Source organism: Enterobacter sp. SECR19-1250 (assembly GCF_013391025.1).
Classification (GTDB): domain Bacteria; phylum Pseudomonadota; class Gammaproteobacteria; order Enterobacterales; family Enterobacteriaceae; genus Enterobacter; species Enterobacter cloacae.
In genome coordinates this window covers 1-57,671 of sequence record NZ_JACASJ010000016.1, presented here as the reverse complement: position 1 = coordinate 57,671, position 57,671 = coordinate 1, and the positions used below count along the sequence as shown (strand labels likewise).

Sequence of the window (57,671 nt, the reverse complement as noted above, 5' to 3'; positions counted from 1 at the left end):
TACGGTTAGTTACTCTGTAAGAAACTCTGTGCTTCCTGAATCAGGGCGTCAGCAATTTTGCTGGTATCCATCTTCAGCTCACCATTACGAATAGCCGTTTTCAGCGCTTCCACGCGTTCCATATTGATATCGCTGCTGCCTGGCTGCATCAGTTTTGCCTGAGCATCGCTCAGGGTGACGCTGGTGCTGTTGGACGTTGACGGTTTTTCCACACGCGTTTTCTGCGGCGTGGCGTCATTCGTTTCGCGAGGCTGTACAGCGCTTACCGGCTTCAGGGCTGATGTACGATCAATGCTCATAGTGTTGTCCTCATCGAGGGTTCGCGGCGTTGGCGCCTGACATCATCATTAGTTGATTATTTATCGGCAGTCGCAGCGATTTCTTTAAAAAGATTATAGGTTAATCAGAATATTCCCATCAGAATCGACGGTTCCGCTAACCACCTGGCCTGAGGACATCCTGACGCGGGCATTTTGCGCCACCGCGGCATTGTTTAATGCCTTCCCTTCACTGTTTATCTGAAAACCATCGCCGTTGGCCACCACCATCACCTGCTGACCCGCTTTAACCCGCCATGCCTGACGCAGCATGGAGAGCTGTATCGGCTGGCCTGGCGCGACATCACGCAGGCTGACGGCATCTTGTGCCTGGTTAATGTCAAGCATGGTGCGCGGCGGAAGCTGATCCAGACGACCGCGTTTCAGAGTCACGCTGCTGGCGTGCAACATGCTGCCGCGAGCAATGGGAACGGCGGCCACAACATAATTGCCCGTCGCCTGTACCGCAACCTGTAAATAGCGTTTTTCACCCGGACAGCGCGCCAGCACGTTCACGTTCCCCCACAGTTTTGTGGTGCCCGTTACGCTGAACGACGGCTGCTCACAGGAGGGATAGAGATTAGGTGGCGTGCGCACGGTGACGTTGACTTCATCGCTAAAGCCCGCCAGTTGCTGAGCAAAGAAAGCCGTCAGTTGATCCTGTACTTCAGCCTGTACCAGGGGGCTGAAAAGCAGGGCCGTAGCCACCAGGCCGCGTTTTAACGTTTGCATTGCACATTCCACCGTTACCCGAATTGAGAGGATTCTACCTGCAGTGGTTTTGCATCAACGGAATAAATAGCGACGCATTTTGCGCTTATTCCGTCGATAGGGGTGACGGGGTGAGATTTAAGCTGTGAACTGAAATTTTGCCATCAGCGGAGGAGACATGCTCGATAAACTCGACGCCGCGTTACGTTTTCAGCAGGAAGCGCTCAATTTACGCGCCCAGCGGCAGGAGATTTTAGCCGCCAATATTGCCAACGCCGATACGCCAGGGTATCAGGCGCGCGATATTGATTTTTCCAGTGAGCTTAAAAAAGTGATGGAGCGTGGACGTGCAGAAGGGAGCGGTGTCGCGCTCGCTCTGACCTCCTCACGCCATATTCCTGCTCAGGCGATGACGGCGCCCACGACCGATTTACTTTATCGCATTCCCGACCAGCCTTCACTCGACGGTAACACCGTGGATATGGACCGGGAGCGTACGCAGTTTGCCGATAACAGCCTGAAATACCAGATGGGCCTGACCGTACTCGGCGGACAGATCAAAGGCATGATGAACGTCCTGCAGGGGGGCAACGGATAAATGGCCTTGCTGAATATTTTCGATATCGCCGGCTCGGCGTTAACCGCGCAGTCCAAGCGCCTGAACGTGGCTGCCAGTAACCTGGCGAACGCCGACAGCGTGACCGGACCTGATGGACAGCCTTATCGTGCAAAGCAGGTGGTGTTCCAGGTGGATGCTGCACCAGGCGCGGCGACGGGCGGGGTGAAAGTCTCTGACGTGGTGGAAAGCCAGGCACCGGACAAGCTGGTGTATGAGCCCGGCAACCCGCTGGCGGATGCGAACGGTTACGTGAAAATGCCAAACGTGGATGTGGTGGGGGAGATGGTGAACTCCATGTCCGCCTCACGTAGCTACCAGGCAAACGTCGAAGTGCTTAATACCGTGAAGAGCATGATGCTCAAAACCCTCACTCTCGGCCAGTAAAGGAGACATGCATGTCCATCGCCGTTAATGTGAATGATCCAACGAACTCGGGCGTCAGTGGCGCCAAAAGTTCGACGGGTTCCAGCTCCCTGACGGGAAGTAACGCCTCCGATCTGCAAAGCAGCTTTCTGACGCTGCTGGTGGCACAGCTGAAGAACCAGGATCCCACCAACCCCATGCAGAACAACGAACTGACCACGCAGCTTGCGCAGATCAGTACCGTCAGCGGCATTGAGAAACTCAATACCACCCTCGGCTCTGTTTCCGGGCAAATTGATAACAGCCAGTCCCTGCAGGCTGCGAGCCTGATTGGTCACGGGGTGATGATCCCGGGCACCACGATCCTGGCGGGCACCAGCACCACCGAAGGCAACACGACCACCACCACCACGCCGTTTGGCGTTGAGCTGCAGCAGGCGGCCGACAAAGTCACCGCGACGATCACCGACGCTACCGGCGCCGTGGTTCGCACGATTGATATCGGCGAACTGAAGGCGGGCGTTCATACCTTTACCTGGGATGGCAGCCTGGCCGACGGCACCAAAGCGCCAAACGGTTCTTACAAAGTGGCAATCAGTGCCAGCAATGGCTCTACCCAGCTGGTGGCTCAGCCGCTGCAGTTTGCGCTGGTCCAGGGCGTCATTAAAGGTAGCGATGGCAACAAACTGGATTTGGGTCCTTCTGGTACCACCACACTCGACGAAGTTCGGCAGATTATCTAAGCCTTAACACTTATCAGGAGTAAGTCATGGCCTTTTCTCAAGCGGTCAGCGGCCTGAATGCTGCGGCCACCAACCTGGACGTCATTGGCAACAACATCGCCAACTCCGCGACCTATGGTTTTAAATCCGGTTCTGCTTCATTTGCAGATATGTTTGCCGGTTCCAAAGTGGGTCTGGGCGTAAAAGTTGCAGCCATTACCCAGGACTTTACCGACGGCACCACCACCAATACCGGTCGTGGCCTGGACGTTGCCATCAGCCAGAACGGTTTCTTCCGTATGGTCGATGCTAACGGCTCGGTGTTCTACAGCCGTAACGGCCAGTTCAAGCTGGACGAAAACCGTAACCTGGTGAACATGCAGGGGATGCAATTAACCGGTTATCCGGTTGCCGGGACGCCATCAACGGTTCAGACCGGTGCGAACCCACAGCCTATTAATATCCCGACCACGCTGATGGCCGCGAAGGCCACCATCACGGCTTCCCAGCAGATTAACCTCAACTCCACCGATACCGCACCGACCACCGCCTTTGATCCGGCCAACCCGGATACTTACAACAAAAAAGGTACGGTAACCGTCTTTGACAGCCAGGGTAATGCGCACAACATGAACCTGTTTTACGTCAAAGATGCGACCCCGGCTAACTCCTGGAAAGTGTATGCCCAGGACGGTAGCGTGGCAGGCAGCACGGCCTCTCTCGCCACGACGCTGACCTTCAACAACAACGGTACGCTGATCGGCGGTGGCAACATCAACCTGACTACCGCGACCATTCCTGGTGCCACGCCTGCGACCTTCGCCATGAGTTTTGCGAACTCCATGCAGCAGAACACTGGTGCGAACAACATCGTTGGAACCAGCCAGAATGGTTTTAAACCGGGCGACCTGGTGAGCTACCAGATCAACGACGACGGCACTGTGGTCGGTAACTACTCCAACGAACAGACCCAGGTTCTGGGCCAGATCGTGCTGGCAAACTTCGCCAACAACGAAGGTCTGAAGTCTGAAGGTGACAACGTCTGGTCTGCCACGCAGTCCTCCGGCGTCGCGCTGCTGGGTACCGCGGGTTCCGGTAACTTCGGTACGCTGACCAACGGTGCGCTGGAAGCCTCTAACGTCGACCTGAGTAAAGAGCTGGTGAACATGATTGTCGCGCAACGTAACTATCAGTCGAACGCGCAGACCATCAAGACCCAGGATCAGATCCTCAACACGCTGGTTAACCTGCGTTAAGCGGCTAACAGGAAAGCGCAATGGATCACGCAATATATACCGCGATGGGCGCGGCAAGTCAGACGCTCAATCAGCAGGCCGTTACCGCCAGCAACCTGGCGAACGCCTCTACGCCGGGGTTCCGCGCACAGCTCAATGCGCTGCGTGCGGTGCCGGTAGAAGGGTTGTCCCTGCCGACGCGTACGCTGGTGACCGCCTCCACGCCGGGTGCAGACATGACGCCAGGGCAGATGGATTACACCGCCCGTCCGCTGGATGTTGCTCTGCAGCAGGACGGCTGGCTGGCCGTGCAAACGGCAGACGGCGGCGAAGGCTATACCCGCAACGGTAATATCCAGGTCAGTGCCACAGGCCAGTTGACGATTCAGGGGCACCCGGTAATGGGTGAAGCGGGTCCGTTGACGGTGCCGGAAGGCTCAGAGCTGACCATCGCCGCAGACGGTACCATCTCCGCCTTGAACCCGGGCGACCCAGCCAATACCGTTGCGCCCGTCGGGCGTCTGAAGCTGGTCAAAGCGGATGGCAAAGAGGTGCAGCGTGGTGATGACGGTATGTTCCGTCTGACCCAGGCGGCTCAGGCCACCCGTGGCGCCACACTTCAGGCCGACCCGACCATTCGCGTGATGTCCGGTGTTCTGGAAGGCAGCAACGTCAAGCCGGTCGAAGCCATGACCGACATGATCGCCAGCGCCCGTCGTTTTGAAATGCAGATGAAAATTATCAGCAGCGTTGATGAAAACGCGGGCAAAGCTAACCAACTTCTGGCTATGAGTTAACAGGACTCCCTATGATCAGTTCTTTATGGATCGCGAAAACTGGCCTGGACGCGCAGCAAACCAATATGGATGTGATTGCCAACAACCTGGCAAACGTCAGCACCAATGGTTTCAAGCGTCAGCGTGCCGTTTTCGAAGATTTGCTTTACCAAACCATTCGTCAGCCGGGTGCACAGTCCTCTGAGCAAACCACGCTGCCGTCAGGTTTGCAGATCGGTACCGGTGTTCGTCCGGTCGCCACCGAGCGTCTGCACAGCCAGGGCAACCTGTCTCAGACCAACAACAGCAAAGACGTCGCCATTAAAGGCCAGGGTTTCTTCCAGGTGCAGTTGCCTGACGGGACCTCTGCCTATACCCGTGACGGCTCGTTCCAGGTCGATCAGAACGGCCAGCTGGTCACGGCCGGTGGTTTCCAGGTTCAGCCTGCTATCACGATCCCGGCGAATGCCCTGAGCATCACCATCGGGCGTGACGGCGTGGTGAGCGTCACCCAGCAGGGACAGGCCGCGCCTGTTCAGGTGGGGCAGCTCAACCTGACCACCTTCATGAACGATACCGGTCTGGAAAGCATTGGCGAGAACCTCTACACCGAAACGCAATCCTCCGGTACGCCGAATGAGAGCACCCCGGGGCTGAACGGGGCAGGGCTGCTGTATCAGGGTTATGTGGAAACCTCGAACGTGAACGTGGCGGAAGAGCTGGTGAATATGATCCAGGTTCAGCGCGCGTATGAAATTAACAGTAAAGCAGTGTCGACGACCGACCAGATGCTGCAGAAACTGACGCAACTCTAAGGTGCAGCCCGGTGCGGTGAACGCCGCACCGGCTCCCTGTTTTCGAAGATGAAGGCAATGCAAAAAAACGCGGCGTTTCGTTATCCGATTCTGACTGTTCTGGCCGTCACCCTTAGCGGATGTGCCTGGATCCCGTCTAAACCATTGGTCCAGGGTGCGACGACCGCCCAACCCGTTCCTGGCCCTGCGCCAGTGGTGAACGGCTCCATTTTCCAGACCGCGCAGCCGATCAACTATGGTTATCAGCCGCTGTTTGAAGACCGTCGCCCGCGTAACGTCGGCGATACCCTGACCATTGTGCTGCAGGAGAACGTCAGCGCGAGCAAGAGCTCGTCGGCGAATGCCAGCCGCGATGGCAAAACCAATTTTGGCTTCGATACCGTACCGCGCTATCTGCAGGGACTCTTCGGCAATGCACGTGCGGATGTTGAGGCGTCTGGCGGCAATACCTTTAACGGTAAAGGTGGCGCGAACGCCAGCAATACCTTCAGCGGCACGCTGACGGTAACGGTTGACCAGGTGCTGGTTAACGGCAATTTACATGTGGTGGGTGAAAAACAGATCGCCATTAACCAGGGCACTGAGTTCATTCGCTTCTCCGGTGTGGTTAACCCTCGCACCATCAGCGGCACCAACACCGTTCCGTCCACCCAGGTGGCGGATGCGCGCATTGAATACGTCGGTAACGGCTATATCAACGAAGCGCAAAATATGGGTTGGCTGCAGCGCTTCTTCCTTAATTTATCGCCGATGTAAGCGAGGTGACCCATGTTTAAATCGATCTTCGCCGTGGCGCTGATGCTGGTGGCAACATTTGCCCAGGCTGACCGCATTCGCGATCTCACCAGCGTTCAGGGCGTGCGTGAAAACTCCCTCATTGGCTATGGTCTGGTGGTTGGCCTGGATGGCACGGGTGACCAGACCACCCAGACGCCATTCACCACCCAGAGCTTGAACAACATGCTGTCCCAGCTCGGTATCACCGTACCGGCGGGCACCAACATGCAGTTGAAAAACGTGGCGGCGGTCATGGTAACCGCTTCCTACCCGGCGTTTGCGCGTCAGGGGCAGACCATCGATGTGGTGGTTTCCTCCATGGGTAACGCCAAAAGCCTGCGCGGCGGTACGCTGCTGATGACTCCGCTGAAAGGGGTGGATAGCCAGGTTTATGCCCTGGCGCAGGGTAACATTCTGGTGGGCGGCGCGGGGGCCTCTGCAGGCGGCAGCAGTGTGCAGGTCAACCAGCTGAACGGCGGGCGTATCACTAACGGTGCAATCATTGAGCGTGAACTGCCGACCCAGTTCGGCGCGGGGAATACCATCAACCTGCAGCTGAACAACGAAGATTTCACCATGGCGCAGCAGATCGCCGACACCATCAACCGCAGCCGCGGCTATGGCAGTGCGACGGCGCTGGACGCCCGTACCGTGCAGATCCGCACCTCAACGGGCGGCAGCAACCAGGTGCGCATGCTGGCCGATATCCAGAACATGGAAGTGAATGTCCCTGTTCAGGATGCCAAAGTGATCATCAACTCCCGTACCGGTTCGGTGGTGATGAACCGTGAAGTGTCGCTGGACAGTTGCGCCGTGGCGCAGGGTAACCTCTCGGTAACGGTCAACCGCTCCGCCAACGTCAGCCAGCCGGATACCCCGTTTGGTGGTGGGCAGACGGTGGTAACGCCGCAAACCCAGATCGATTTGCGTCAGAGCGGAGGCTCGCTGCAGAGCGTACGCTCCAGTGCCAACCTCAACAGCGTGGTGCGTGCCCTGAATGCCCTGGGGGCAACGCCGATGGATCTGATGTCTATTCTGCAATCCATGCAAAGTGCGGGCTGTCTGCGCGCCAAACTGGAAATCATCTGATGCTGACCGATAGCAAACTGTTGACCAGCGCGGCCTGGGATGCCCAGTCGCTTAACGAACTGAAAACTCAGGCAGGCAAAGACCCGGCGGCGAATATCCGCCCGGTCGCCCGCCAGGTGGAGGGGATGTTTGTACAGATGATGCTGAAGAGCATGCGTGAAACTCTGCCTAAAGACGGCATGTTCAGCAGTGATTCAACGCGCCTGTATACCAGCATGTATGACCAACAGATTGCGCAGCAGATGACCGCCGGTAAAGGGCTCGGTCTGGCTGACATGATAGTCAAACAGACCGAAGCCGCGCAGGGGATCCAGACGAAGGATGAGCCGCAGCAGGTGCCGATGAAGTTCGACCTGCAAACGGTGACCAGCTATCAGAACCAGGCGCTGACGCAAATGGTGCGTAAAGCGATACCGAAGGCGACGGTGAGCAGCGATGAGCCGCTCTCCGGCGACAGCAAAGACTTCCTGGCACAGCTTTCGCTGCCGGCCCGTCTTGCCAGTGAACAGAGTGGGGTACCACATCATCTGATTCTGGCGCAGGCCGCGCTGGAATCGGGCTGGGGTCAGCGCCAGATCCGTAAGGAAAACGGCGAGCCGAGCTTCAACATCTTTGGCGTGAAGGCGAATGCCAGCTGGAAGGGGCCGACAACGGAGATCACCACCACCGAATATGAAAACGGTGCGGCGGTGAAGATCAAAGCAAAATTCCGCGTTTACAGCTCTTATCTGGAAGCGTTGTCCGATTATGTAGGCCTGTTGAGCCGCAACCCGCGTTATGCCGCCGTTACGCAGGCGGCTACGCCTGAGCAGGGTGCGCAGGCCCTGCAAAATGCGGGCTATGCCACCGATCCGAACTATGCGCGTAAGCTCACCAGCATGATTCAGCAGCTTAAATCGATGGGCGAGAAAGTCAGCAAAGCCTATAGCACAGATATCGAAAATCTGTTCTGAAATTTCTCAAGTCCCGGTGGAGGCTGCCGATAACTTTCATCAGGACTCGTGTCTGAACGAATAAAAGGAACCTCCATGTCCAGTTTGATTAACAGCGCCATGAGTGGCCTCAGTGCTGCTCAGGCGGCACTCAATACCGTCAGTAATAACATTTCAAGCTATAACGTGGCAGGTTACACCCGCCAGACGACCGTGCTGGGTGCGTCTAACAGCACGCTGACCGGCGGTGGCTGGGTGGGCAACGGGGTGTATGTGTCTGGTGTGCAGCGTGAATATGATGCTTTCATCACCAACCAACTGCGCGCCGCGCAAACGCAGAGTAGCGGTCTGACGACGCGCTATCAGCAGATGTCAAAAATTGACGATGTGCTCTCTGATTCCACCAACTCACTTTCGACGACGCTTCAGGATTTCTTTAAAAGCCTGCAAACGCTGGTGAGCAACGCGGAGGACCCGGCCGCAAGACAGACGGTGCTGGGAAAAGCGGATGGTCTGGTCAATCAGTTTAAAACGAACGACCAGTATCTTCGCGATCAGGATTCTCAGGTTAATACCGCCATCGCTTCAAGCGTTGAGCAGATCAACAACTACGCAAAACAGATTGCGAATCTGAACGATCAGATTTCACGTCTTACCGGCGTAGGGGCAGGTTCATCGCCAAATGATCTGCTGGATCAGCGCGATCAACTGGTGAGTGAGCTGAACCAAATTGTGGGTGTTGAAGTGGCTGTTCAGGACGGTGGCACCTATAACGTCTCCTTTGGCAACGGTTACAGCCTGGTGCAGGGGAGCAAAGCAAACCAGTTAGCTGCGGTGAAATCCAGCGCCGATCCGACCCGGACGACTATCGCCTACAGCGATGAGGTGTCCGGCAACGTCGAAATTCCCGAGAAAATGATCACCACCGGTTCTCTGGGGGGCTTGTTTACGTTCCGCTCAGAAGATCTGGATAAAGCGCGCAACAACCTCAATCAGCTGGCACTGGCCTTTGCGGACGCGATGAATAAGCAGCATGAAGCCGGGTTTGATGCCAATGGCGATGCCGGTGGCAAGCTGTTCGACTTTGGTTCGCCAGCCGTGGTAACCAACAGTCGCAATACCGGTACGGCCGCAATGACGGCCACTGTGGCAGACAGCACCAAAGTGCAGGCAACCGATTATAAGCTGCAGTTTAACGGCACCGACTGGACTATTACCCGTTCGGATAAAACCAGCTTCACCATGGCCCCGGACGCAAGTGGCAATCTCTCCTTTGATGGCCTGAGCGTCAACGTGACCGGTAGCGCGAACGCCAAAGACAGTTTCATCGTCAAGCCTGTTTCTGATGTCATCGTCAATATGGAGCTCAAGTTCAAAGATGAGTCCAAACTGGCTATGGCATCCGCAAGTAACGGCGGCGAGAGCGACAACCGCAATGGCCAAAAACTGCTCGATCTGCAAAACAGTAAGGTTGTTGGCGGCAATAAGACTTTCAACGATGCCTATGCTTCCCTTGTCAGTACGGTCGGCAGCTCAACCGCCGCGCTGAAAACCAGCAGCGAAACGAAAGCGAATGTGGCGACGCAACTGACTAAGCAGCAGCAGTCCATCTCTGGGGTAAACCTCGACGAAGAGTATGGCAACCTGCAGCGCTATCAGCAGTATTACCTTGCCAATGCGCAGGTGTTACAAACTGCCAGCACGCTTTTTGATGCAATTATCAATATTCGCTAAGGCTGAGGTGAAAAATGCGTATTAGCACCCAGATGATGTACGACCAGAACATGCGGGGAATCACCGATTCCCAGAGCAAGTGGCTGAGCTACGGTGAGCAAATGTCCACCGGTAAGCGTGTTAACCGTCCGTCGGACGATCCTATTGCGGCGTCGCAGGCGGTTGTGCTGTCACAGGCTCAGGCGCAAAACAGCCAGTTTGACCTTGCTCGTACTTTTGCAACGCAGAAAGTGTTACTTGAAGAGAGCGTCCTCTCCCAAGTAACAACTGCCATTCAAAGTGCTCAGGAAAAAATTGTCTATGCAGGAAACGGGACGTTAAGTGATAGCGATCGGGCATCGCTAGCGACGGACTTGCAAGGGATTCGCGATCAGCTGATGAACCTTGCGAACAGCACGGACGGCAATGGGCGATACATTTTCGCTGGTTATAAGACGGAGTCCGTCGCTTTTGACCAAACCAGCGGCGATTATATAGGCGGTGATACTCCAATTAACCAGCAGGTGGATTCTTCGCGAAATATGCAGATCAGCCATACAGGCACAGAGGTTTTTGCCACCTTTACCAGTAATGCAACGCCGGAGCCTGGTGGGGGAACGCAGGAAAGGAACCTCTTCAAGATCCTAGATAAAGCAATCGCCTCGCTAAACACACCTGTTGGTGACGATCAAGATAAAGCCGATCAGGAGAGAGCGGCCATTGATGTTGCTAACCGGGGGCTGCGTAACACTCTTGATAATATATTAACTGTTCGGGCTGATTTGGGTACTAAGCTTAACGAGCTGGATAAACTGAACACGTTAAGTAATGACCGGGCGCTATCTCAGACCGCGCAAATTAGTGATCTTGTAGATGTGGACTGGAATGAAGCGATTTCCTCTTACACCATGCAGCAGGCTGCCTTGCAGGCGTCCTATAAAGCGTTTAGCGATATGCAGGGTATGTCGCTGTTCCAGTTGAACAAATAACATCTTTACCTCTTAGAACATGTCTTGAAACTGGGCATGTTTTGACTGCCCAATCCGTCTGGATTGGGCATTTTTTTTAGGCGATGTCTGCCTGCACGGAGCTGACGCGAGCGCTCTCAATCAGGCGAATGACCAGCGCAATGACGCCGCATACCGTCGCAAGCGCGACCACTCCGGTCCATCCCGCCAGCGTATAGATATTACTGCCCAGCGCAGAGCCCAGTGCCATGCCGATAAAGATTACCGTAAAGAGCAGGGCGTTCAGGCGTCCACGGGCCTGCGGCTCAAGGCTATACACCAGATTCTGATGCGCCACCAGGCTTGACTGCAGACCCAGATCGAACCCGACGGCGGAGAGGGCAATCAGGATGAGCTGTCCATGAAGGCCCAGCGCGGGCATCAGGAACATCAGGGCAAATGAGACGGTCACGAGAAGCGCACCGAGCTGCGTGACTTTTCCGGCACCCAGCTTATCGGCCAGACCTCCCGCCAGCGGGGCGGCTAACGCACCTGCAGCACCTGCAATACCAAATCCCCCCGCGACCGCACTTCCTAAGTGATAACGTTCCAGCAGCATCACCGCCAGCGTGGACCAGAAGGCGCTAAAGGCAATCGACAGAAAACCCTGAGCCAGCGCCGCGCGGCGCAGAGCCGGATAACGATGCCACAGGTGTTCCATAGAACGCAGCAGCGCCGGATAGCTCAGGGTGGAGTGGATGGCAAACCGCGGGAGTACGGCCCACATCACAACGCCGATAAACGCAATGCTCGCGGCAGCCAGCTGGTACATGACGCGCCAGCCAAAAGTCTCACCTACCACGCCGCTGACGGTTCGGGAGAGCAGAATACCCAGCAACAGGCCGGTCATCACCGTACCGACGGTTTTCCCCTGTTTGCCTTCCGGTGCAAGGATTGCCGCGGCAGGGACGATATCCTGCGCCATGGTGGCGGCCATGCCGATAAGCAGACTTGCCAGCAGCAGGGAGTGGATCTGTCCGGTCAGGCTACAGCCAAGCAGAAATAGCGCCAGGGCTGCACTTTTTATCAGGATCAGTGTTCTGCGGTCGTGGCGGTCGCCGAGCGGCAGCAGGAACAGGATCCCCAGAGCATATCCTGCCTGGGTAAGCGTCGGGACCATGCCCATTCCTTCGATACTCAGGTGCAGGTCAGCGCCCATCAGTGGTAGCAGAGGCTGGGCATAATAGATGGATGCCACACTGAAGCCCGCACCGAGCGCCAGCATTAAGATGACCCAGCGGCTTACGGCATGGGCGGCGGATGTTGTGTTCATAAGATGTTCCTCATTCATCGTGTGTGGCTATTTTTTATCAGCACGCCTTGCAGCGGTAGCGGGCCTGGTGGTAAAACGCTTATACGTTTAGCGTATAGGCAAAAAGATGATGAAAAGAGTTGAACGTATAGACAGGGTGGAGTTAATGCGTACGTTTGTTCGTATTGTTGAGGCCGGGTCCCTCTCTGCGGCGGCACGGCAGCTGGCAACCACCCAGGCCACGGTGAGCCGACGGTTGCAGTCGCTTGAGACGATGCTCGGCGTGCGCCTGATATTGCGCACTACTCACACGACGCGTCTGACGGATGACGGCGAGCGCTGCTATCAGCACGCCCGTCGGGTGATTGACAGCTGGCTGGCACTGGAAGATGAGGTAGGGCAGACAGAAGACGAACCGGTAGGCGTCCTGCGGGTACGCGCCCCGCACGCGTTTGGTCAGGATCAGCTCCTGAAACCGTTAACCGAATTTCTGCAGCGTTATCCGCAGCTTTCTATTGAGTGGATGCTCAACGACCGGTCGGCTGACTTTCTCGGCGACAACCTTGACTGTGCGATTCGGGTGGGCATGGAGGTTGACCCGGCGACCGTGTCCGTGCTGCTGGCTGAGGTGCCGCGCTCAGTGGTGGCTTCTCCGGCATTGCTGGCCCGTTTTCCAGCGGTTAACACCCCGGAAGATTTGCAGCAGCTTCCCTGGATAGCCATCAGCTCTTTCTACCAGCGCCATGTGGAGCTTTTTCACGATGCCTCGCCAGCCACCGCGCGCGTGGCGATTACTCCCCGCCTCAGTACCGACAGTCTGTATGTCGCACGCAATACGGCTATCACCGGGCTTGGTGTGGCGGTGGTATCAAGCTGGACAGTGCAGGACGATATTCGGGAAGGGCGGCTGGTGCATTTACTGCCCGAGTGGCAGCCGGCGGCGTTACCGGTGCATCTGGTTTACCCCTGGTCCCGTTACTATCCGGCGCGCTTGCGGCGTTTTCTGGAGTTGATGCGGCAGATCATGCCGGAGGTCACAGGAATGAGAAAGCCGCTACAGCAGCCATAAAAAAGCCGACCCGAAGGTCGGCTTTCACACTTAGCGTGCGTTATTCAACTGACTGCGGACGGGTTGCTGGTGCAGTAGCCTTGTGCGTAGCATTGTGACCACCGGCAGCACCTTTACCTTCGAAGTTGAACTCCGGGCGAACCCAGTCGCTGTGACGCGGTGCTTCAGGCACATACTCAGGCGCAGGGGCGCGAGTCATCGGTGCTGTGGCAACGTGCGCAGGCGCGACGGCAACCTTCACCGGCTCGGGTTTAACTTCCGGCGCTTTCGCTTCTTCAACAACAGGTTCAACCTGAATCTCAACGTCCTGCACAACCTCTTCGGTCGTGGTTTCAACGATAGTTTCAGCGGTTTCTTCCACTGCGGCTACAGGTTCAGCCTCTTCAGCGACTTCTTCAGCCACCACGGCATCTTCTTCGGCAATAAGCTGCGGCGCGGCATCAACCGGGGCGGCAATCACTTCTGGATGGGTGGTTTCGACGTCCACAGCGTGAGGTGCTTCAGTTTCAACAACCTGTGGTTCAACCACGGTTGCCGCTGCCGTTACAACCTCTTCTGCCGCTGCCGCTGCTGCTGGTGCTGGTGCTGGTGCAATCACCTCTTCGGTCACTGCCTGTTCTTCAACAGCCTGTTCCGGGCGAGCAACAGGGTAGCGGATCCAGACTTTACCGGATGCCATTTCAGGTGACGCGCACGCCACGGTCATTGGCATTGGGGACTGCGTTGGGTAACGCTCGTCACGGTAGCGACGACGACGCTGACCGCTCACGCGCAGATGACGCGGAGAACGGCGCGAGCGACGCGGCATACCCGCGTTGTCACGGTTTTCACCGTTTTCATCCTGCTCTATCTGATTTTCCACGACGGCCGGGAGGTCAACTTTCGCAACCTGCGTGCCCGTTGTGGTTTCTGTCACTTCGGCTGCGACAGCTGCGGTTTCTTCTGCCTGAACAGCACCGACGCGCACTTTCTGAGTCAGCTGGCGCTGCTTACGACGTGGCATAACCTGAGTACGTTCTTCCTGCTCGGTCTCCTGCTGCTCAGCAGGCTCTTCGCGATTCAGGTTTTTAACGTCCTGCTGCGCCTGGCGTTTTTCGTCGTTACGGCGACGGTTACGCTCACGGCGAGGCTGCTGCTCGTCGCGCTGTTTGCTCTTCTCGGACTCATCGCCCGCCTGCTGGCGAATTTCACGATCTTCAACGTTCTGCTGTTGTTTCTCGCGACGGTTGCGACGGTTGTCTTCGCGTTGCTCACGGCCTTCATTGTTGTCCGAACGGTTGTCACGACGCTCGTTACGGTCGCTGCGGTCATTACGATCGCGGCGGTTGTTCTGACGCTTACGACGGTCCTGCTGACGCTCAGGTTTAGCCGCTTTAGGTTCTTCTTTCGGCTGCTCTGGCTGAACTTCTTCACCTGCGAACATTTTCTTCAGCGCGCCAAAGAAACGGCTCAGCAGACCCGGTTGTGCTGGCTCGGCTTTTGCCGCCACTGCCGGTTTTTGTGCCGCAGGTTTAGCCGCTGGTTTTTCCAGGGCACTTTCTGGCGGAGCTTCCGGCATGATGAAGGTCGCTAACGCAGGCTGCTCTGGCAGTTTACGCTCGGCTGGCTCTTCATCAGATGGCAGCGCCATCTCTTCTTCATGCAGCTTCGGCAGCAGGTAGCTGAGCGTGCTGGTCTCTTCGCCTTTACGGACACGCAGCACGTGATAGTGCGGCGTTTCCATCTGGTCGTTTGGCACGATGATGCAGCGAACGCCGCCCTGGCGCGCTTCAATGGCACTCACCGCGGCACGTTTTTCGTTCAGCAGGTAGGAGGCAATTGGCACCGGAACAATGGCGTGAACCTCTTTGGTGTTCTCTTTCAGCGCTTCTTCTTCAATCAGACGCAGAATAGAGAGAGACAGAGATTCGTTATCACGAACGGTCCCGGTACCGGAGCAGCGGGGGCAAACGTGATGGCTGGATTCGCCCAGAGACGGGCTCAGGCGCTGGCGGGACATCTCCAGCAGGCCGAAGCGTGAAATATGGCTAATCTGGATACGCGCACGATCCTGGCGCACCGCTTCGCGCAGACGGTTTTCAACTGCACGCTGGTGACGAACAGGGGTCATGTCGATAAAGTCGATAACAATCAGACCACCCAGGTCGCGCAGGCGGAGCTGGCGGGCGATTTCATCAGCGGCTTCAAGGTTGGTGTTGAAGGCGGTCTCTTCGATATCGCCGCCGCGCGTCGCACGTGCGGAGTTGATGTCGATAGCGGTCAGCGCTTCTGTGGTATCGATAACGATAGAACCGCCGGATGGCAGACGCACTTCACGCTGGAAGGCGGACTCAATCTGGGATTCAATCTGATAGTGGCTGAACAGCGGGATTTCACCGGTGTACAGTTTGATTTTGCTGGTGAAGTCCGGACGACCCAGTGCGGCGATGTGCTGGCGAGCCAGCTCAAGCACTTTCGGATTGTCGATGAGAATTTCACCGATATCCTGACGCAGATAATCGCGGAAGGCACGTACAATAACGTTACTTTCCTGGTGGATCAGGAACGGAGCAGGGCGGCTTTCTGCTGCTTTCTGGATAGCTTCCCAGTGCTTCAGACGGAAGCTTAAGTCCCACTGCAGCGCTTCGGCAGATTTGCCCACACCGGCGGTACGCACGATAAGACCCATGCCATCCGGCAGTTCAAGACTGGCCAGCGCTTCTTTCAGTTCGGTACGGTCATCGCCTTCGATACGTCGAGAGATACCACCCGCACGCGGGTTGTTTGGCATCAGCACCAGATAACTTCCTGCCAGGCTGATAAAGGTTGTCAGTGCGGCACCTTTGTTGCCGCGCTCTTCTTTATCAATCTGAACAATCACTTCCTGACCTTCATGCAGAACATCTTTGATATTCGGACGGCCATGAGCGTTGTAGTTAGCAGGGAAATATTCGCGGGCGATTTCTTTCAGAGGGAGGAAACCATGACGCTCAGCACCGTAATCGACAAATGCAGCCTCAAGGCTTGGTTCAATGCGGGTGATTTTACCTTTGTAAATGTTCGCTTTTTTCTGTTCGTGTCCAGGACTTTCGATATCCAGATCGTACAGGCGCTGCCCATCCACAAGGGCGACACGCAACTCTTCTTGCTGAGTTGCGTTGATTAACATTCTTTTCATCGTAACTTACTCGTTATTCTTACATTGACGACAAAGCTGCGGGCAAGGTGACGCTTTCCGGGGTATGAACCGATGGCCTCGTGTCTATTCACGTCGCCAACCTCACGGTTGTCGCTCGCTTAAGAGGCGCAGAGTGTCGGTTGCCTGTGTTTCATACGGAAACACAGCGCAATTATCAGGGGAATTGCCTGGGTAGAACTCTCCAGAGAACAATCCTTATACCGGGAAGTACTGCAACCCGCAGCCCGCTAACTGCCTGAAAGATCAATACGTCTTACGCCATTGCTGCGTGGATGATCGGTCAGACAAAATTGGTCATTCCGTCGACATCCTTACAAAACCCGGATTTAACGCGGAAAACGGCTTCATTATTCCACTGCTCGCCGGGTTATAGCAAGATGACTTTTACCAATTATCACCCGGTTACTCACAGTTTCTTCACTTCAGGATGGTGATTGGTTTAATAACCACCAAATCGATTGCGCGAAACCGGGGCAGGCCGGATAAAAGTAAATATAAGCATAGAAAAATGAGTGGCGCTAATGCCTGACGATATTTAGAATCGCCAACCATGAAAACAGAGACTCCAGCCGTAAAAATGGTTGCTATCGCCGATGATGAAGCGGGGCAACGTATCGATAACTTTTTGCGCACCCAGCTGAAAGGGGTACCAAAAAGCATGATTTACCGCATCCTGCGTAAGGGCGAGGTGCGGGTTAACAAAAAACGCGTGAAGCCTGAGTATAAGCTCGAAGCCGGTGACGAAGTGCGTATTCCGCCGGTGCGAGTTGCCGAACGTGAAGAAGAGGTCGTGTCGCCTAAGCTGCAGAAGGTGGCCGCCCTGAGTGATGTGATCCTGTATGAAGATGATCATATCCTGGTGCTGAATAAACCGTCGGGCACGGCGGTACACGGCGGCAGCGGTCTCAGCTTCGGCGTGATTGAAGGGCTGCGCGCGCTGCGCCCGGAAGCCCGTTTCCTCGAACTGGTTCACCGTCTCGATCGTGACACCTCTGGCGTGCTGCTGGTCGCCAAAAAACGTTCAGCCCTGCGCTCGTTGCACGAGCAGCTGCGCGAAAAAGGGATGCAGAAAGATTATCTGGCGCTGGTGCGCGGTCAGTGGCAGTCCCACGTGAAAGTGGTGCAGGCCCCACTGCTGAAAAATATTTTGCAAAGCGGTGAGCGAATCGTTCGTGTCAGCCAGGAAGGTAAACCGTCTGAGACGCGCTTCAAAGTAGAAGAGCGCTATGAGTTTGCCACCCTGGTGCGCTGTAGCCCGGTGACGGGCCGAACCCACCAGATTCGCGTGCATACCCAGTTTGCGGGCCATCCGATTGCGTTTGACGATCGCTATGGCGACAGGGAATTTGATAAGCAACTGGCGGGGACGGGGCTGTCGCGTCTGTTCCTGCATGCGGCAGCGCTGAAGTTTACCCATCCAAATACCGGCGAGACTATACGTATTGAAGCGCCGCTGGATGAGCAGTTGAAACGCTGCCTGAAAGTTCTGCGCGGCTAAGGTAAAAGTTAAACGGCAACGGAGTTGCCGTTTTTAATGTTTGCACCCTCTCCCTGTGGGTGAGGGCATCAGGCCGCAAAAAGTCACGCCGTCAGCGGATTACACGCTTCGCGTCTTAACATCTGGCACAGCGCAATCAGCGGTAAGCCCACCAGCGTGTTCGGATCACGCCCCTCCAGCTTTTCGAAGAGCGCAATCCCAAGACCTTCACTTTTAAAACTGCCGGCGCAGTTGAGAGGCCGTTCACGACGCACATAATCAGTGATTTCTTGCTCGCTCAGGTGTCGGAAGTGAACATCAAACGGTTCGCATTCGGTCTGCAGGTGGCCCACGGCGGAGTTGTAGAGCGCGAGGCCGGTATAAAAGGTAACAATATTGCCGCGCGCCTGCATAAGCTGTTTACAGGCATTCTCTTCGGTGTGTGGCTTACCGGTGATGACACCATCCAGCACGCAAACCTGATCGGAGCCTATAATCAAATGCGAAGGGTATTGTGCGGCAAGCGATTGTGCTTTCTCTTTCGCCAGACGCGTTACTAAATGACGCGGCGACTCGCCAGGTTGTGGCGTCTCGTCAACGTCCGGCGCGGCACACACAAACGGGATCCCGAGCTTTTCCAGCAACATTCGGCGGTAGGGAGAAGTGGAAGCGAGAACGAGATTTGGCATATTTTTATCACCAGATATAGCGTATCGATGCCAGCCATTTTAAACTACAGGCCGCAATGTGTGCGAATAATTGGCAAATGGCAGCCCTGGTTGCCTTTTTCTTTGACTATATGACGTTACAAAGTTAATATGCGCGCCCTATGCAAAAGGTAAAATTACCCCTGACTCTTGATCCGGTTCGTACGGCTCAAAAACGCCTCGATTACGAAGGTATCTATACTTCCGATCAGGCTGAGCGTATTGCCGAATCCGTAGTCAGTGTGGACAGTGATGTGGAATGCTCCATGTCGTTCGCTATCGATAACCAGCGCCTTGCCGTTTTAACCGGTGATGCAAAGGTGACGGTAACGCTCGAATGTCAGCGTTGCGGGAAACCGTTCACACAGCACGTTCACACAACGTATTGTTTCAGTCCGGTTCGTTCTGACGAACAGGCTGAGGCACTCCCGGAAGCGTATGAGCCGATTGAGGTTAACGAATTCGGTGAAATCGATCTTCTGGCTCTGGTTGAAGATGAAATCATCCTCACCTTGCCAGTGGTTCCGGTGCATGATTCTGAACACTGTGAAGTGTCCGAGGCGGACATGGTCTTTGGGGAACTGCCTGATGAAGCGCAAAAACCAAACCCATTTGCCGTATTAGCCAGCTTAAAGCGTAAGTAATTGAGGAGTAAGGTCCATGGCCGTACAACAGAATAAACCAACCCGTTCCAAACGTGGCATGCGTCGTTCCCATGACGCGCTGACTGCAGTTACCAGCCTGTCTGTAGACAAGACTTCTGGTGAGAAACACCTGCGTCACCACATCACTGCTGACGGTTTCTACCGCGGCCGCAAGGTTATCACTAAGTAATCACGCGTTTGCGTGATTAGGCTTAGTGAGGAACTCCCCGTGCAAACGGGGAATTTACCGAACCAGGCTGCGACGATACCTTGACACGTCTAACCCTGGCGTTAGATGTCATGGGAGGAGATTTTGGGCCTTCCGTGACAGTGCCTGCAGCATTGCAGGCACTGAATTCTAATTCGCAACTCACACTTCTTTTAGTCGGCAATCCCGACACAATCACGCCATTACTTGCAAAAGCTGACTTCGAACAACGTTCACGTCTGCAGATTATTCCTGCGCAGTCAGTTATTGCCAGTGATGCCCGGCCATCGCAGGCGATTCGCAATAGCCGTGGCAGCTCTATGCGAATGGCGCTGGAGCTGGTAAAAGAAGGACGTGCGCAGGCCTGCGTCAGCGCGGGGAATACCGGCGCGCTGATGGGGCTGTCGAAATTACTGCTCAAGCCTATTGAGGGCATTGAGCGTCCGGCGCTGGTGACGGTACTCCCGCATCAGCAAAAGGGCAAAACGGTGGTGCTCGATCTGGGCGCTAACGTCGATTGTGATAGTACAATGCTGGCTCAGTTTGCCGTGATGGGGTCGGTGCTGGCAGAAGAAGTGGTCGGGATCAACACTCCCCGTGTTGCGTTACTGAACATAGGTGAAGAAGAGACCAAAGGCCTGGACAGCATTCGTGAGGCTGCCGAATTGCTTAAACAGGTTCCCTCCATCAACTATATTGGTTATCTCGAAGCCAATGAGTTGCTGACGGGGAAAACGGATGTTCTGGTGTGTGATGGCTTCACTGGAAACGTGACGTTGAAGACCATGGAAGGGGTTGTGCGAATGTTCCTTTCTCTCCTCAAATCGCAGGGAGAAGGTAAAAAAAGCGCCTGGTGGCTGATTTTATTAAAGCGTTGGTTACAAAAAAGCCTGACGCGGCGATTCAGTCACCTCAACCCCGACCAGTATAATGGCGCCTGTCTGTTAGGATTGCGCGGCATTGTGATCAAGAGTCACGGTGCCGCCAATCAGCGAGCATTTACTGTCGCCATTGAACAGGCAGTGCAGGCGGTGCAGCGACAAGTCCCTCAGCGGATTGCCGCTCGCCTGGAATCTGTATTAGCTAAAAGTGACTGAGCGTACATGTATACGAAGATTATTGGTACCGGCAGCTATCTGCCAACACAAGTGCGAACCAACGCCGATCTGGAAAAAATGGTAGATACGTCTGACGAGTGGATTGTCACGCGCACAGGTATCCGTGAACGTCGTATCGCCGCGCCAGACGAAACCGTGTCCACCATGGGTTATGAAGCCGCACAGCGTGCTATCGAGATGGCGGGCATCGATAAAGATCAGATTGGTTTGATCGTGGTTGCCACAACATCGGCCACGCATGCTTTCCCAAGCGCAGCGTGCCAGGTGCAGAATATGCTCGGTATTAAAGGCTGCCCGGCGTTTGACGTTGCCGCAGCCTGCGCAGGTTTCACCTATGCATTGAGCGTTGCCGATCAGTATGTAAAATCCGGCGCGGTGAAGTATGCGCTGGTGATCGGTGCTGACGTGCTGGCGCGTACCTGCGATCCAACCGATCGCGGAACGATCATTATTTTTGGCGATGGTGCGGGTGCCGTACTGCTGGGTCAGTCTGAAGAGCCGGGCATCATCTCCACGCATCTGCATGCTGACGGTAGCTATGGCGAACTGTTAACGCTGCCTAATGCCGACCGTGTGAATCCGGACAGCTCTATCTACCTGACCATGGCAGGTAACGAAGTGTTTAAGGTCGCGGTGACGGAACTGGCCCACATTGTTGATGAAACGCTGGAGGCGAATGGCCTTGAGCGCACCGCACTCGACTGGCTGGTGCCGCATCAGGCGAACCTGCGTATTATCAGTGCAACCGCGAAAAAGCTGGGCATGTCGATGGATAACGTTGTGGTGACGCTCGATCGCCACGGCAATACCTCTGCGGCGTCAGTACCGTGCGCCTTTGATGAAGCGGTACGTGACGGACGAATCAAACGGGGCCAGTTGGTCTTGCTTGAAGCCTTCGGTGGCGGGTTCACCTGGGGTTCCGCGCTGGTTCGTTTCTAGGATAAGGATTAAAAGATGACGCAATTTGCTTTTGTGTTTCCGGGGCAGGGCTCTCAAACCGTTGGGATGTTGTCTGAAATGGCAGCAAACTATCCGGTAATCGAAGAGACTTTCCGTGAAGCTTCCGATGCGCTGGGTTATGATTTATGGGCGCTGACCCAACAAGGTCCGGCCGAAGAGCTGAACAAAACTTGGCAGACTCAGCCAGCACTGCTGACCGCATCCGTTGCGCTGTGGCGCGTCTGGCAGCAGAAGGGCGGTAAAGCGCCAGCCCTGCTCGCGGGCCATAGCCTGGGTGAATACTCTGCACTGGTCTGTGCCGGTGTGATCGCCTTTGCTGACGCGGTACGCCTGGTAGAACTGCGTGGTAAATTCATGCAGGAAGCGGTGCCAGAAGGCACGGGCGGCATGTCTGCTATTATCGGTCTCGACGATGCTTCCATCGCAAAAGCGTGTGAAGAATCAGCAGAAGGTCAGGTGGTTTCACCGGTTAACTTCAACTCGCCAGGCCAGGTGGTTATCGCGGGTCATAAAGAAGCGGTTGAACGTGCAGGTGCAGCCTGTAAAGCCGCGGGCGCGAAACGTGCGCTGCCGCTGCCAGTGAGTGTTCCGTCCCACTGTGCGCTGATGAAACCTGCTGCTGACAAGCTGGCGGTTGAACTGGAAAAAATTACCTTTAACGCACCGACGATTTCCGTTGTGAACAACGTCGATGTGAAATGTGAAACCACGCCGGAGGCTATCCGTGACGCGCTGGTTCGCCAGCTTTATAGCCCGGTACAGTGGACCAAAACCGTTGAGTTTATGGCCTCTCAGGGCGTTGAGCACCTGTACGAAGTCGGCCCAGGGAAAGTCCTGACTGGTTTGACAAAACGTATTGTTGACACCCTGACTGCCTCGGCGATTAACGAGCCGGAAGCCATTGAAGCGGCACTCTCGCAATAAAAGAGGAATACCATGAGTTTTGAAGGAAAAATTGCCCTGGTCACTGGCGCAAGCCGCGGTATCGGGCGTGCAATTGCTGAAACACTGGCCGCGCGCGGCGCGAAAGTGATTGGTACAGCAACCAGCGAGAATGGCGCGAAGGCCATCAGCGACTATCTGGGTGCGAACGGTAAAGGTCTGGTACTGAATGTGACCGAACCTGCATCTATCGAATCTGTTCTGGAAAATATTCGCGCAGAGTTTGGCGAAGTGGATATTCTGGTCAATAATGCCGGGATCACTCGCGATAACCTGTTGATGCGAATGAAAGACGACGAGTGGAACGATATTATCGAAACCAACCTGTCATCTGTATTCCGTCTGTCAAAAGCGGTAATGCGCGCTATGATGAAAAAGCGTCATGGTCGTATTATCACTGTCGGTTCTGTGGTTGGTACCATGGGAAATGCTGGTCAGGCTAACTACGCTGCGGCGAAAGCAGGTCTGATTGGTTTCAGTAAGTCGCTGGCGCGTGAAGTCGCGTCCCGCGGGATTACTGTAAACGTTGTTGCTCCGGGCTTTATTGAAACGGACATGACGCGTGCGCTGACTGATGAGCAGCGTGCGGGTACGCTGGCAGCTGTTCCTGCGGGCCGCTTAGGCGACCCTAAAGAAATTGCCAGCGCGGTTGCATTTTTAGCCTCTGACGAAGCGGGTTACATCACTGGTGAAACCCTCCACGTCAACGGCGGGATGTATATGGTTTAATCACGATCGAAAATATTTGCGTTATTGGGGGGATTGGCCTCAAAATAACGTAAAATCGTGGTAAGACCTGCCGGGATTTAGTTGCAAATTTTTCAACATTTTATACACTACGAAAACCATCGCGAAAGCGAGTTTTGATAGGAAATTTAAGAGTATGAGCACTATCGAAGAACGCGTTAAGAAAATTATCGGCGAACAGCTGGGCGTTAAGCAGGAAGAAGTTGTGAACTCCGCTTCCTTCGTTGAAGACCTGGGCGCAGATTCTCTTGACACCGTTGAGCTGGTAATGGCTCTGGAAGAAGAGTTTGATACTGAGATTCCGGACGAAGAAGCTGAGAAGATCACCACCGTTCAGGCTGCCATTGATTACATCAACGGCCACCAGGCGTAAGTGAACATCTCCAGGCGGTCATTCGACCGCCTGAGTTTTATCTTTTTTAGTCCCACGAATCTCTTTTTTTATCCCTCCCTGGAGGACAAACGTGTCTAAGCGTCGTGTAGTTGTGACCGGACTTGGCATGTTGTCTCCTGTCGGCAATACCGTAGAGTCCACCTGGAAAGCTCTCCTTGCCGGTCAGAGCGGCATCAGCCTAATCGACCATTTCGATACTAGCGCCTATGCAACGAAATTTGCTGGCTTAGTAAAGGATTTTAACTGTGAAGAGATCATCTCGCGCAAAGAACAGCGCAAGATGGATGCCTTCATTCAATATGGAATTGTCGCTGGCGTTCAGGCCATGCAGGATTCTGGCCTTGAAATTACGGAAGAGAACGCAACCCGTATCGGTGCCGCTATTGGCTCCGGGATTGGCGGTCTTGGTCTGATCGAGGAAAACCATTCATCTCTCATGAATGGCGGACCGCGTAAAATCAGCCCGTTCTTCGTTCCGTCTACGATTGTTAATATGGTGGCGGGTCACCTGACCATCATGTTCGGTCTGCGTGGGCCAAGCATTTCTATCGCGACCGCATGTACCTCTGGCGTGCATAACATCGGCCAGGCCGCGCGTATGATTGCGTACGGCGATGCAGATGCTATGGTGGCGGGCGGTGCTGAAAAAGCCAGTACCCCGCTTGGCGTGGGTGGCTTTGGTGCTGCGCGCGCGCTGTCTACCCGCAACGATAATCCTCAGGCGGCAAGCCGTCCTTGGGACAAAGACCGTGACGGTTTCGTGCTGGGCGATGGTGCAGGTATGCTCGTTCTGGAAGAGTACGAACATGCGAAAAAACGTGGCGCGAAAATTTATGCTGAAGTCGTTGGCTTTGGTATGAGCAGCGATGCCTATCACATGACGTCACCGCCAGAAAATGGTGCGGGCGCCGCGCTGGCCATGGAAAACGCGATTCGCGATGCGGGTATTACCCCAGCGCAAATCGGCTACGTTAACGCACACGGTACCTCTACCCCTGCGGGCGATAAAGCAGAAGCTCAGGCTGTTAAGTCTATCTTCGGTGAATCTGCCAGCCGCGTACTGGTCAGTTCCACAAAATCCATGACCGGTCACCTGTTGGGTGCGGCGGGGGCTGTAGAGTCTATTTACTCTATTCTTGCGCTGCGCGACCAGGCTGTTCCGCCAACCATCAACCTGGATAACCCGGATGAAGGTTGCGATCTGGACTTCGTTCCTCACGAAGCGCGCCAGGTGAGTGGAATGGAGTACACCCTGTGTAACTCCTTCGGCTTTGGCGGTACTAACGGTTCTCTGATCTTCAAAAAGATCTGAGTCTGCGTACCCTATGGCTGTGAAAAAAGGTCCGCTTGTCGGGCCTTTTTTATTCAGGCTAATCTTCTTGTCGGCTGCACGACATCCTGCCAGACTAAACGCCCACGCATAAGGAGCCACCATGTTTTTAATCAATGGCCTTGAGCAAGAATCTCTGCCTGCAAGCGACAGGGCGACTCAGTTTGGTGATGGCTGCTTTACCACGGCGCGCATTGCGGATGGCGACGTGTGTCTGCTGGATGCGCATATACGTCGTCTGCAAACGGCCTGCAAAACGTTACTGATCCCCTTTACGCAATGGGACACGTTGCGCCAGGAAATGCGCCAGCTTGCGTCCGGAAAGCCCAGTGGGGTACTCAAGGTCATTATCAGCCGCGGCAGCGGTGGACGGGGTTATAGCGGTGCCAGTTGCCAACATCCCACCCGGATCCTGTCGGCTTCTGCGTATCCTGCCCAGTATCCGCGCTGGCGTGAAGAGGGCGTTACCCTGACGCTCAGCCCGGTACGTCTGGGAAGAAACCCCATGCTTGCCGGGATAAAACATCTCAATCGTCTTGAGCAGGTGCTAATCCGTACTCATCTTGAGCAGACGACAGCCGATGAAGCGCTGGTTCTTGACAGCGAAGGGTTCATTACGGAATGCTGTGCGGCTAATTTATTCTGGCGGCAGGGCAAGACTGTTTTCACGCCTTCGCTGGAACAGGCGGGAGTCAACGGTATTATGCGTCAGTTTTGTTTGCAGCAGCTGGCACGCTCTGACTTTCACGTTGTCGAAGTTAACGCACGCGAAGAGGCGTTGCAGGCAGCAGATGAAATCGTTATTTGCAACGCGCTGATGCCGGTCATACCTGTCCGCGCTTATGGTCAAATTTGCTTGCCATCGCGCGAGCTGTTCTCTTTTTTAGCCCCGATATGTGAGCAAACCAGATAGTCATGAAGAAAATGTTGCGCTTTGTCCTCCTTCTAATCGTTGCGCTGGGTATCGCTGGCGGCGCGGGAATGTGGAAAGTTCGCCAGTTGGCGGACAGTAAGATCCTGATTAAGGACGAAACGATCTTTACCCTGAAAGCGGGAACCGGGCGACTGGCGCTCGGTGAACAGCTTTATGGCGATAAAATCATTAATCGTCCACGCGTGTTCCAGTGGTTATTGCGTGTGGAACCTGAGCTGTCTCATTTTAAAGCTGGCACCTATCGTTTCACGCCCGGGATGACCGTCAGAGAGATGCTGCAGTTGCTGGAAAGCGGCAAAGAAGCACAGTTCCCGCTGCGGTTTGTTGAAGGGATGCGCCTTAGCGATTACCTCAAACAGCTGCGTGATGCGCCGTATATTAAACACACGCTAAAAGATGACAGTTACCAGACGGTTGCCGCGGTACTTGAATTTGAACATCCCGAGTGGGTTGAAGGCTGGTTCTGGCCGGACACCTGGATGTATACAGCCGGAACAACCGATGTGGCGATCCTGAAGCGTGCGCACAAAAAAATGGTCGCGGCGGTGGAATCTGCGTGGGAAGGGCGCGCCGATGGCCTGCCGTATAAAGATCAAAACCAGTTTGTCACCATGGCCTCAATTATTGAGAAAGAGACCGCGGTGGCTTCAGAGCGCGACCAGGTGGCGTCGGTCTTTATCAACCGACTGCGCATTGGCATGCGCCTGCAAACTGACCCTACCGTGATCTACGGAATGGGTGAGAGCTACAGCGGCAAGATTTCACGAAAAGATCTGGAGACGCCGACGGCGTATAATACCTACGTTATTAGCGGCCTGCCGCCAGGCCCGATTGCCACGCCGAGCGAAGCCTCGCTTAAGGCGGCCGCGCATCCGGCAAAAACACCGTATCTCTACTTTGTGGCTGATGGAAAAGGGGGGCATACCTTTAACACCAACCTTGCCAGCCATAATCGCTCCGTTCAGGATTATCTGAAGGCACTTAAGGAAAAAAATGCGCAGTAAATACATTGTCATTGAGGGACTCGAAGGAGCCGGTAAAACCACAGCCCGCAACGTGGTAATCGAAACGCTGAAAACGCTCGGCGTTGCGGACATGGTGTTTACCCGTGAACCCGGCGGTACGCAGCTGGCTGAAAAGCTGCGCAGCCTGGTGCTGGATATCAAATCCGTGGGCGATGAAGTTATCACTGACAAAGCCGAAGTGCTGATGTTCTATGCCGCTCGCGTGCAGTTGGTAGAGACGGTCATCAAACCGGCTCTGGCCGCTAGCAAGTGGGTCATTGGCGACCGTCACGATCTGTCGACTCAGGCTTATCAGGGTGGGGGACGCGGAATTGACCAGACAATGCTGGCAACGTTGCGTGATGCAGTATTAGGGGATTTCCGCCCCGATCTGACGCTGTATCTGGATGTAACGCCGGAAGTGGGCCTGAAGCGCGCGCGCGCGCGCGGCGAGCTGGATCGCATTGAGCAAGAGTCGCTCGACTTCTTTAATCGCACCCGCGCGCGTTATCTTGAACTCGCCAGTCAGGACAGTTCCATTCGCACCATTGATGCGACGCAGTCCCTGGAAGAGGTGACCCGTTCCATTGAGGAAACTGTCAAACACTGGCTACAGGAGCAACAGGCATGAAATGGTACCCATGGTTGCGCCCGCACTTTGAACAGCTGATCGCCAGCTATCAGGCCGGACGGGGGCATCATGCGTTACTGATTCAGGCATTGCCGGGCATGGGTGAAGATGCGTTGATCTACGCCATCACCCGTTTTCTGATGTGCCAGCAGCCAGAAGGTCACAAAAGCTGCGGTAAATGCCGCGGCTGCCAGCTGATGCAGGCGGGCACACATCCTGACTATTACACGCTGGAGCCTGAGAAGGGCAAAAGTGCGCTCGGTATCGATGCCGTGCGTGAAGTCAGTGAAAAATTATACGAGCACGCACGACTGGGTGGCGCAAAAGTCGTCTGGCTGAAAGACGCGGCGTTGCTTACCGAGGCGGCGGCAAATGCGCTGCTTAAAACGCTGGAGGAGCCACCGGAAAAAACGTGGTTCTTCCTGTCATGCCGCGATCCGGGTCGATTACTGGCGACGTTACGCAGTCGGTGTCGGCTTCATCACCTTGCGACTCCCCAGGAATCGTGGGCGCTGAGCTGGCTGGAGCGTGAGGTGACAACGTCACAGGATAGCGCGTTGTCCGCATTGCGCCTCAGCAGCGGCGCACCTGCCGCGGCGCTGGCTCTGCTGCAGGCGGACGTCTGGTCGCAACGAGAAGCGCTTTGCCGCGCCGTTGCCTCTGCGCTGGAGAGCGGTGACTGGTTGAGCGTACTGCCTGCACTTAACAGCGATCAGGCTGCCGAGCGTCTGCACTGGCTGGCTGCCTTGCTTCTGGATGCCCTCAAGATCCAGCAGGGGGCCACGCTGCTGACCAATCCCGATGTCTGGCTACTGGTAAACACGCTGGCGAATCGTCTGCCAGGCGCCACGTTGCGTGCGATCCTGCACGACACTTGCCAGAGCCGCGAACAACTTTTAACGGTAACCGGTCTTAATCGCGAGCTTGTACTGACCGACCAGTTACTGCGTATCGAACATTACCTGCAACCAGGCGTTACTCCGCCTGTTTCCCATCTCTGAGAGAGACATTATGTTTTTAGTCGACTCACACTGCCATCTCGATGGCCTGGATTATCAATCCCTGCATAAAGACGTGGACGACGTGCTGGCTAAAGCCGCCGCCCGCGATGTGAAATTTTGCCTTGCGGTGGCTACCACGCTGCCGGGCTATCGCACCATGCGTGAGCTGGTGGGCGTTCGCCCTAATGTTGTCTTTTCCTGTGGCGTGCATCCGCTCAATCAGGATGAAGCATACGACGTCGAGGAGTTACGTCGTCTGGCGGCCGAAGAGGGCGTGGTAGCGATGGGGGAAACCGGGCTGGACTATTACTACACGCCGGAGACCATGGCGCGTCAGCAGGAGTCCTTCCGCCATCACATTCGCATTGGCCGTGAGCTTAACAAACCGGTTATCGTTCATACCCGCGATGCCCGCGCCGATACCCTGGCGATCCTCAGGGAAGAAAACGTGACGGATTGCGGTGGCGTACTACACTGTTTCACAGAAGACAGAGAAACGGCGGGAAAACTGCTTGATTTAGGGTTTTATATCTCGTTTTCCGGGATCGTGACGTTCCGTAACGCTGAGCAGCTTCGCGATGCTGCGCGTTATGTTCCGCTCGATCGTATTCTGGTGGAAACAGACTCTCCTTATCTGGCTCCGGTACCGCATCGCGGTAAAGAAAACCAGCCAGCAATGACGAGAGACGTGGCTGAATACATGGCCGTTCTGAAGGGCGTCAGTATCGAAGAGCTGGCCCGCGTCACGACGGAAAACTTCTCTACACTGTTCCATATTGACCCCGCCCGCCTGCAATCTGTTTGATACACCTGTTTTTTTTAGGCTCGTAATTAATAGTTAAAACGAGTAAAGTTCACCGCCTCATTTGGGGCGGTGATGGTGTTTTTAGACACATCCAAAAATGCTTTTTGTAAATAACTGAAAGTTTTTCGACCGTCTTAAGCTGAAACGTGATAGCCGTCAAACAAACTCAGAGGGAATTATTTTACTCTGTGTAATAAATAAAGGGCGCTTAGATGTCCTGTCCACGGCACGGTACTCCCCCCGGGCCAATGCGTGAAAGCGTAAAAAAAGCACAAATACTCAGGAGCACTCTCAATTATGTTTAAGAATGCATTTGCTAACCTGCAAAAGGTCGGTAAATCGCTGATGCTGCCAGTATCCGTACTGCCTATCGCAGGTATCCTGCTGGGTGTCGGTTCTGCAAACTTCAGCTGGCTGCCAGCCGTAGTGTCCCACGTAATGGCCGAAGCAGGCGGTTCTGTCTTTGCTAACATGCCGCTGATCTTCGCTATCGGTGTTGCTCTGGGCTTCACCAATAACGACGGCGTTTCTGCGCTGGCTTCTGTGGTTGCCTACGGCATCATGGTGAAAACCATGGCTGTGGTTGCACCGCTGGTTCTGCATTTACCTGCTGAAGAGATCGCAGCGAAACACCTGGCGGATACCGGTGTTCTGGGCGGTATCATCTCCGGTGCGATTGCAGCGTACATGTTTAACCGCTTCTATCGCATCAAGCTGCCTGAGTATCTGGGCTTCTTCGCGGGTAAGCGTTTCGTTCCGATCATCTCTGGTCTGGCAGCGATTTTCACGGGTGTGATCCTGTCCTTCATCTGGCCACCAATCGGTACAGCAATCCAGACCTTCTCTCAGTGGGCTGCTTATCAGAACCCGGTTGTGGCGTTTGGTATCTACGGCTTCATCGAGCGTTGCCTGGTGCCATTTGGTCTGCACCACATCTGGAACGTTCCATTCCAGATGCAGATTGGTGAATTCACCAACGCAGCAGGTCAGGTGTTCCACGGTGATATCCCACGTTACATGGCGGGTGACCCAACTGCAGGTAAACTGTCTGGTGGCTTCCTGTTCAAAATGTATGGTCTGCCAGCCGCGGCAATTGCAATCTGGCACTCTGCTAAACCAGAGAACCGTGCAAAAGTGGGCGGTATCATGATCTCCGCAGCGCTGACCTCGTTCCTGACCGGTATCACCGAGCCGATCGAGTTCTCCTTCATGTTCGTTGCGCCGATCCTGTACGTTATCCACGCGATTCTGGCGGGTCTGGCGTTCCCAATCTGTATCCTGCTGGGTATGCGTGACGGTACGTCCTTCTCACACGGCCTGATCGACTTCATCGTTCTGTCCGGTAACAGCAGCAAACTGTGGCTGTTCCCAATCGTGGGTGCGTGCTACGCCGTTGTTTACTACACCATCTTCCGCGTGCTGATCAAAGCACTGGACCTGAAAACGCCAGGTCGTGAAGATGCAACAGAAGACAGCAAAGCAGGCGCGACCAGCGAAATGGCTCCGGCACTGGTTGCAGCATTCGGCGGTAAAGAGAACATCACTAACCTGGACGCGTGTATCACTCGTCTGCGTGTGAGCGTTGCCGATGTTGCGAAAGTAGACCAGCCGGGTCTGAAAAAACTGGGCGCAGCGGGTGTGGTTGTTGCAGGTTCTGGTGTTCAGGCAATCTTCGGTACCAAATCCGATAACCTGAAAACCGAAATGGATGAATACATCCGCAACAGCTAAGCTGTGACCTGGGGAGACTAAGGCAGCCGAATGGCTGCCTTTTTTATGCCTGCAGTTTTGTTATGCCGGGTAGCGGCTGAACACTCAGAAGTCGTAGCACGCGCTTACAGAGACGTTCAGCGGCGCGCCATATACCACATAAGAGCCGACGTAGGCGTAATACTCTTTGTCGAACAGGTTGTTGATGTTAGCCTGGACAGCAAAATCTTTAGTCACCTGATACCGGCTGAACAGGTTAACCAGCGCGTAGCTGCCTTGTTCTGCCCGTGATCGGCCTGCCGGGCCGCCATCTACATCGTTCCAGACTTTATTCTGCCAGTTCACCCCCCCGCCCACTGCCAGTGCAGGTAGCATGGGCAGTTGATAACGGGTAAAGAGTTTCATTGTGGTACGAGGCTGATCGGAACTTACCGCGTTGCCGCGCTTGTCTTCAGCAATGTAGCGGGTTGCGCCGAAGGTCAGCTGCCAGTTATCGGTCAGGGCGCCGTTTAGCTCGAACTCGATCCCTTTACTGACGACCCCATCCAGAGATTCATAAATTGACTCGCCGCTGGGCATGTAGGTGTAGGTATTATTCGCCACATTATCCTGCTCAATGCGGAAGAGGGCGAGCGAGGTGGTCAGGCGCGTACTAAACCAGTCTGCTTTCACCCCGGCTTCATAGCTTTTCCCCGTTGTCGGGTCCAGGTAGCGGCCGCTGGCGTCACGTTTGTCCTGAGGCTGGAAGATGGAGGTATAACTGACGTAGGTTGACCAGTCTTCATTGATATCATAAACAAGGCCCGCATATGGCGTTACATCATCCTTACTGCTTTCCAGGCGGGTGTCCGGGGAGCCCGCCGGGTTATAGCGAATGTTGTAATGGGTATAACGCGCACCGAGGATCAGAGATAGCGGATCGGCAAGCGAGAAGCGGGCTGAGGTATAGGCCGAAGACTGGCGGATATCATCCTGACTGTAAAGCTTCCAGGGGGTCCACTGCGGATCGGCGATATTCCCGTTCCAGTTTTTGAAGTTACCCACGTCAACCATGCCGTACAGCGCGTCCGGCATGGTGTTGTCATAGTGGTTACGCTGGCGGCTGAAGCTACCGCCAAACATCATCTCATGCTGGCGACCGAAAAGATCGAAACCGCCGCGCAGGAAGGCATCCACCGCATCCTGCTTACGTTCACCGCGGTTCCAGCCGCCATATCCGACCATACCCGCACCGGTCTCTTTATCCGGGTAGCCGGACATATACATCAGTTTGCTGTCGAAGTTGGTGTCGGCATGCATGCCGTTGATGTGGGCTTCCCAGCCGTTGTCGAAGCGTTGGGTGAAGTTGGCGAAAATACGGGTGTTGTCTTTATCTGAATAAGCCCAGTCTGGTGCAACGGTCTGGCTGCGGTTGTAATGGGTTTTGCTGCCATCGCTGTACCAGGTTGGCAGGCCGCCCCAGGTTGGGTTATCGGTATCGCTTTCCTGATATTCATAGCCCACAGACAGGGTGGTGCTGTCAGTCACGTCCGCATCGACCACGCCATAGAGGAACTTTTTGCGGTAGTGGTAGTTATCAACAAAACTGTCGTTGTCCTGATAACCCGTAATAAGACGACCGCGCACATTACCCGACTCTACCAGCGGAGCCTGCAGATCCAGCACGTAGCGTTGTTTGTCCCAGCTACCGTAACTGGCGGAGACATTGCCTTTAAATTCATTGCTGTCTGCATGCTTACGTACCATGTTGACGTAGGCGGCGGGATTTCCCGTGCCGGACATCAGGCCGGTTGCGCCGCGTACCACTTCAATACGATCGTAAATGGCGGTATCGGCGGCGGTGTCGCCAAAGTTCCATACTTCGCTGATGGAGGTTGGCAGATCATCATACGCATAGTTACTGACAAAGAAGCCGCGCGAGTAAAATACCGTCCGGTCGCTGTCCTGTACCTGCGCGGTGACGCCGGTGGTGTTAGTTAACACCTGACCGAGGGATTGCAGATTCTGATCTGCCATACGCTGCTGGCTAATGACGCTGACGGACTGCGGAATATCGCGGGGAACCAGTAACAGTTTCGTCCCCGTGGTGGTGGTCTTAACGCTGTAGTCCGTATCCTGACTGCTGGACTGGTCCTGTGCGTTATCAAAACCGCCCTCGACAACCACGGTATCTTCGGTCGCTGAGGCGGCGAAACTGACGGCTGGCATCAATGCCATAGCAATACAGGCAGCCAGCAACGAAGGCGTGGCGGCTGGCTGCGGTTGCCCATCCCTGGTGTGATAAATGAAAGACATCATCAAACCCTTACTGAATGGTGAAAGGTGAGTGCTACAGTCCCGTGAGAACGGGCTGACGTCGTTTTCTATGTTAAAAATGCGCATGAAAATGCAAATGCGAAATATACGCATTGTGATTAGTACTGTAAACAGATGTGTCAAAAGGAAATGAAATTATGTTTCAGGTGGTGAAGCGTCGGGAGCGGTTACTCTTCAGTCAGCTGAAACGCTTTCAGGAAAGAAATCCGGGGAGAAGGTTGAAAGGACAGGAGAAAGTCGCTCATACTCTTCCATTGTGCCACACACTCATGCAGAGATTGTGTTGATAGCGGACGCACCACGCCAGATTAAACTACAAAGGAACAGGTCATGGCTGAAGAAACCATTTTCAGTAAAATTATCCGCCGCGAAATCCCTTCGGATATCGTTTATCAGGATGAGCTGGTGACGGCTTTCAGAGATATTTCTCCTCAGGCTCCGACTCATATCCTTATCATTCCAAATATTCTGATTCCCACCGTCAATGACGTAAAAGCCGAGCATGAAGTGGCGTTAGGCCGTATGCTGACGGTAGCCGCGAAAATCGCCGAGCAGGAGGGGATTGCTGAAGACGGTTACCGTTTGATCATGAATTGTAATCGCCATGGTGGTCAGGAAGTTTATCATATTCATATGCATCTTCTGGGTGGGCGTCCTCTGGGACCGATGCTGTCACATAAAGGTCTTTGACATGTTAAAAGGGCGTATTGCAGCGCTGGCAATGACATTGGTAATGGTGGGGTGCAGCACGCGCCCGGCCATTCCCGTCAGTGATGAACAGACGCTGGTGATGGAGTCCTCGGTACTTGCCGCGGGCATCACCGCAGAACAACCTACGTTGACCATCAGTGAAATTAAATCTTCTGCGTCCTCTACGCTCTTTAACGAAAGACACGAACCGGTGACGGTGCACTACCGTTTCTTCTGGTATGACGTACGGGGTCTTGAAATGCACCCGCTGGAAGCGCCGCGCAGCGTGACCATTCCGGCAGGATCGTCGGTAACGCTCTATGGTAGCGCCAACTATCTGGGTGCGCATAAGGTGAGACTTTATCTTTATCTGTAAGAGGTGAACCTTGATTAAAAATATGAGCCGTTATGCGCTCGTGACAGCTTTTGCACTGTTCCTTGCAGGATGTGTGACGCGAACCGAACAGCCTGCGCCGGTGGACGAGGCAAAACCGGGTACGGAGCAGCCGACACAGCCAACGCAACCGCAGCCAACCGTGCCGTCTGTACCGACGATCCCGTCGCAGCCTGGCCCGATTGAACATCCGGACCAGACCTCCCAGCCAACGCCGCGCGTGCGTCATTATGACTGGAACGGTGCGATGCAACCGATGGTGGGCAAAATGCTGCAGGCGCAGGGCGTAACGGCAGGCAGCGTACTGCTGGTGGATAGCGTAAATAACCGGACTAACGGTTCACTCAATGCCGGGGAAGCGACAGAAACCCTGCGCAATGCACTGGCCAATAACGGCAAGTTTACGCTGGTTTCCGCACAGCAGCTGGCAGTAGCCAAACAGCAGCTTGGTCTGTCGCCACAGGACAGCCTCGGTACGCGCAGTAAGGCGATGGGGATTGCCCGTAACGTTGGTGCGCAGTATGTGCTGTACTCTAATGCCACCGGTAACGTGAATACGCCAGCCCTGCAGATGCAGCTGATGCTGGTCCAGACAGGCGAGATTATCTGGTCAGGTAAAGGTGCGGTTACGCAACTCTGACTGCACGCGTGAAGCGATCCTCACGCGTTATTTTCCGCAGTATCGTCTTATCGCGCCGCAGGCCCACTCCGGGCTTGGCGGCGCGAGTTGCATTCTGGAACAGGGCGAGCAGCGTCTGGTGTTGCGTCATCACCACGATCCCTTAGCCCCCGTTTCCCATTTTCGCCGTCAGTTTCGTGCCCTGAAGCGTCTACCGGCGGATCTCGTGCCAGCCCCGCGCTTTTTCAGACAGGGCTGGATGGCGGTAGAGTATCTGGCAGGGGAGATCCGGCATACGCTGCCCGACAGCGCAACGCTTGCGACGACGCTCTGTCAGTTGCACCATCAGCCGTGTCTGGGGTGGCGAGTCACGCTGCTCCCTTTGCTGGAACAATACTGGCAGCGAGCCTCACCGGACAGACGTACCCCACGGTGGCTTGCGCAGCTTAAACGGTTACGCACTGCGGGAGAGCCTCAGCCGCTTCGGCTGTCGCCATTGCACATGGATGTTCATGCCGGAAATATTGTACATACGTCCACCGGCATCAGGCTTATCGACTGGGAGTATGCCGGCGATGGGGATGTGGCACTGGAGCTGGCGGCCGTCTGGGTGGAAGATGATACAGCGCGCCAAAGACTGATCGGCGATTACGCCCGCATTGCGCATCTGGACGCGGGACAGCTGGCGCGTCAGGTCAGACGCTGGCGACCCTGGGTCGTCATGCTGATGGCGGGCTGGTTTGAAATGCGTTTTCAGCAGTCCGGCGAGAAACAATTTATGGCGCTGGCAGATGATGCCTGGCGCCAGTTACACATTAAAGGATAAGAGAGGTTGCTGTGGGTCCAGTCATGTTGGATGTAGAAGGGTTTGAACTGGATGCGGAGGAGCGTGAAATTCTGGCGCACCCGCTGGTGGGGGGGCTCATCCTGTTTACCCGCAACTATCACGATCCGGCGCAGTTGCGTGAGCTGGTTCGCCAGATCCGCGCGGCGTCGCGTAATCATCTGGTCGTGGCCGTCGATCAGGAAGGCGGGCGCGTGCAGCGTTTCCGTGAGGGCTTCACCCGTCTGCCCGCGGCCCAGTCTTTCGCGGCGCTGCTCGGCACCGAAGAGGGCGGAAATCTGGCCCAGGAGGCCGGCTGGCTGATGGCCAGCGAGATGATTGCCATGGATATCGATATCAGTTTTGCCCCGGTGCTGGACGTAGGGCATATCAGTGCGGCAATTGGCGAGCGCTCTTACCATAGCGATCCCCGTATTGCGCTGGAGATGGCCACCCGCTTTATCGACGGCATGCACGATGCAGGAATGAAAACCACCGGTAAACACTTCCCGGGGCACGGCGCCGTGACGGCGGATTCGCATAAAGAGACTCCGCGTGATCCGCGCCCGGAGGCGGAAATTCGTGCCAAAGATATGTCGGTGTTCCGCTCGCTGATTAGCGATAACAAGCTGGATGCCATTATGCCTGCGCATGTGATTTACAGTGACGTCGACCCGCGCCCGGCGAGCGGTTCTCCGCACTGGTTAAAAAACGTGCTGCGTCAGGAGCTCGGTTTCAACGGCGTGATCTTCTCCGACGATTTGTCGATGGAAGGGGCGGCGATCATGGGCAGCTACGCGGAGCGTGGGCAGGCGTCGCTCGACGCAGGTTGCGATATGATCCTCGTCTGCAATAATCGTAAAGGCGCAGTCAGCGTGCTGGATAACCTGTCGCCGATCAATGCAGAGCGTGTTACACATTTGTATCATAAAGGTTCATTTAGCCGTCAGGAGCTGATGGATTCGGCACGCTGGAAAGCGGTTAACGCCCGGCTTGAAGCACTGAATGAGCGCTGGCAGGCACATAAAGCCAGCCTGTAAATCCTCCCGGAAGGCGTAGCGTGGTGAGAAGACGATGATCATCTATTTACACGGTTTTGACTCAAACAGTCCTGGTAATCATGAGAAGGTACTGCAACTGCAGTTTATCGATCCGGATGTACGGCTGATCAGCTACAGCACGCGCCATCCGAAACATGACATGCAGCATCTGCTCAAAGAAGTGGACAAGATGCTGCAGCTCAACATCGACGATCGCCCGCTGATTTGCGGCGTGGGGCTGGGTGGCTACTGGGCGGAGCGGATTGGGTTCCTGTGCGATATTCGCCAGGTGGTATTCAATCCTAACCTGTTCCCGAACGAGAACATGGAAGGCAAGATTGACCGCCCAGAAGAGTATGTCGATATTGCCACCAAGTGCGTCAGCAATTTCCGTGAAAAGAACCGCGACCGCTGTCTGGTGATCCTTTCGCGTAATGATGAGGCGCTCAACAGCCACCGTGCGGCTGAGCTGTTGCATCACTACTATGAAATTGTCTGGGACGAAGAACAGACCCACAAGTTCAAGAATATCTCCCCGCATCTGCAGCGCATCAAAGCCTTCAAAACACTGGGCTAAGATACTGCATAAGATCTCCCAGGCCCGGCCGCGAAAGCGTGCCGGGCTTTCTTTTTCTGCAGAATTGTCTACTTTTAAGCCACCAAAACTTGATGCACATCAATTTTGGTATGACCAATGCGCCTGACGTGGTATTCTCAATGCACCTGAATGGTTTCAGTGCTGTAACCTGTTGTTAATTAAGGGTTATTTTTATAACTTTTAATTAACAATTGGTTAATAATTTGAGGGGGTCACGTTGACTACGCCATTGAAAAAGATAGTGATTGTAGGCGGTGGTGCTGGCGGGCTGGAGCTGGCGACACAGTTGGGTAAGAAGCTGGGTCGCGGCAAAAAAGCCAAAATCACGCTGGTGGATCGTAACCACAGCCACCTGTGGAAACCGTTGCTGCACGAAGTGGCGACCGGTTCACTGGATGAGGGCGTGGACGCGCTGAGCTATCTGGCGCACGCACGTAACCACCATTTCCAGTTCCAGCTGGGTTCCGTGGTGGATATCAACCGTGAGAACAAAACCATTACCCTGGCCGAGCTGCGTGACGAAAAAGGGGAGTTGCTGGTCCCGGAGCGCAAGCTTGCCTATGACACACTGGTCATGGCGCTGGGCAGTACCTCCAACGATTTCAACACCCCGGGTGTGAAAGAGCACTGCATTTTCCTGGATAACCCGCACCAGGCGCGCCGTTTCCACCAGGAAATGCTGAACCTGTTCCTGAAGTACACCAATAACATGGGTGCGAATGGCAAGGTGAATATCGCCATTGTAGGCGGTGGCGCAACGGGCGTTGAACTCTCCGCTGAGCTGCACAATGCGGTAAAACAGCTGCACAGCTACGGGTACAAAGGGTTAACCAATGAAGCGCTGAACGTAACGCTGGTTGAGGCAGGTGAGCGTATTCTGCCTGCGCTGCCTCCGCGTATTTCTGGCGCGGCGCATAACGAACTGACCAAACTGGGCGTACGTGTTCTCACCCAGACGATGGTGACCAGCGCAGACGAAGGTGGCCTGCACACCAAAGATGGCGAGTACATCAAAGCGGATCTGATGGTCTGGGCGGCGGGTATCAAAGCACCTGATTTCATGAAAGACATAGGCGGGCTGGAAACCAACCGGATTAATCAGCTGGTGACCGAGCCGACGCTGCAAACCACGCGCGATCCGGAGATTTTCGCGATTGGTGACTGTGCGTCATGCGCGCGTCCTGAAGGCGGTTTCGTGCCTCCTCGCGCCCAGGCAGCGCATCAGATGGCAAGCCTGGTGCTGCACAATATTCTGGCACAGCGCAAAGGCAAGCCAATGAAGGCCTACGTCTACAAAGACCACGGCTCTCTGGTTTCGCTGTCGAACTTCTCTACCGTAGGCAGCCTGATGGGGAACCTGATGCGCGGCTCGATGATGGTAGAAGGGCGCATCGCACGCTTTGTCTATATCTCCCTGTACCGTATGCACCAGATTGCGCTGCACGGCTACTTCAAAACCGGGCTGATGATGCTGGTAGGGCGAATCAACCGCGTGATCCGTCCACGTCTGAAGCTGCACTAATTTTTCTCTCCCTCCGGGCCCTCCGGAGGGATTTTTTAGCATATCATGCTGCTCATCACAGATTGAGTGCTTAAGAGTTCTCCTAAACGCCCTGTTACTCTCCTGAAAGCCACTTTTTTGAGCCTTTGTCTTATTGGCGAAGCGTAGCCTGCATTGCAAAATTGTTACCAATAGCAACAAAGGAGGAAGTCCCGTGAATAAATCAATGTTGGCGGGTATAGGGATTGGCGTCGCTGCTGCGTTAGGTGTGGCTGCCGTTGCCAGTCTCAACGTACTGAATCGCGGCCCACAGTATGCGCAGGTGGTTTCTGCAACCCCGATTAAAGAAACAGTTAAAACGCCTCGTCAGGAGTGCCGTAACGTCTCTGTCACCAATCGTCGTCCGGTTCAGGATGAAAACCGTCTTGCCGGCTCTGTGCTGGGCGCGGTGGCAGGCGGGGTGATTGGTCACCAGTTTGGTGGCGGCCGTGGTAAAGATGTGGCGACCGTGGTCGGTGCGCTGGGTGGCGGCTATGCCGGTAACCAGGTGCAGGGCGCAATGCAGGATAACGATACGTACACCACGACACAGCAGCGTTGTAAAACCGTCTATGACAAGTCGGAAAAAATGCTGGGTTATGACGTGACGTACAAAATTGGTGACCAGCAGGGCAAAATCCGTATGGACAGAGACCCCGGCACACAAATTCCGCTGGATGGAAATGGCCAGCTGGTACTGAATAACAAAGCGTAAAAAAAGATGTTCTCTGAACTTAGCTCCTCAAGCGCTCAGGCTGAGGAGCTTTTTTTTAGCCCTGTATTTTAAGCAGTTCGGGCCACAGGCGCAGGGTGGTCTCGGTGATATGCTGCAGTTTTTCCAGCGTCGCCCCTTCTCGGGCGCTAATCGACATCCCCTGTAAAATACAGCTCAGGTATTGTGCTAATTCCTGAGGGCGGCAATGCGCCGGAATTTCACCACGCTGCTGGCGCTGGGCCAGGAAGGTGCTGAGCGTCTCCTCCTGCATGGCATGACGCGATTTCACCGTGTTGGCGATCTCTTTCGAGGAGGCCGCAAGCGTCGCGGAGGTGTTAATCATAAAACAGCCCGCGGGCGTCTCTTTGCTGGTGAAGCAGGTGGCGATGGCGGTGAAATAGTCATGCAGTGCCTGCTCAACCGTTTTCTCTTCACAAAATAGTTGTGCTTCGTATCGCGATGCGAAGCGAGAGATGTATCGGTCCAGTACCGCCCTGAACAACCCCTCTTTATTCGTGAATTCCGCATACAGCGTCGGCGCTTTGGCTCCGGTGGCTTCTACCAGATCGGAAAGCGAAGTCGCTTCATACCCATGTTGCCAGAAGAGAGTCATGGCCTTATCAAGCGCTGCATCCCTGTCGAACACTTTTGGTCGGCCACGGCTTTTCTTCGCACAACTCGTGACATCGGTTGTCATTTGCCGTTGGTCCTCTGTTGGTTTGTTGAATAACCATTATAAAAATAAACGCATTTCACCACCAGTGCTGTTTTCTGAAAAATAAATTAATCATATGGGTATGAAAAACAACGGAATTAAAATTAATTTAATGGTCGTTATAAAAACATGTTGACGTGTGAGCTGGATCACATCTATCATTTACCTATCGATCGTTAACTAAATAGCTAACGACCTCAAAATTCATCTGCCAAAGGTAAAAATCATGAAAAACGTAAAAACCCTCATCGCCGCTGCTGTTCTTAGCTCACTCTCTTTCGCAAGCTTTGCTGCTGTGGAAGTCCAGTCAACGCCTGCTGACCAGCATAAAGTAGGGACCATCTCTGCCAGCGCCGGGACTAACCTGGGTTCACTGGAAGACCAGCTGGCGCAAAAAGCGGATGAGATGGGTGCGAAATCGTTCCGCATTACCTCTGTAACCGGTCCTAACACCCTTCACGGTACCGCTGTTATTTACAAATAAGCCTGGCTAAACCCTCATTTATGCCACTGCTAAAAAAACGCCCTGCATGTGCAGGGCGTTTTTGCGTTTGGGTTTACATCGACTGCTGGGCGACACCATGATGACGTGTGACGTCAGTCGGCATGCCCGAACGTGCTTCCATTGCCCGCTCCATCACAATGCCATCCGTCCTTGCATCGGTTTTAAAACTCACCATCGCCGCATTCAGGTTGATTGGCAGCGTCTGCGGATCGTCATTAATGTTTTTCGATAACGGCTGGTGAATTTCAACCAGTCGCACGCCGCCTGGCTCCTCAGAGACCTTGATCGGGGTATTAATGATGTTCACTTTGGTGCCCGGCGTGACCAGGTTGAAGAGCGTTTTGATATCGTCATCGCGCAGACGAATACAGCCGGAGCTGACGCGCATGCCAATACCAAAGTCCGCGTTCGTTCCATGTAACAGGTACACGCCGCCATAGGCCGCGAGGCGGATGGCATGGTGGCCCATTGGGTTATCCGGGCCGGCCGGTACAACGGCGGGCAGATCGATCCCCTGCGCTTTATAGCGGGCACGAATATTGGCCGTTGGCGTCCAGGTTGGGTTTGCACGCTTGTCTGATACGGTGGTAACCATCGTCGGGGTCAGCGTGTCGCCGCCCAACTGGCCAATACCAATAGGGTATACGGTCACCTCATTTTTACCGGGCGGGTAATAGTAAAGACGCAGTTCGGCAAGGTTTATCACGATCCCCTCGCGCGGCGCATCCGGCAAAATCGTCTGCAGCGGGATGGTTAACACGCTGCCAGCGCGCGGGACATAAGGGTCAACGCCGGGGTTGGCCTGCAGTAAGGCCAGAAAGCCGACGTTATATTTTTTGGCAATCGCCTCTAGCGATCCACCATTGTTTTCAACCACATGAAAACGGTTTTCCCCAACCACCTTACTGCCTGCAGGCGGGAGTGGCCAGGTGTTTGCGCGAGCGGGAAGTGCAACCGCAACCGTTGCGGCCAGCGCTAACACGGTTATCCAGCGAGTGAAACGCGAAGAGGTCATCATCACTATAATCCATATAAATGACAGGGTGATTATTTTTTAACGGTTAGTGATAATTATGGCGAAGGGGTCTGTCGGGAAGATCGGGTGAAGTGAAAAGAGTTTGTAAATTGTTACCCCCGGTAGCATGGCGCAACTGGGGGCAGAGCAGATTATGCGATCGCGTTCTCTTCCAGCTGGCGCATAAAGTTGCGTACCCAGTCCATACGGGTTTTACGCTCCGTCAGCTCCTGCGTAAATTTCAGACGCGTTGGCCCATCCAGGCGGAAATGCTGCGGCTGCTTTTGCAGTAAACCGATGAGCCACGTAGGGTTAACGTGGTTTTTCTCGGCAAACTCAATCACGCCGCCTTTCTCGTTGCCCTCAAGCTTACGGATGCCCAGCTTCTGCGCCTGCTGACGCAGCCGCGCGATATCCAGCAAGTTGCGTGCGGCATCCGGGAGCAGGCCAAAGCGGTCAATAAGCTCGACTTTGATCTCTTCCAGTTCGTTCTCATTTTTCGCACTGGCGATACGTTTGTAGAACGACAGGCGGGTGTTCACATCCGGAATGAAATCGTCCGGCAGCAGAGACGGCATGCGTAACTCAACTTCGGTTTGCTGGCTGGTGAGATCTTCCAGCGACGGTTCGCGTCCGGCCTTGAGGGCATCGACCGCGTTTTCCAGCAACTCCATGTAGAGCGAGAAACCGATGGTTTCCATCGAGCCACTTTGATCTTCACCCAACAGCTCACCCGCACCGCGGATCTCCAGGTCGTGCGTCGCCAGTGCAAAGCCAGCGCCCAGATCTTCCAGCGAGGCGATCGCTTCCAGACGTTTTTGCGCATCGGTGGTCATCGCTTTTGGATGCGGCGTCAGCAGCCAGGCATAGGCCTGATGGTGCGAACGCCCGACGCGGCCACGCAGCTGATGAAGCTGCGCCAGACCGAAATGATCCGCGCGTTCAATAATGATGGTGTTGGCCGTCGGGATATCGATCCCGGTCTCAATGATGGTCGTACACACCAGCACGTTAAAGCGCTGGTGGTGGAAGTCGTTCATCACCCGTTCCAGTTCGCGTTCGCGCATTTGCCCGTGACCGATGGCAATACGCGCTTCCGGCACCAGCTCTGCCAGCCGGTCTGCCGCTTTCTGGATATTTTCCACGTCGTTGTAGAGGTAATAGACCTGACCGCCGCGCAGCACCTCACGCAGAATGGCCTCGCGCACCACCAGATTGTCGTATTCGCGCACAAAGGTTTTCACGGCCAGACGACGCGCCGGCGGCGTGGCGATAATTGACAGATCGCGCATGCCGCTCATCGCCATGTTCAGGGTTCGCGGGATCGGCGTTGCGGTCAGGGTCAGGATATCGACGTCGGCACGCATCGCTTTAATACGCTCTTTATGGCGTACCCCGAAACGGTGCTCTTCATCAACAATCAACAGCCCCAGATCTTTCCACTTCACGTCGCTCTGCAGCAGTTTGTGGGTGCCGATCAGAATATCGATCTTACCCTCGCTGGCCTGCTCCAGGATTTGCGTTTGCTCTTTGGTACTGCGAAAACGTGACAGCATCTCGATGCGTACCGGCCAGTTGGCAAAGCGGTCGCGGAAGTTATCGAAGTGCTGCTGAGCGAGCAGGGTGGTGGGCACCAGTACCGCCACCTGCTTGTTATTCTCGACGGCGAGGAACGCCGCGCGCATGGCTACTTCGGTTTTCCCGAAGCCGACATCGCCACAGACCAGCCTGTCCATTGCCAGCGGCTGACACATGTCGCTTAACACGGCATTGATGGCCTGAGCCTGGTCCGGCGTGGTTTCAAACGGGAAGCTGTCGCAGAACAGCTGGTACTGCTCTTTATCATGCTTAAAGGCAAAGCCCTCTTTGGCCGCACGCTGGGCATAGATATCCAGCAGCTCGGCCGCCACATCTCGCACTTTTTCCGCCGCTTTCTGCCGGGCGCGTGCCCAGGCGTCGCCGCCCAGTTTATGCAATGGTGCATTCTCTTCTGCACCCCCGGCGTAGCGGCTGATCAGATGCAGGGATGAGACCGGCACGTAGAGTTTGGCGTCGTTGGCGTAGGTCAGCATCAGGTATTCACCTTTGATGCCACCGGCTTCCAGCGTCGTCATCCCCTGATAACGACCCACGCCATGTTCAAGGTGCACAATCGGCTGGCCCGGATGGAGTTCCGCCAGGTTGCGGATCAGCGTATCCGGGTTAATGGTGCGACGGCTGTCCTGACGGCGACGCGCAACACGTTCACCCAGCAGGTCGCTTTCACAGATTAATGCCACGTTGTTGAGGGTATCGATAAACCCGTGCTCGGCGGCACCGATCATCAGATAACGCCCCGTCCCCGTGGCTTCGCTCAGGCGCAAAATGCGTTTCGGAGCAACTTTAATCCGCCCCAGCAGTTCGCCCAGCGCTTCACGGCGGCCTTCACTCTCAACGGAGAAGACAACCGGGCCAGTAAAGGCGTCGAGGAACTTGCGCAGACTCTCCAGCGGGGATTTCTGCTGTGCCTGAACGGCTAAATCTGGCAGCTTCTGGAATGCAAGATTGGTGTTGGCAGCTTTATCGGCAAGCGTATCGGTTTTCAATTGTACGCGAGGCCAGCGCTTGAGTTCGGCGTTGAGCTCGTCGGTGCGCAGCCACAGCGCTTCAGGTGGCAGCAGCGGACGCATCGGGTCTACGCCCCGGTTTTCAAAGCGCGCGCGGGTTTCGCTCTCAAAGCGGCTGGCGCTGGCGTCGATATCACCGGTGTTGACAATCAACGTGTTCGCCGGGAAGTAGCTGAACAGAGCGGGCAATGGCTCGTTAAAGAACAGCGGCTGCCAGTATTCGATCCCGGCAGGAAGCGTACCTTTGCTGACCTGCTGATAGATATGCTCAGCGTCGCGCTTAACGTCGAACTTGTCGCGCCACTGGCTGCGGAACAGCTCGATAGCGGTTTTGTCCGTCGGGAATTCATGGGCGGGTAATAAATTGATGGCTTCCACTTCTTCCAGCGTGCGCTGCGTGTCGGCGTCGAATACGCGCAGGCTGTCGATCTCATCGTCGAAGAAGTCCAGTCGATACGGCTGGTCGCTGCCCATCGGGTACAGGTCGAGCAACGCACCGCGCGTGGCGTATTCCCCGTGCTCCATAACCTGATCGACATGACGGTATCCGGCGCTGTCCAGTTGCGCGCGCAGATCGTCCCGGGACAGGCGCTGACCTTTTTTCATCACCAGCTCATGGCCGTGCAAATAGCTGTGAGGACAGACGCGCTGCATCAGGGTGTTGACCGGAACGATCAGCACGCCGCGCTGCATGGTCGGTAACTGATAGAGGGTCGACAGGCGCGAGGAGATGATCTCCTGATGCGGGGAGAAGCTGTCATACGGCAGCGTTTCCCAGTCGGCCAGACTGAAGACCAGGTTATCGGTGAACTGGCGAATTTCATCATGCAGTCGCAGCGCATTTTGCATATCCGGGGCGACCAGCACCACCGGACCAGGATGTCGCTCAGCGATTTCTGCCACCAGCGTGGCGCACGCAGCGCCAGTGAGTTCGCCCAGCTGGCGCTGGTCGCCCGCTTTAACAGGCAGGGAATAACGATAGTGTTCAGGCATGGCTATGTCAGAGTCTCTTGTGGATATACCAACAGTATTGGGGCATATCACTGATACGCAATGTCTTTATTATCCTCGATCGTTTTGCATAAGCAAATCTGAACTGCAACGCGGGAAGATTCGCCCCCGGACGGGGGCGAGGGCGGTATTATCGGGTTGCCGGAGACAGTGCGCTCGCGGAAGGGGGAGAGAAGAACAGATCGCCAAACAGTGCCGTCGATATTTTGCGTACGCCAAGTCCGGCGAGGGTGCAGATCAGCAGGCTGGCAAATGGGTAGACCAGGATCAAGGCAAGCTCGGCCCAGACCGGCCAGTAGGCAGCATTCATCTCACCGATCAGGAACAGGCTGAAGGCCTCTATCAGGATGCGGTGCGTGGTGTAGATAGCGATGGTGTTTGAGCCGATAACGTTAAGCAGGTTGCTGGGATGAACGGCATAACGCTGCTCGAGGCTATAGAAAAGCTTCATGATCAGCACGATCGACAGCAGGGAAAGCAGCAGCAGAACGTTAGCAAACCACAGTACCACGGAGACCGCAGCAAAAGCGGCCAGCGCCAGCCAGGTGCGACGCAGGTTCAGCCCCTTCATCCAGGCCATCAGCTCTGCGCCATACCACGCGCCAAGGCTGTAGTAGATCATATTGCGTACCACGCTGTTCATTCCCCACCACGGCAGCGGCAGAAAATTGATCGTGATGCTGGCCAGTGCCAGCAGCCCCAGTACGGGCAGCTTCCAGCGGCTAAGCAGTTTACATAGCGTGAAATAGACCACCAGGGCGTACAGATACCACAGGCTGGTGCTGGCAGTGAGCATCCCCCACGCAAACCCGGAAAGTGAATCGGCATACGCGGCGTTCGAGGAGGTGGCCAGTTCACGTTCAGGTGCCAGCCAGGCATTGAGGTGGCTCAGCGCCTGCCATTGCAATACGCCCCACAGCGCAAGGACCCAGACAATGCTCCAGATCCGTTTGTCAAAACTGGTGCGCCAGTTCACCTCGTCAATATAACGACGGATCAGATAACCGGATATGAAGAAAAATACCGGCATACGGAAGGGCGCGAGATAAAGGTTAAAATAGACCCAGCATTTGGCGAGAAGACCGGACAACGGATGTTGTAGCCCCGTCAGATGGGGATAAAATGTGATAACCGAATGATAGATCACCACCAGGCAGATACACAGCCCCTTTATCTGGTTAATCCATAATGCTTTTTGCTTCATTGTTCGCAACTACCTTATTGCCATAAACGAACGAACAATTGTTGGTAAACGCAGCCGGGATGTAACGGGAAACAGTCTGTATCAGGAAGTTTTTCGGAAAAGGTGGAGGGTGTGGCGCGATAATTCGAAGAGTAGCATTCTGATTTATCTTAATTTTTCAGAAAAATGATTACCAAAGCTTACGGTTTCAGTCATTTACGCTTAACGGATTCGCTTATATACTCGTGGGTCTGCTATCAGCAAACAGACGGACTTCATGTATCAACCTGTCGCACTCTTCATAGGCTTACGCTACATGCGTGGGCGCGCCGCGGACCGTTTCGGTCGCTTTGTCTCCTGGCTTTCGACTATTGGCATTACGCTTGGCGTGATGGCTCTGGTGACGGTGCTTTCCGTCATGAACGGCTTTGAGCGCGAGCTGCAAAACAACATCCTGGGGCTGATGCCGCAGGCCATTCTCTCTTCAACCAGCGGTTCCGTTAACCCGCAACAACTGCCGGAAAGTGCGGCGAAGTTACAGGGTGTCACGCGCGTTGCGCCGGTGACAACGGGTGATGTCGTACTGCAAAGCGCCCGCAGCGTGGCGGTGGGTGTCATGCTGGGGATTGACCCGGCGCAAAAAGATCCGCTCACGCCGTATCTGGTCAACGTGAAGCAAAGCGATCTGGAAGCGGGCAAATACAACGTCATCCTCGGCGAACAGCTTGCCGGGCAGCTTGGCGTGAACCGTGGCGACCAGCTGCGCGTGATGGTGCCGTCTGCCAGCCAGTTTACGCCGATGGGACGTTTGCCCAGCCAGCGTCTGTTCACGGTTATTGGCACGTTTGCCGCCAACAGCGAAGTTGACGGCTACCAGATGCTCATGAATATCCAGGATGCTTCGCGTCTGATGCGTTATCCGGTGGGCAACATTACCGGCTGGCGTCTGTGGCTCGACGCACCGCTGAAGGTCGATACCCTCAGCCAGCAAACCTTGCCGGAAGGCACAAAATGGCAGGACTGGCGCGAGCGTAAAGGCGAACTGTTCCAGGCCGTGCGTATGGAAAAAAATATGATGGGCCTGCTGCTGAGCCTGATCGTCGCGGTCGCGGCGTTTAACATCATCACCTCGCTTGGTCTGATGGTAATGGAAAAGCAGGGCGAAGTTGCCATCCTGCAAACCCAGGGGCTGACGCCGCGCCAGATTATGGCCGTCTTTATGGTGCAGGGGGCCAGCGCCGGGATCATTGGCGCGTTACTCGGGGCCGTTCTCGGGGCGCTGCTGGCCAGTCAGTTGAATAACTTAATGCCGATCATCGGCGCGCTGCTTGATGGCGCGGCGCTGCCGGTTGCTATCGAACCGTTGCAGGTGGTCGGTATTGCGCTGGCCGCGATGGCCATTGCGCTGCTTTCTACGCTCTATCCTTCCTGGCGCGCTGCCGCCACTCAACCCGCTGAGGCTTTACGTTATGAATAAGATCCTGTTGCAATGCGACAACCTGTCCAAACGCTATCAGGAAGGCTCTGTACAGACTGATGTGCTGCACAATGTGAGCTTCAGCGTGGGCGAAGGCGAGATGATGGCGATTGTCGGCAGCTCCGGTTCCGGCAAAAGTACCTTATTACACCTGCTGGGCGGGTTGGATACGCCGACCAGTGGCGACGTAATTTTCTCAGGCCAGCCGATGAGCAAAATGTCTTCTGCGGCAAAAGCGGAGCTGCGTAACCGTGAGCTGGGCTTTATCTACCAGTTCCACCATCTGCTGCCGGATTTCACGGCGCTGGAAAACGTGGCGATGCCTTTGCTGATTGGTAAAAAGAAACCGGCAGAAATTAATGCCCGTGCCAGCGACATGCTGAAAGCCGTAGGCCTGGGGCATCGCGGTGACCACCGTCCGTCTGAGCTGTCCGGTGGCGAGCGTCAGCGTGTGGCAATTGCCCGTGCGCTGGTGAACAACCCGCGTCTGGTGCTGGCGGATGAACCAACCGGCAACCTGGATGCGCGCAATGCTGACAGTATTTTCCAGCTTCTGGGTGAGCTGAATGCCTCACAGGGGACGGCGTTTCTGGTGGTGACCCACGATTTGCAGCTGGCAAAACGGATGGGACGCCAGCTTGAGATGCGTGACGGTCATCTGAACGCTGAACTGACTCTGATGGGAGCGGAGTAATGGCCTCACCGTTATCGTTACTCATCGGGCTACGCTTCAGCCGCGGCCGTCGTCGCGGCGGGATGGTCTCCCTTATCTCGGTGATCTCCACCATCGGTATTGCGCTCGGCGTGGCGGTATTGATTGTGGGATTAAGCGCCATGAACGGTTTTGAGCGTGAGCTGAATAACCGTATTCTGGCCGTTGTGCCGCACGGCGAAATTGAACCGGTTAATCAGCCGTGGAACAACTGGCGTGATGCCCTCAGCAAAGTGGAAAACGTGCCGGGCATTGCCGCCGCTGCACCTTACATCAACTTTACAGGGCTGGTGGAAAGCGGTGTTAACCTGCGCGCCATCCAGGTGAAAGGGGTGAACCCGGCGCAGGAGGCGCGTCTGAGCGCGCTGCCGAAGTATGTGCAGAACGGCGCGTGGGCAAACTTTAAGGCCGGTGAGCAACAGATCATCATGGGCAAAGGTGTGGCCGACGCGCTGAAAGTGAAGCAGGGCGACTGGGTGTCGATCATGATCCCAAACGCCAGCGCTGACCATAAATTGCAGCAGCCTAAGCGCGTGCGTCTGCACGTCACCGGGATCCTGCAACTGAGCGGTCAACTCGATCACAGCTTTGCAATGGTACCGCTGGAAGACGCACGTCAGTATCTGGACATGGGCGACAGCGTGACGGGCATCGCCATTAAGGTCAATGACGTCTTCAATGCCAATAAACTGGTGCGTGATGCGGGCAGCGTGACCAATAACTATGTCTACATCAAAAGCTGGATCGGCACTTACGGGTATATGTATCGTGATATCCAGATGATCCGCGCCATCATGTATCTGGCGATGGTGCTGGTGATTGGTGTGGCGTGCTTTAATATCGTCTCGACGCTGGTTATGGCGGTCAAAGACAAGAGTGGCGACATCGCGGTTCTGCGTACCCTTGGGGCAAAGGACGGTCTTATTCGCGCCATCTTTGTCTGGTATGGTCTGCTGGCGGGGCTGTTCGGCAGCCTGTGCGGGGTGGTGATTGGCGTCGTGGTGTCGTTACAGCTCACGCCAATCATCAACGGAATTGAGAAGCTGATCGGCCACCAGTTCCTGTCGGGTGATATCTATTTTATTGACTTCCTGCCGTCTGAATTGCACTGGCTGGACGTTATTTATGTGCTGGTTACAGCACTTTTACTGAGTCTGCTGGCAAGCTGGTATCCGGCGCGTCGCGCAAGCCGAATTGATCCGGCGAGGGTATTAAGTGGCCAGTAATTACGTCATGATCTAGCGGCTTACGGGCCGCCAGGTTAAAAGAGGAATGCGTTATGTATTACGGATTTGATATTGGCGGCACTAAAATTGCGCTCGGCGCGTTTGATAACGATCTCAAACTGCAGTGGGAAACCCGCGTTCCCACGCCGCGCGAAAGCTACGATGAATTTTTAACCGCCATTGCCGCGCTGGTGGCGCAAGCGGATGAACGCTTTGGCGTGAAAGGCAGCGTCGGCATCGGTATTCCAGGCATGCCTGAAACCGACGACGGCACGCTGTATGCCGCCAACGTACCTGCTGCCAGCGGCAAACCGCTGCGCGCCGATCTCTCTGCTCTCCTTGAACGCGACGTGCGTTTAGATAACGATGCCAACTGCTTTGCGCTCTCTGAAGCCTGGGATGATGAATTCCGTCACTATCCGCTGGTGATGGGGTTGATCCTTGGCACCGGCGTTGGCGGGGGAATTGTTATTAATGGCAAACCGATCACCGGGCGCAGCTATATCACGGGAGAGTTTGGTCATATCCGTTTACCGGTAGATGCGCTTGAGGTCGTGGGACGCGATTTCCCGCTTACCCGCTGCGGCTGTGGTCAGCATGGCTGTATTGAGAACTACCTGTCAGGTCGTGGGTTTGCATGGCTTTACGAACACTTCTATCATCAGAAACTCGAAGCCCCTCAAATCATTACCCTGTGGGAGCAAGGCGATGCGCAGGCGCGAGAGCACGTTGAACGTTATCTCGATCTGCTGGCGGTGTGTCTGGGAAATATCCTCACCATCGTCGATCCGGATCTGCTGGTGATTGGGGGCGGGTTATCAAACTTTACCGCGATAACGGAACACCTGTCCGGGCGTCTGCCCCGACATTTATTGCCAGTCGCCCGCGTGCCGCGTATTGAACGTGCGCGACACGGGGACGCAGGAGGCATGCGCGGAGCCGCATTCCTTCATCTCACCGACTAGTTTACGAGGTTACTATGCTGTCGCGTCGCCAGGGTCGACTCAGCCGTTTTCGCAAAAATAAACGCCGCTTACGTGAGCGCTTGCGCCAGCGGATCTTTTTCAGAGACAGAATGATGCCAGAAGCGATGGATAAACCCAGAGTGGTGGTGCTGACCGGGGCGGGGATCTCTGCCGAGTCCGGTATTCGAACCTTCCGTGCTGCGGACGGGTTGTGGGAAGAGCACCGTGTTGAGGATGTGGCGACACCAGAAGGCTTCGCCCGTGACCCGGATCTTGTGCAGGCATTTTACAATGCCCGCCGTCGTCAGCTTCAGCAGCCAGAAATAGCGCCTAATCCGGCGCACCTGGCGCTGGCGAAGCTGGAGGAGGCGCTGGGTGACCGTTTTCTGCTGGTTACGCAGAATATCGATAACCTGCACGAGCGAGCCGGCAACAAAAACATCATCCACATGCACGGCGAGCTACTGAAGGTGCGCTGTGCCTGGAGCGGCCAGGTGCTGGACTGGAAAGAGGACGTGCTGCCTGAGGATAAATGTCACTGCTGCCAGTTCCCTTCGCGTCTGCGTCCGCATGTGGTCTGGTTTGGTGAAATGCCGCTGGGGATGGATGAGATTTACAGCGCGCTGGCCATGGCGGATGTGTTTATCGCCATCGGTACCTCTGGGCATGTCTATCCGGCGGCGGGGTTTGTTCACGAAGCGCGTCTGCACGGTGCGCATACCGTAGAGCTGAACCTCGAACCCAGCCAGGTGGGAAGCGAGTTTGAAGAGAAGCACTATGGGCTGGCAAGCGAGGTCGTACCCGAGTTCGTCGACAAGCTGCTCAAAGGTCTGTAATAGCGACAGTATGAAAAGGCACCCGTTAAGCGGGTGCTTTTTTGTTTATAAACTCGTCCGCTGAAATTACCATTAATGATGTTTACTAAACCACAATATAAGCCCTGTTAATTAGTGTGGATGCTATTATTTTGTGCATTCACTCAAAATAGTGCTTAATAATGCTCGTTATCGTGGTGTAGAAAGAGGATGCTAATAAATATAACGTCGATAAGGAGGATGGGATATGTACGGATTTATTGCGAGACAACCCATTTTTAACCCGGATATGAATACGGTAGCTTATGAACTGCTTTTCAGGGATGGGATGGCAAACCGTTTTCCGGATGTATCGGCAGAATATGCAACATCCAGAATGATATCCGACCATTTTTTATCTGTACCGTCTCAGCGTATCGCCGGGACACAGACCTTGTTTATCAACTTTCCATCCAGAATGGTCATCGACCGCAGCGGTGAAGCGCTGGACAAGGAGAGCGTGGTCATTGAGATCCTTGAAGATGCCGTTCCCGGCGAGGCGTTATTGCAGGCCGTGAAAGAGATGAATGCGCACGGATATCGCTTTGCGCTTGATGATTTTACCCTCGCGCCGGAATGGGATCGCTTTTTACCCTATATTTCTGTACTTAAATTTGATGTCAGAAATTATACCTTAGCGCAAATTCAGGATTACCTGCGTACACGTAAAAGCCTGACTCACCATATAAAGTATCTCGCTGAAAAAGTTGAGACTAAAGAGGAATTCAAACGCTATCGTGATGCCGGTTTTTCGCTTTTTCAGGGTTACTTTTTCTGTCGCCCTGAAGTGATTAAATATAAACGCTTATCACAAAATCAACTGGCGATTTTCCGCCTGCAGATGGAAGTGGGGCGGAATAAACCTGATTTTCGGATCATCGAGTCGTTAATAAAAACCGATCTCACCTTGTCCTATAAAATCATGCGTTATATGAAACACACGGCGTTTAAACACGTCGGTGCCTGCAATTTTAGCAAGTTAACGCTCAGCGAAGTCCTCAGGTATCTGGGGGAAAATCAGCTGCGACGCTTTGTTGCGGTGGTGGTGCTGGCCAGTGCCGGCAACGACACCGTCGATGAGCTGTATCCTCTGAGCATGATGCGGGGCAAATTCTGTGAGCTGATTGCAGAGAAGATGCCTGCGCCGGGGCTCGCGGAAAACGCGTTTATGTGTGGCCTGTTCTCTCTGCTTGATACCTTGCTTGAATTGCCAATGGCGGAGTTGATGAAGCAAATTGCGGTGCCGCAGGCTGTCAGCCAGGCCCTGTGTCATCAGGAAGGCGTGTTAGCCGATATGGTGACGCTGTGCCGCCACTATGAACAGCAGGAGTGGGAGGAGGCGGCCAGGATAGCGAACGGTCTTGGGCTGTCGGATGACGACGTTGTCGATGCCATGAGAATGGCGACGATCTGGGCGGGGGAAAATGCGGCGGGTTAAGGCCCCTCACGGCGTGGCGACGTGAGGAGCCAGACTGCGGCCCTTATCGGCCGGCTTTTAATTTCTGGTAATACTCTTCATACAGACGGCTCGCGTCGCCGACATCGTTTTGCCATTCACCTTTGCTGATGGTGTCGGCATCCGGGTAGAGGGATTTATCATTCGCCACTTTAGGCTTCAGTAGCTTGCGGGCGGCCAGGTTTGGCGTTGGGTAGCCAATAGTCTCGGCAACCTGCTTCGCCACGTCCGGGCGCAGCAGGAAGTTAATGAGCTTCAGGGCACCGTCAACGTTTTTCGCATTCGCAGGAATAGCCAGGCTGTCCATCCAGAAGATGCCGCCTTCTTTCGGCCAGACGACCTCCAGCGGCGTACCGGCCTGACGCGCAACCCATGCAGAGCCGTTCCACACCATGCCGAGATTTACTTCCCCTTCCATATACGGATTCGCCGGGTTATCGGAGTTGAACGCCGCCACGTTAGGCATCAGTTTTTTCAGCTCGTTATAGGCCGCTTCAATCTCTTTCGGGTCCGTTGTGTTGCCCGAGTAACCCAGCTTGCGCAGCGCCACCTGGAACACTTCACGGGCATCGTCGGTTAACAGCAGGCTGCCTTTGTATTCAGGCTTCCACAGGTCGGCCCACTGGGTGACGGTTTTAGGATCGATTGCTTCGCTGTTAACCCCGATGGCGGTCGCACCCCAGATGTACGGAATGGAGTAGTCGTTGTTCGGATCGAACGGTTTGTTGAGCATCTGCGGATCGAGGTTGTTGAAGTTGGTCAGCTTCGACTTGTCGATCTTCTGGATCATGCCCTCTTTACGCATCTTGTCGACGAAGTAGGTCGATGGCACCACCAGATCGTACGCGCCGTCCTTGTACGTTTTAAGCTTGGCGTACATGGTTTCATTGGACTCGTAGGTAGAGTAGATGACCTTAATGCCCGTCTCTTTGGTGAACTGCTCCAGCAGACCCGGCGGCACATACTCAGTCCAGTTATAGAAGTAGAGCGTTTTGCTGTCATCAGCGTGCGCGACGCCCATTCCGAGCACCAGTGCCGCAGCGGCAAGCATTTTTTTCATTTCATTGTCCCCTGAGATTTTGTTTTATCACGAGCAATAATCTGGCTGGCAATCACCAGTACCAGCGAGAACACTAACAGTATGGTCGCCAGCGCGTTCACCTCAGGCGAGACGCCGACTTTCACCATCGAATAGATTTTCAACGGCAGAATTTCATAGCTCGGCCCGGTCACGAAAGAGGAGACCACAACGTCATCCATCGACAGAGTGAAGCTGAGCAGCCACCCGGCCGCGACGGCGGGCATCGCCAGCGGCAGGATAATTTTGCGCAAAATGGTCATCTCGCTGGCGCCAAGATCTTTTGCGGCCTCCAGCATACGCACATCAAAGCCTTTCAGGCGTGCATAGACCGTCACCACCACAAATGGCAGGCAGAAGGTGATGTGGGAAAACAGCAGCGACCAGAAGCCGAGCTGGACACCCAGCAGCATAAACAGTACCAGCAGAGAAATCGCCATGACGATATCCGGTGACATCATCACCACAAACAGCATGCCGCTGACGAACGGTTTACCGCGAAAGCGGTAGCGATACAGTGCCACGGCGGTGAAAGAACCAATCAGCGTGGCGAACGTTGCTGAAAAAATCGCCATGGTTAATGAGTGCTGCGCGGCCTGTAGCAGGCTGTCGTTGTTCATCAGCAGGCTGTACCAGTGGGTGGTAAAGCCCTGCCAGTTGATCCCGAAGCGTGAACTGTTGAACGAGTTCACGATCAAAATGATAATCGGAATATACAGGTAAGCGTAAATGGCGGTCATAAAACCGCCGCGAAGCAGTCGACCGATCATTCGAGTTCCACCTTCTTATTCAGCAGCCGTGAAGCGCGCCAGTAAACCAGCAGCATCAGACCCATCACCACCGTCAGCGTAATGCTGGTGGCGGAGCCGAACGGCCAGTCGCGAATGTTAAGGAACTGGCTCTTAATCACGTTTCCGATCAGCAGGTTTTTCGCACCGCCCATCAGGTCAGAGACGTAGAACAAGCCCATCGCCGGAAGCATCACCAGCAGACAGCCCGCGATAATGCCGGGCATCGTCAGCGGAATGATAATGCGGAAAAAGGTCTGCAGCTTATTCGCCCCCAGATCTTTGGCCGCTTCCAGCAGCGGTTTATCCAACTTCTCAATGCTGGAGTAGAGCGGCATCACCATAAACGGCAGCAGGATATAGACCAGACCAATAATCACCGCACCCGGGGTAAACATAATGCGGATTGGCGTATCAATCACTCCCAGCCACAGCAGAAACTCGTTCAGATAGCCTTTGGTGCTGAGGAAAATTTTCAGCCCGTAGATGCGAATTAAGGAGTTGGTCCAGAACGGCACAATCAGTAAAAAGAGCAGCAGCGGGCGGATTTTTTGCGGCAGACGCGCCAGGAACCACGCGAAGGGATACCCCAGCACCAGGCAGGCAACGGTGGCGATCAGCGCCATGTTCAATGAGTGCAGCAGCACATCAAAGTAGAGCGGATCGAGCAGACGTGAGTAGTTATCCAGCGTAAAGACCAGCGCCACAAAGTGGGCATCGTCGCGGGTCAGGAAGCTGGTGGCGATGATCATCAGGTTGGGTAAAAAGACAAACAACACAAGCCAACCGACGATCGTGGCAATCACCACATTCTGGAATTTACTTGTGTTCTTCATCAGCCAGCACAACCTCCCAGCTTTCCACCCAGTTAATCACCATTTTTTGATCGAGCGAATGATCAAAGTCCGGGTCGTCCTCGTTAAAGAACTCGCTGACCATCACCATCTTACCGTTTTCCAGTTCGACAACGGATTCCAGCGTCATCCCCTTGTAATTACGCTCGCGGATATAGCCGATCAATCCTTCGGCTTGCGCATTGCCGTGGATCTCCTCGACGCGCAGATCTTCCGGGCGTAACAGCACGTTGAGCTTTTGTCCCTTCTCAACGGCAAAGTTAACGGTGATATTGCACTCGCGGCCTTCGACATTCGCCCGAACGCGCTGCTCATCCAGACGCTCGATAACCGTGGCGTTGAAGATATTGATCTCGCCAATGAAGCTGGCCACAAACAGATTTTTCGGCTCTTCGTAGATTTCACGCGGCGTGCCGTCCTGCTCGATTTTACCATCACGCATCACCACGATACGGTCGGACATGGTGAGCGCTTCTTCCTGGTCATGCGTCACAAAGACGAAGGTGATGCCGAGCTTACGCTGCAGGGCCTTAAGCTCGTTCTGCATCTGCTTGCGCAGTTTGTAGTCCAGCGCGGAGAGGGACTCATCCAGCAGAAGCAGACGCGGTTTGTTGACCACCGCACGGGCGATGGCCACACGTTGCTGTTGGCCACCAGACAGCTGATGCGGTTTGCGTTGAGCAAACTCCTCCAGCTGTACCATCCGTAGCGCCTCGGTCACGCGCGGCGGGATCTCGCTGGCCGGTGTTTTTTGCATCCGCAGACCAAACGCAACGTTTTCAAACACGGTCATGTGCGGGAACAAAGCATAGCTTTGAAAGACGGTGTTAACGTGACGATCTTCAGCGGGGACCTGGGTAATGTCCTGCTTTTCAAGGTGGATATGGCCGCTATCGACGCTTTCCAGCCCGGCGATAAGGCGCAGTACGGTTGTCTTGCCGCAGCCAGAAGGGCCAAGCAGCGTGAGGAACTCACCATCATTGATGGTCAGATTGAGGTCGGAAATGACATCTTTACCATCAAAACTTTTACGAATTCGTTCCAGTTGCACCAGCGGTGAACGTGAACGGGATTGAGTATTCAATTTTTGCGCTGTCCCATATAGACGCTCCGGGCAGCAGACCGAAGCGGGGTTTGTGTGTAACCACCTTGGTGACTCGTAATGAGGGCGGACATTCTACGGCAAACCACTGGAATCGCCAATCCTTGTCACTGATTCATAAGCTACATTTACTGACGTACACGATATAAACGGAATCTATGGTCACTCCCGTTTTTGCAACACCGATTTTGACGACAAGTTG

General features: G+C 54.9%; 57 protein-coding genes (1 of these 57 running past the window's edge). 42 read left to right on the top strand and 15 right to left on the bottom strand.

Going from position 1 to position 57,671, the window contains the following annotated elements:
- The 3 genes from flgN to flgA all read right to left on the bottom strand — a co-directional run.
- A protein-coding gene (gene flgN, locus HX884_RS06690) for a flagella biosynthesis chaperone FlgN (RefSeq protein WP_028027944.1) crosses the window boundary here: on the bottom strand, position 1 shows a 1-nt sliver of it. Its footprint begins 425 nt before the window's first position; a 1-nt sliver of its 426-nt coding sequence is all that appears in the window; its start codon straddles the left edge of the window (only 1 of its three bases is visible, at position 1); its stop codon lies off the left edge, out of view.
- A 4-nt stretch (positions 2-5) separates the two neighbouring features.
- Positions 6-299, bottom strand: coding sequence for a flagellar biosynthesis anti-sigma factor FlgM (gene flgM, locus HX884_RS06685; RefSeq protein ID WP_013097141.1), 294 nt, complete (start codon positions 297-299; stop codon positions 6-8).
- Positions 300-392: 93 nt separating this feature from the next.
- Positions 393-1,049, bottom strand: coding sequence for a flagellar basal body P-ring formation chaperone FlgA (gene flgA / locus HX884_RS06680; protein ID WP_013097140.1), 657 nt, complete (start codon positions 1,047-1,049; stop codon positions 393-395).
- A gap of 157 nt (positions 1,050-1,206) precedes the next feature.
- Between flgA and flgB the strand changes: the two genes are divergently transcribed.
- The 11 genes from flgB to flgL all read left to right on the top strand — a co-directional run bounded on the left by flgB (position 1,207) and on the right by flgL (position 11,058).
- Positions 1,207-1,626, top strand: a complete 420-nt coding sequence (gene flgB, locus HX884_RS06675; protein WP_013097139.1) for a flagellar basal body rod protein FlgB — start codon at positions 1,207-1,209, stop codon at positions 1,624-1,626.
- Positions 1,627-2,031 carry a flagellar basal body rod protein FlgC gene (gene flgC, locus HX884_RS06670; RefSeq protein WP_013097138.1) on the top strand — a complete coding sequence of 135 codons (405 nt, stop codon included), beginning with the start codon at positions 1,627-1,629 and terminating at the stop codon, positions 2,029-2,031.
- Positions 2,032-2,042: 11 nt separating this feature from the next.
- Positions 2,043-2,753, top strand: a complete 711-nt coding sequence (gene flgD / locus HX884_RS06665) for a flagellar hook assembly protein FlgD (protein WP_178327882.1) — start codon at positions 2,043-2,045, stop codon at positions 2,751-2,753.
- 26 nt (positions 2,754-2,779) lie between these two features.
- On the top strand, positions 2,780-3,988 hold the full coding sequence (gene flgE, locus HX884_RS06660) for a flagellar hook protein FlgE (protein WP_178327881.1): 1,209 nt from the start codon (positions 2,780-2,782) through the stop codon (positions 3,986-3,988).
- A gap of 20 nt (positions 3,989-4,008) precedes the next feature.
- Entirely contained in the window at positions 4,009-4,764 is a 756-nt protein-coding gene (locus HX884_RS06655; protein WP_013097135.1) for a flagellar basal body rod protein FlgF, read from the top strand.
- Between the two features lie 11 nt (positions 4,765-4,775).
- On the top strand, positions 4,776-5,558 hold the full coding sequence (gene flgG / locus HX884_RS06650) for a flagellar basal-body rod protein FlgG (RefSeq protein ID WP_008500810.1): 783 nt from the start codon (positions 4,776-4,778) through the stop codon (positions 5,556-5,558).
- Between the two features lie 57 nt (positions 5,559-5,615).
- Complete coding sequence (gene flgH / locus HX884_RS06645) at positions 5,616-6,314, top strand: flagellar basal body L-ring protein FlgH (protein WP_003857987.1); 699 nt, start codon at positions 5,616-5,618, stop codon at positions 6,312-6,314.
- Between the two features lie 12 nt (positions 6,315-6,326).
- Positions 6,327-7,424 (top strand): flagellar basal body P-ring protein FlgI, encoded by a 1,098-nt coding sequence (locus tag HX884_RS06640; RefSeq protein ID WP_013097134.1) that lies wholly within the window; start codon positions 6,327-6,329, stop codon positions 7,422-7,424.
- A complete protein-coding gene (gene flgJ, locus HX884_RS06635) occupies positions 7,424-8,377 on the top strand; it encodes a flagellar assembly peptidoglycan hydrolase FlgJ (protein ID WP_178327880.1) in 954 nt (317 codons plus the stop codon). Before HX884_RS06640 ends, flgJ begins: the two co-directional genes overlap by 1 nt.
- A gap of 75 nt (positions 8,378-8,452) precedes the next feature.
- On the top strand, positions 8,453-10,090 hold the full coding sequence (flgK, locus tag HX884_RS06630; RefSeq protein WP_062934265.1) for a flagellar hook-associated protein FlgK: 1,638 nt from the start codon (positions 8,453-8,455) through the stop codon (positions 10,088-10,090).
- Between the two features lie 14 nt (positions 10,091-10,104).
- On the top strand, positions 10,105-11,058 hold the full coding sequence (gene flgL / locus HX884_RS06625) for a flagellar hook-associated protein FlgL (RefSeq protein ID WP_178327879.1): 954 nt from the start codon (positions 10,105-10,107) through the stop codon (positions 11,056-11,058).
- Positions 11,059-11,134: 76 nt separating this feature from the next.
- On the opposite strand, the gene HX884_RS06620 is transcribed toward flgL, so the two are convergent.
- Positions 11,135-12,349 carry an MFS transporter gene (locus HX884_RS06620; protein ID WP_178327878.1) on the bottom strand — a complete coding sequence of 405 codons (1,215 nt, stop codon included), beginning with the start codon at positions 12,347-12,349 and terminating at the stop codon, positions 11,135-11,137.
- Positions 12,350-12,494: 145 nt separating this feature from the next.
- On the opposite strand from HX884_RS06620, the gene HX884_RS06615 reads away from it, so the two are divergent.
- Positions 12,495-13,397 carry a LysR family transcriptional regulator gene (locus HX884_RS06615; protein WP_248031418.1) on the top strand — a complete coding sequence of 301 codons (903 nt, stop codon included), beginning with the start codon at positions 12,495-12,497 and terminating at the stop codon, positions 13,395-13,397.
- Positions 13,398-13,437: 40 nt separating this feature from the next.
- Here HX884_RS06615 and rne read toward each other — a convergent pair whose 3' ends face one another.
- Entirely contained in the window at positions 13,438-16,554 is a 3,117-nt protein-coding gene (gene rne / locus HX884_RS06610) for a ribonuclease E (protein WP_178327877.1), read from the bottom strand.
- A 571-nt stretch (positions 16,555-17,125) separates the two neighbouring features.
- Here rne and rluC point away from each other — a divergent pair.
- Positions 17,126-18,073, top strand: coding sequence for a 23S rRNA pseudouridine(955/2504/2580) synthase RluC (gene rluC / locus HX884_RS06605; protein ID WP_028028073.1), 948 nt, complete (start codon positions 17,126-17,128; stop codon positions 18,071-18,073).
- 83 nt (positions 18,074-18,156) lie between these two features.
- On the opposite strand, the gene HX884_RS06600 is transcribed toward rluC, so the two are convergent.
- A complete protein-coding gene (locus HX884_RS06600) occupies positions 18,157-18,741 on the bottom strand; it encodes a nucleoside triphosphate pyrophosphatase (protein WP_028028074.1) in 585 nt (194 codons plus the stop codon).
- A 140-nt stretch (positions 18,742-18,881) separates the two neighbouring features.
- Between HX884_RS06600 and yceD the strand changes: the two genes are divergently transcribed.
- The 14 genes from yceD (at position 18,882) to ptsG (ending at position 31,208) form a co-directional block, all read left to right on the top strand.
- Complete coding sequence (gene yceD, locus HX884_RS06595) at positions 18,882-19,403, top strand: 23S rRNA accumulation protein YceD (RefSeq protein WP_013097124.1); 522 nt, start codon at positions 18,882-18,884, stop codon at positions 19,401-19,403.
- 16 nt (positions 19,404-19,419) lie between these two features.
- Positions 19,420-19,593 (top strand): 50S ribosomal protein L32, encoded by a 174-nt coding sequence (rpmF, locus tag HX884_RS06590; protein WP_003857964.1) that lies wholly within the window; start codon positions 19,420-19,422, stop codon positions 19,591-19,593.
- Positions 19,594-19,673: 80 nt separating this feature from the next.
- Entirely contained in the window at positions 19,674-20,708 is a 1,035-nt protein-coding gene (gene plsX, locus HX884_RS06585; RefSeq protein ID WP_063411321.1) for a phosphate acyltransferase PlsX, read from the top strand.
- 6 nt (positions 20,709-20,714) lie between these two features.
- Positions 20,715-21,668, top strand: coding sequence for a beta-ketoacyl-ACP synthase III (locus HX884_RS06580; protein WP_013097122.1), 954 nt, complete (start codon positions 20,715-20,717; stop codon positions 21,666-21,668).
- Positions 21,669-21,683: 15 nt separating this feature from the next.
- Complete coding sequence (fabD, locus tag HX884_RS06575) at positions 21,684-22,613, top strand: ACP S-malonyltransferase (RefSeq protein WP_014831447.1); 930 nt, start codon at positions 21,684-21,686, stop codon at positions 22,611-22,613.
- Between the two features lie 12 nt (positions 22,614-22,625).
- A complete protein-coding gene (fabG, locus tag HX884_RS06570) occupies positions 22,626-23,360 on the top strand; it encodes a 3-oxoacyl-ACP reductase FabG (protein WP_013097120.1) in 735 nt (244 codons plus the stop codon).
- A gap of 154 nt (positions 23,361-23,514) precedes the next feature.
- Positions 23,515-23,751 (top strand): acyl carrier protein, encoded by a 237-nt coding sequence (gene acpP, locus HX884_RS06565; RefSeq protein ID WP_003857954.1) that lies wholly within the window; start codon positions 23,515-23,517, stop codon positions 23,749-23,751.
- A 91-nt stretch (positions 23,752-23,842) separates the two neighbouring features.
- Entirely contained in the window at positions 23,843-25,084 is a 1,242-nt protein-coding gene (gene fabF / locus HX884_RS06560) for a beta-ketoacyl-ACP synthase II (RefSeq protein WP_028028098.1), read from the top strand.
- Positions 25,085-25,205: 121 nt separating this feature from the next.
- Positions 25,206-26,015 carry an aminodeoxychorismate lyase gene (gene pabC, locus HX884_RS06555; protein ID WP_178327876.1) on the top strand — a complete coding sequence of 270 codons (810 nt, stop codon included), beginning with the start codon at positions 25,206-25,208 and terminating at the stop codon, positions 26,013-26,015.
- Between the two features lie 2 nt (positions 26,016-26,017).
- Complete coding sequence (gene yceG, locus HX884_RS06550) at positions 26,018-27,040, top strand: cell division protein YceG (RefSeq protein WP_023621898.1); 1,023 nt, start codon at positions 26,018-26,020, stop codon at positions 27,038-27,040.
- Positions 27,030-27,671, top strand: a complete 642-nt coding sequence (gene tmk / locus HX884_RS06545; protein ID WP_178327875.1) for a dTMP kinase — start codon at positions 27,030-27,032, stop codon at positions 27,669-27,671. The genes yceG and tmk overlap by 11 nt, the downstream gene beginning before the upstream one ends.
- A complete protein-coding gene (holB, locus tag HX884_RS06540; protein WP_178327874.1) occupies positions 27,668-28,672 on the top strand; it encodes a DNA polymerase III subunit delta' in 1,005 nt (334 codons plus the stop codon). Before tmk ends, holB begins: the two co-directional genes overlap by 4 nt.
- Before the next feature lie 10 nt (positions 28,673-28,682).
- On the top strand, positions 28,683-29,477 hold the full coding sequence (locus HX884_RS06535; RefSeq protein WP_020689599.1) for a metal-dependent hydrolase: 795 nt from the start codon (positions 28,683-28,685) through the stop codon (positions 29,475-29,477).
- Positions 29,478-29,774: 297 nt separating this feature from the next.
- Positions 29,775-31,208 (top strand): PTS glucose transporter subunit IIBC, encoded by a 1,434-nt coding sequence (ptsG, locus tag HX884_RS06530; RefSeq protein WP_013097113.1) that lies wholly within the window; start codon positions 29,775-29,777, stop codon positions 31,206-31,208.
- Between the two features lie 84 nt (positions 31,209-31,292).
- Here ptsG and fhuE read toward each other — a convergent pair whose 3' ends face one another.
- Positions 31,293-33,482, bottom strand: coding sequence for a ferric-rhodotorulic acid/ferric-coprogen receptor FhuE (gene fhuE / locus HX884_RS06525; protein WP_178327873.1), 2,190 nt, complete (start codon positions 33,480-33,482; stop codon positions 31,293-31,295).
- 351 nt (positions 33,483-33,833) lie between these two features.
- Between fhuE and hinT the strand changes: the two genes are divergently transcribed.
- The 8 genes from hinT (at position 33,834) to HX884_RS06485 (ending at position 39,922) form a co-directional block, all read left to right on the top strand.
- On the top strand, positions 33,834-34,193 hold the full coding sequence (gene hinT / locus HX884_RS06520) for a purine nucleoside phosphoramidase (RefSeq protein WP_013097111.1): 360 nt from the start codon (positions 33,834-33,836) through the stop codon (positions 34,191-34,193).
- Position 34,194: 1 nt separating this feature from the next.
- On the top strand, positions 34,195-34,569 hold the full coding sequence (locus tag HX884_RS06515; RefSeq protein ID WP_023621894.1) for a YcfL family protein: 375 nt from the start codon (positions 34,195-34,197) through the stop codon (positions 34,567-34,569).
- Positions 34,570-34,579: 10 nt separating this feature from the next.
- Positions 34,580-35,227, top strand: a complete 648-nt coding sequence (gene lpoB, locus HX884_RS06510; protein ID WP_013097109.1) for a penicillin-binding protein activator LpoB — start codon at positions 34,580-34,582, stop codon at positions 35,225-35,227.
- Entirely contained in the window at positions 35,208-36,032 is an 825-nt protein-coding gene (gene thiK / locus HX884_RS06505) for a thiamine kinase (RefSeq protein WP_040019516.1), read from the top strand. Before lpoB ends, thiK begins: the two co-directional genes overlap by 20 nt.
- An 11-nt stretch (positions 36,033-36,043) precedes the next feature.
- Entirely contained in the window at positions 36,044-37,069 is a 1,026-nt protein-coding gene (nagZ, locus tag HX884_RS06500) for a beta-N-acetylhexosaminidase (protein WP_038979819.1), read from the top strand.
- Positions 37,070-37,103: 34 nt separating this feature from the next.
- A complete protein-coding gene (gene ycfP, locus HX884_RS06495; RefSeq protein WP_013097106.1) occupies positions 37,104-37,646 on the top strand; it encodes an alpha/beta hydrolase YcfP in 543 nt (180 codons plus the stop codon).
- Between the two features lie 238 nt (positions 37,647-37,884).
- Positions 37,885-39,189, top strand: a complete 1,305-nt coding sequence (locus HX884_RS06490; protein ID WP_038419114.1) for an NAD(P)/FAD-dependent oxidoreductase — start codon at positions 37,885-37,887, stop codon at positions 39,187-39,189.
- Positions 39,190-39,382: 193 nt separating this feature from the next.
- Complete coding sequence (locus HX884_RS06485) at positions 39,383-39,922, top strand: glycine zipper 2TM domain-containing protein (RefSeq protein ID WP_178327872.1); 540 nt, start codon at positions 39,383-39,385, stop codon at positions 39,920-39,922.
- Positions 39,923-39,977: 55 nt separating this feature from the next.
- Here HX884_RS06485 and HX884_RS06480 read toward each other — a convergent pair whose 3' ends face one another.
- Positions 39,978-40,619 carry a TetR/AcrR family transcriptional regulator gene (locus tag HX884_RS06480; RefSeq protein ID WP_013097103.1) on the bottom strand — a complete coding sequence of 214 codons (642 nt, stop codon included), beginning with the start codon at positions 40,617-40,619 and terminating at the stop codon, positions 39,978-39,980.
- A gap of 244 nt (positions 40,620-40,863) precedes the next feature.
- Between HX884_RS06480 and bhsA the strand changes: the two genes are divergently transcribed.
- Positions 40,864-41,121, top strand: coding sequence for a multiple stress resistance protein BhsA (gene bhsA, locus HX884_RS06475; protein WP_013097102.1), 258 nt, complete (start codon positions 40,864-40,866; stop codon positions 41,119-41,121).
- 73 nt (positions 41,122-41,194) lie between these two features.
- Here the strand turns inward: bhsA and HX884_RS06470 are convergent, their stop codons facing one another.
- The 3 genes from HX884_RS06470 to HX884_RS06460 all read right to left on the bottom strand — a co-directional run bounded on the left by HX884_RS06470 (position 41,195) and on the right by HX884_RS06460 (position 46,978).
- Positions 41,195-42,160, bottom strand: coding sequence for a L,D-transpeptidase family protein (locus tag HX884_RS06470; protein ID WP_040019532.1), 966 nt, complete (start codon positions 42,158-42,160; stop codon positions 41,195-41,197).
- Between the two features lie 149 nt (positions 42,161-42,309).
- A complete protein-coding gene (gene mfd / locus HX884_RS06465; protein ID WP_178327871.1) occupies positions 42,310-45,756 on the bottom strand; it encodes a transcription-repair coupling factor in 3,447 nt (1,148 codons plus the stop codon).
- 148 nt (positions 45,757-45,904) lie between these two features.
- A complete protein-coding gene (locus HX884_RS06460) occupies positions 45,905-46,978 on the bottom strand; it encodes an acyltransferase family protein (protein ID WP_178327870.1) in 1,074 nt (357 codons plus the stop codon).
- A gap of 256 nt (positions 46,979-47,234) precedes the next feature.
- Here HX884_RS06460 and lolC point away from each other — a divergent pair, with 256 nt between their 5' ends.
- The 6 genes from lolC to HX884_RS06430 all read left to right on the top strand — a co-directional run bounded on the left by lolC (position 47,235) and on the right by HX884_RS06430 (position 53,629).
- A complete protein-coding gene (gene lolC / locus HX884_RS06455) occupies positions 47,235-48,434 on the top strand; it encodes a lipoprotein-releasing ABC transporter permease subunit LolC (protein WP_023621889.1) in 1,200 nt (399 codons plus the stop codon).
- A complete protein-coding gene (gene lolD / locus HX884_RS06450; protein ID WP_013097097.1) occupies positions 48,427-49,128 on the top strand; it encodes a lipoprotein-releasing ABC transporter ATP-binding protein LolD in 702 nt (233 codons plus the stop codon). The genes lolC and lolD overlap by 8 nt, the downstream gene beginning before the upstream one ends.
- On the top strand, positions 49,128-50,372 hold the full coding sequence (gene lolE, locus HX884_RS06445; protein WP_013097096.1) for a lipoprotein-releasing ABC transporter permease subunit LolE: 1,245 nt from the start codon (positions 49,128-49,130) through the stop codon (positions 50,370-50,372). The genes lolD and lolE overlap by 1 nt, the downstream gene beginning before the upstream one ends.
- Positions 50,373-50,425: 53 nt before the next feature.
- Positions 50,426-51,337, top strand: coding sequence for an N-acetylglucosamine kinase (nagK, locus tag HX884_RS06440; RefSeq protein ID WP_038979828.1), 912 nt, complete (start codon positions 50,426-50,428; stop codon positions 51,335-51,337).
- Positions 51,338-51,351: 14 nt separating this feature from the next.
- Positions 51,352-52,173: a Sir2 family NAD+-dependent deacetylase gene (gene cobB / locus HX884_RS06435; RefSeq protein ID WP_029881967.1), complete on the top strand. Its 822-nt coding sequence runs from the start codon at positions 51,352-51,354 to the stop codon at positions 52,171-52,173.
- A gap of 226 nt (positions 52,174-52,399) precedes the next feature.
- Positions 52,400-53,629, top strand: a complete 1,230-nt coding sequence (locus tag HX884_RS06430) for an EAL and HDOD domain-containing protein (protein WP_058679145.1) — start codon at positions 52,400-52,402, stop codon at positions 53,627-53,629.
- 43 nt (positions 53,630-53,672) lie between these two features.
- Here HX884_RS06430 and potD read toward each other — a convergent pair whose 3' ends face one another.
- The 4 genes from potD to potA are packed head-to-tail and all read right to left on the bottom strand — an operon-like array spanning position 53,673 to position 57,451.
- The gene (potD, locus tag HX884_RS06425) at positions 53,673-54,707 is read right to left on the bottom strand and encodes a spermidine/putrescine ABC transporter substrate-binding protein PotD (RefSeq protein ID WP_178327869.1); all 1,035 of its coding nucleotides are present in this window, start codon (positions 54,705-54,707) and stop codon (positions 53,673-53,675) included.
- Positions 54,704-55,495, bottom strand: a complete 792-nt coding sequence (potC, locus tag HX884_RS06420) for a spermidine/putrescine ABC transporter permease PotC (protein WP_178327868.1) — start codon at positions 55,493-55,495, stop codon at positions 54,704-54,706. The genes potD and potC overlap by 4 nt, the downstream gene beginning before the upstream one ends.
- Positions 55,492-56,349 carry a spermidine/putrescine ABC transporter permease PotB gene (gene potB / locus HX884_RS06415; protein ID WP_040019558.1) on the bottom strand — a complete coding sequence of 286 codons (858 nt, stop codon included), beginning with the start codon at positions 56,347-56,349 and terminating at the stop codon, positions 55,492-55,494. The genes potC and potB overlap by 4 nt, the downstream gene beginning before the upstream one ends.
- The gene (gene potA / locus HX884_RS06410) at positions 56,333-57,451 is read right to left on the bottom strand and encodes a spermidine/putrescine ABC transporter ATP-binding protein PotA (protein WP_013097089.1); all 1,119 of its coding nucleotides are present in this window, start codon (positions 57,449-57,451) and stop codon (positions 56,333-56,335) included. The genes potB and potA overlap by 17 nt, the downstream gene beginning before the upstream one ends.
- Positions 57,452-57,671 lie beyond the last annotated feature (220 nt).

Coding starts and splice junctions, on each gene's coding strand:
- flgM (WP_013097141.1), bottom strand. CDS start 299: ATGAGCATTGATCGTACATCAGCCCTGAAGCCGGTAAGCGCTGTACAG.
- flgA (WP_013097140.1), bottom strand. CDS start 1,049: ATGCAAACGTTAAAACGCGGCCTGGTGGCTACGGCCCTGCTTTTCAGC.
- flgB (WP_013097139.1), top strand. CDS start 1,207: ATGCTCGATAAACTCGACGCCGCGTTACGTTTTCAGCAGGAAGCGCTC.
- flgC (WP_013097138.1), top strand. CDS start 1,627: ATGGCCTTGCTGAATATTTTCGATATCGCCGGCTCGGCGTTAACCGCG.
- flgD (WP_178327882.1), top strand. CDS start 2,043: ATGTCCATCGCCGTTAATGTGAATGATCCAACGAACTCGGGCGTCAGT.
- flgE (WP_178327881.1), top strand. CDS start 2,780: ATGGCCTTTTCTCAAGCGGTCAGCGGCCTGAATGCTGCGGCCACCAAC.
- HX884_RS06655 (WP_013097135.1), top strand. CDS start 4,009: ATGGATCACGCAATATATACCGCGATGGGCGCGGCAAGTCAGACGCTC.
- flgG (WP_008500810.1), top strand. CDS start 4,776: ATGATCAGTTCTTTATGGATCGCGAAAACTGGCCTGGACGCGCAGCAA.
- flgH (WP_003857987.1), top strand. CDS start 5,616: ATGCAAAAAAACGCGGCGTTTCGTTATCCGATTCTGACTGTTCTGGCC.
- HX884_RS06640 (WP_013097134.1), top strand. CDS start 6,327: ATGTTTAAATCGATCTTCGCCGTGGCGCTGATGCTGGTGGCAACATTT.
- flgJ (WP_178327880.1), top strand. CDS start 7,424: ATGCTGACCGATAGCAAACTGTTGACCAGCGCGGCCTGGGATGCCCAG.
- flgK (WP_062934265.1), top strand. CDS start 8,453: ATGTCCAGTTTGATTAACAGCGCCATGAGTGGCCTCAGTGCTGCTCAG.
- flgL (WP_178327879.1), top strand. CDS start 10,105: ATGCGTATTAGCACCCAGATGATGTACGACCAGAACATGCGGGGAATC.
- HX884_RS06620 (WP_178327878.1), bottom strand. CDS start 12,349: ATGAACACAACATCCGCCGCCCATGCCGTAAGCCGCTGGGTCATCTTA.
- HX884_RS06615 (WP_248031418.1), top strand. CDS start 12,495: ATGCGTACGTTTGTTCGTATTGTTGAGGCCGGGTCCCTCTCTGCGGCG.
- rne (WP_178327877.1), bottom strand. CDS start 16,554: ATGAAAAGAATGTTAATCAACGCAACTCAGCAAGAAGAGTTGCGTGTC.
- rluC (WP_028028073.1), top strand. CDS start 17,126: ATGAAAACAGAGACTCCAGCCGTAAAAATGGTTGCTATCGCCGATGAT.
- HX884_RS06600 (WP_028028074.1), bottom strand. CDS start 18,741: ATGCCAAATCTCGTTCTCGCTTCCACTTCTCCCTACCGCCGAATGTTG.
- yceD (WP_013097124.1), top strand. CDS start 18,882: ATGCAAAAGGTAAAATTACCCCTGACTCTTGATCCGGTTCGTACGGCT.
- rpmF (WP_003857964.1), top strand. CDS start 19,420: ATGGCCGTACAACAGAATAAACCAACCCGTTCCAAACGTGGCATGCGT.
- HX884_RS06580 (WP_013097122.1), top strand. CDS start 20,715: ATGTATACGAAGATTATTGGTACCGGCAGCTATCTGCCAACACAAGTG.
- fabD (WP_014831447.1), top strand. CDS start 21,684: ATGACGCAATTTGCTTTTGTGTTTCCGGGGCAGGGCTCTCAAACCGTT.
- fabG (WP_013097120.1), top strand. CDS start 22,626: ATGAGTTTTGAAGGAAAAATTGCCCTGGTCACTGGCGCAAGCCGCGGT.
- acpP (WP_003857954.1), top strand. CDS start 23,515: ATGAGCACTATCGAAGAACGCGTTAAGAAAATTATCGGCGAACAGCTG.
- pabC (WP_178327876.1), top strand. CDS start 25,206: ATGTTTTTAATCAATGGCCTTGAGCAAGAATCTCTGCCTGCAAGCGAC.
- yceG (WP_023621898.1), top strand. CDS start 26,018: ATGAAGAAAATGTTGCGCTTTGTCCTCCTTCTAATCGTTGCGCTGGGT.
- tmk (WP_178327875.1), top strand. CDS start 27,030: ATGCGCAGTAAATACATTGTCATTGAGGGACTCGAAGGAGCCGGTAAA.
- holB (WP_178327874.1), top strand. CDS start 27,668: ATGAAATGGTACCCATGGTTGCGCCCGCACTTTGAACAGCTGATCGCC.
- HX884_RS06535 (WP_020689599.1), top strand. CDS start 28,683: ATGTTTTTAGTCGACTCACACTGCCATCTCGATGGCCTGGATTATCAA.
- ptsG (WP_013097113.1), top strand. CDS start 29,775: ATGTTTAAGAATGCATTTGCTAACCTGCAAAAGGTCGGTAAATCGCTG.
- fhuE (WP_178327873.1), bottom strand. CDS start 33,482: ATGTCTTTCATTTATCACACCAGGGATGGGCAACCGCAGCCAGCCGCC.
- hinT (WP_013097111.1), top strand. CDS start 33,834: ATGGCTGAAGAAACCATTTTCAGTAAAATTATCCGCCGCGAAATCCCT.
- HX884_RS06515 (WP_023621894.1), top strand. CDS start 34,195: ATGTTAAAAGGGCGTATTGCAGCGCTGGCAATGACATTGGTAATGGTG.
- ycfP (WP_013097106.1), top strand. CDS start 37,104: ATGATCATCTATTTACACGGTTTTGACTCAAACAGTCCTGGTAATCAT.
- HX884_RS06480 (WP_013097103.1), bottom strand. CDS start 40,619: ATGACAACCGATGTCACGAGTTGTGCGAAGAAAAGCCGTGGCCGACCA.
- bhsA (WP_013097102.1), top strand. CDS start 40,864: ATGAAAAACGTAAAAACCCTCATCGCCGCTGCTGTTCTTAGCTCACTC.
- HX884_RS06470 (WP_040019532.1), bottom strand. CDS start 42,160: ATGATGACCTCTTCGCGTTTCACTCGCTGGATAACCGTGTTAGCGCTG.
- mfd (WP_178327871.1), bottom strand. CDS start 45,756: ATGCCTGAACACTATCGTTATTCCCTGCCTGTTAAAGCGGGCGACCAG.
- HX884_RS06460 (WP_178327870.1), bottom strand. CDS start 46,978: ATGAAGCAAAAAGCATTATGGATTAACCAGATAAAGGGGCTGTGTATC.
- lolC (WP_023621889.1), top strand. CDS start 47,235: ATGTATCAACCTGTCGCACTCTTCATAGGCTTACGCTACATGCGTGGG.
- lolD (WP_013097097.1), top strand. CDS start 48,427: ATGAATAAGATCCTGTTGCAATGCGACAACCTGTCCAAACGCTATCAG.
- lolE (WP_013097096.1), top strand. CDS start 49,128: ATGGCCTCACCGTTATCGTTACTCATCGGGCTACGCTTCAGCCGCGGC.
- nagK (WP_038979828.1), top strand. CDS start 50,426: ATGTATTACGGATTTGATATTGGCGGCACTAAAATTGCGCTCGGCGCG.
- cobB (WP_029881967.1), top strand. CDS start 51,352: ATGCTGTCGCGTCGCCAGGGTCGACTCAGCCGTTTTCGCAAAAATAAA.
- HX884_RS06430 (WP_058679145.1), top strand. CDS start 52,400: ATGTACGGATTTATTGCGAGACAACCCATTTTTAACCCGGATATGAAT.
- potD (WP_178327869.1), bottom strand. CDS start 54,707: ATGAAAAAAATGCTTGCCGCTGCGGCACTGGTGCTCGGAATGGGCGTC.
- potC (WP_178327868.1), bottom strand. CDS start 55,495: ATGATCGGTCGACTGCTTCGCGGCGGTTTTATGACCGCCATTTACGCT.
- potB (WP_040019558.1), bottom strand. CDS start 56,349: ATGAAGAACACAAGTAAATTCCAGAATGTGGTGATTGCCACGATCGTC.